Origin of the sequence: Thermus thalpophilus (genome assembly GCF_022760915.1) — a bacterium.
Classification (GTDB): domain Bacteria; phylum Deinococcota; class Deinococci; order Deinococcales; family Thermaceae; genus Thermus; species Thermus thalpophilus.
This window is the reverse complement of record NZ_JAKTNS010000021.1, coordinates 1-41,707: the sequence shown is the minus strand read 5'-3', so window position 1 is coordinate 41,707 and position 41,707 is coordinate 1. Positions and strand designations below refer to the sequence as shown.

Annotated in this window: 43 protein-coding genes; 18 read left to right on the top strand and 25 right to left on the bottom strand. The window is 66.6% G+C overall.

Annotated features, from left to right (window positions below; genetic code table 11):
• Window positions 1–243: 243 nt before the first annotated feature.
• On the bottom strand, window positions 244–2,406 hold the full coding sequence (locus L0D17_RS08375; protein ID WP_243094775.1) for a M66 family metalloprotease: 2,163 nt from the start codon (window positions 2,404–2,406) through the stop codon (window positions 244–246).
• A gap of 60 nt (window positions 2,407–2,466) precedes the next feature.
• Between L0D17_RS08375 and proB the strand changes: the two genes are divergently transcribed.
• The 5 genes from proB (at window position 2,467) to leuS (ending at window position 8,474) form a co-directional block, all read left to right on the top strand.
• The gene (gene proB, locus L0D17_RS08370) at window positions 2,467–3,570 is read left to right on the top strand and encodes a glutamate 5-kinase (protein ID WP_243094774.1); all 1,104 of its coding nucleotides are present in this window, start codon (window positions 2,467–2,469) and stop codon (window positions 3,568–3,570) included.
• Window positions 3,567–4,805: a glutamate-5-semialdehyde dehydrogenase gene (locus L0D17_RS08365; RefSeq protein ID WP_243094773.1), complete on the top strand. Its 1,239-nt coding sequence runs from the start codon at window positions 3,567–3,569 to the stop codon at window positions 4,803–4,805. The genes proB and L0D17_RS08365 overlap by 4 nt, the downstream gene beginning before the upstream one ends.
• An 8-nt stretch (window positions 4,806–4,813) precedes the next feature.
• Window positions 4,814–4,939, top strand: coding sequence for a hypothetical protein (locus tag L0D17_RS13585; protein WP_255347406.1), 126 nt, complete (start codon window positions 4,814–4,816; stop codon window positions 4,937–4,939).
• Complete coding sequence (locus L0D17_RS08360) at window positions 4,932–5,714, top strand: YhjD/YihY/BrkB family envelope integrity protein (RefSeq protein ID WP_243094777.1); 783 nt, start codon at window positions 4,932–4,934, stop codon at window positions 5,712–5,714. Before L0D17_RS13585 ends, L0D17_RS08360 begins: the two co-directional genes overlap by 8 nt.
• Before the next feature lie 126 nt (window positions 5,715–5,840).
• On the top strand, window positions 5,841–8,474 hold the full coding sequence (gene leuS, locus L0D17_RS08355) for a leucine--tRNA ligase (protein WP_071676979.1): 2,634 nt from the start codon (window positions 5,841–5,843) through the stop codon (window positions 8,472–8,474).
• Here leuS and L0D17_RS08350 read toward each other — a convergent pair.
• Window positions 8,455–9,156 carry a Clp1/GlmU family protein gene (locus L0D17_RS08350; RefSeq protein WP_071676978.1) on the bottom strand — a complete coding sequence of 234 codons (702 nt, stop codon included), beginning with the start codon at window positions 9,154–9,156 and terminating at the stop codon, window positions 8,455–8,457. The genes leuS and L0D17_RS08350 overlap by 20 nt on opposite strands.
• Before the next feature lie 76 nt (window positions 9,157–9,232).
• Between L0D17_RS08350 and L0D17_RS08345 the strand changes: the two genes are divergently transcribed.
• Window positions 9,233–10,396, top strand: a complete 1,164-nt coding sequence (locus L0D17_RS08345; RefSeq protein WP_243094772.1) for an acyl-CoA dehydrogenase family protein — start codon at window positions 9,233–9,235, stop codon at window positions 10,394–10,396.
• Here L0D17_RS08345 and rlmN read toward each other — a convergent pair.
• From rlmN to L0D17_RS08310, 7 genes are read right to left on the bottom strand one after another with little or no spacing between them, the layout of a single operon-like run.
• Window positions 10,365–11,414 (bottom strand): dual-specificity RNA methyltransferase RlmN, encoded by a 1,050-nt coding sequence (gene rlmN, locus L0D17_RS08340; protein ID WP_243094771.1) that lies wholly within the window; start codon window positions 11,412–11,414, stop codon window positions 10,365–10,367. The genes L0D17_RS08345 and rlmN overlap by 32 nt on opposite strands.
• A complete protein-coding gene (locus L0D17_RS08335; protein ID WP_039454916.1) occupies window positions 11,411–11,950 on the bottom strand; it encodes a Uma2 family endonuclease in 540 nt (179 codons plus the stop codon). Before L0D17_RS08335 ends, rlmN begins: the two co-directional genes overlap by 4 nt.
• A gap of 13 nt (window positions 11,951–11,963) precedes the next feature.
• Complete coding sequence (locus L0D17_RS08330; protein WP_039454918.1) at window positions 11,964–12,188, bottom strand: hypothetical protein; 225 nt, start codon at window positions 12,186–12,188, stop codon at window positions 11,964–11,966.
• Window positions 12,185–12,856, bottom strand: a complete 672-nt coding sequence (locus L0D17_RS08325; RefSeq protein WP_039454921.1) for a molybdenum cofactor biosynthesis protein — start codon at window positions 12,854–12,856, stop codon at window positions 12,185–12,187. The genes L0D17_RS08330 and L0D17_RS08325 overlap by 4 nt, the downstream gene beginning before the upstream one ends.
• The gene (locus L0D17_RS08320; RefSeq protein WP_243094770.1) at window positions 12,846–13,748 is read right to left on the bottom strand and encodes an HrcA family transcriptional regulator; all 903 of its coding nucleotides are present in this window, start codon (window positions 13,746–13,748) and stop codon (window positions 12,846–12,848) included. The genes L0D17_RS08325 and L0D17_RS08320 overlap by 11 nt, the downstream gene beginning before the upstream one ends.
• Before the next feature lie 4 nt (window positions 13,749–13,752).
• Window positions 13,753–14,103 carry a P-II family nitrogen regulator gene (locus L0D17_RS08315; protein ID WP_039454925.1) on the bottom strand — a complete coding sequence of 117 codons (351 nt, stop codon included), beginning with the start codon at window positions 14,101–14,103 and terminating at the stop codon, window positions 13,753–13,755.
• Window positions 14,100–15,437, bottom strand: a complete 1,338-nt coding sequence (locus L0D17_RS08310; RefSeq protein WP_243094769.1) for an ammonium transporter — start codon at window positions 15,435–15,437, stop codon at window positions 14,100–14,102. The genes L0D17_RS08315 and L0D17_RS08310 overlap by 4 nt, the downstream gene beginning before the upstream one ends.
• Before the next feature lie 211 nt (window positions 15,438–15,648).
• Between L0D17_RS08310 and L0D17_RS08305 the strand changes: the two genes are divergently transcribed.
• Together L0D17_RS08305 and L0D17_RS08300 are read left to right on the top strand one after the other, a co-directional pair.
• On the top strand, window positions 15,649–17,184 hold the full coding sequence (locus L0D17_RS08305) for an ATP-binding protein (RefSeq protein WP_243094768.1): 1,536 nt from the start codon (window positions 15,649–15,651) through the stop codon (window positions 17,182–17,184).
• Complete coding sequence (locus tag L0D17_RS08300) at window positions 17,184–17,633, top strand: tRNA (cytidine(34)-2'-O)-methyltransferase (protein ID WP_243094767.1); 450 nt, start codon at window positions 17,184–17,186, stop codon at window positions 17,631–17,633. Before L0D17_RS08305 ends, L0D17_RS08300 begins: the two co-directional genes overlap by 1 nt.
• Here L0D17_RS08300 and L0D17_RS08295 read toward each other — a convergent pair.
• The 3 genes from L0D17_RS08295 to L0D17_RS08285 are packed head-to-tail and all read right to left on the bottom strand — an operon-like array spanning window position 17,630 to window position 19,726.
• The gene (locus tag L0D17_RS08295) at window positions 17,630–18,310 is read right to left on the bottom strand and encodes an ATP-binding cassette domain-containing protein (protein WP_243094766.1); all 681 of its coding nucleotides are present in this window, start codon (window positions 18,308–18,310) and stop codon (window positions 17,630–17,632) included. The genes L0D17_RS08300 and L0D17_RS08295 overlap by 4 nt on opposite strands.
• A complete protein-coding gene (locus L0D17_RS08290; RefSeq protein WP_039454936.1) occupies window positions 18,307–18,942 on the bottom strand; it encodes an ABC transporter permease in 636 nt (211 codons plus the stop codon). Before L0D17_RS08290 ends, L0D17_RS08295 begins: the two co-directional genes overlap by 4 nt.
• Window positions 18,929–19,726, bottom strand: a complete 798-nt coding sequence (locus L0D17_RS08285; protein ID WP_243094765.1) for an ABC transporter substrate-binding protein — start codon at window positions 19,724–19,726, stop codon at window positions 18,929–18,931. The genes L0D17_RS08290 and L0D17_RS08285 overlap by 14 nt, the downstream gene beginning before the upstream one ends.
• Before the next feature lie 35 nt (window positions 19,727–19,761).
• Here L0D17_RS08285 and L0D17_RS08280 point away from each other — a divergent pair, with 35 nt between their 5' ends.
• Together L0D17_RS08280 and L0D17_RS08275 are read left to right on the top strand one after the other, a co-directional pair.
• Window positions 19,762–20,037: a DUF309 domain-containing protein gene (locus tag L0D17_RS08280; protein WP_243094764.1), complete on the top strand. Its 276-nt coding sequence runs from the start codon at window positions 19,762–19,764 to the stop codon at window positions 20,035–20,037.
• Window positions 20,034–21,014, top strand: a complete 981-nt coding sequence (locus tag L0D17_RS08275; RefSeq protein WP_243094763.1) for an asparaginase — start codon at window positions 20,034–20,036, stop codon at window positions 21,012–21,014. Before L0D17_RS08280 ends, L0D17_RS08275 begins: the two co-directional genes overlap by 4 nt.
• Here the strand turns inward: L0D17_RS08275 and L0D17_RS08270 are convergent.
• From L0D17_RS08270 to L0D17_RS08230, 9 genes are all read right to left on the bottom strand, one after another.
• The gene (locus L0D17_RS08270; protein ID WP_243094762.1) at window positions 21,000–21,758 is read right to left on the bottom strand and encodes a DciA family protein; all 759 of its coding nucleotides are present in this window, start codon (window positions 21,756–21,758) and stop codon (window positions 21,000–21,002) included. The two genes, L0D17_RS08275 and L0D17_RS08270, sit on opposite strands and share 15 nt — an antisense overlap.
• Entirely contained in the window at window positions 21,743–22,774 is a 1,032-nt protein-coding gene (gene recF / locus L0D17_RS08265) for a DNA replication/repair protein RecF (protein ID WP_243094761.1), read from the bottom strand. The genes L0D17_RS08270 and recF overlap by 16 nt, the downstream gene beginning before the upstream one ends.
• Entirely contained in the window at window positions 22,774–23,946 is a 1,173-nt protein-coding gene (locus tag L0D17_RS08260) for an MFS transporter (RefSeq protein ID WP_243094760.1), read from the bottom strand. The genes recF and L0D17_RS08260 overlap by 1 nt, the downstream gene beginning before the upstream one ends.
• 9 nt (window positions 23,947–23,955) lie before the next feature.
• Window positions 23,956–24,753 carry a phosphate ABC transporter ATP-binding protein PstB gene (gene pstB / locus L0D17_RS08255; protein WP_243094759.1) on the bottom strand — a complete coding sequence of 266 codons (798 nt, stop codon included), beginning with the start codon at window positions 24,751–24,753 and terminating at the stop codon, window positions 23,956–23,958.
• Complete coding sequence (gene pstA, locus L0D17_RS08250; RefSeq protein WP_243094758.1) at window positions 24,754–25,620, bottom strand: phosphate ABC transporter permease PstA; 867 nt, start codon at window positions 25,618–25,620, stop codon at window positions 24,754–24,756.
• Window positions 25,620–26,567 carry a phosphate ABC transporter permease subunit PstC gene (pstC, locus tag L0D17_RS08245; protein ID WP_243028767.1) on the bottom strand — a complete coding sequence of 316 codons (948 nt, stop codon included), beginning with the start codon at window positions 26,565–26,567 and terminating at the stop codon, window positions 25,620–25,622. Before pstC ends, pstA begins: the two co-directional genes overlap by 1 nt.
• Before the next feature lie 64 nt (window positions 26,568–26,631).
• Window positions 26,632–27,705 carry a phosphate ABC transporter substrate-binding protein PstS gene (pstS, locus tag L0D17_RS08240; RefSeq protein WP_243094757.1) on the bottom strand — a complete coding sequence of 358 codons (1,074 nt, stop codon included), beginning with the start codon at window positions 27,703–27,705 and terminating at the stop codon, window positions 26,632–26,634.
• Between the two features lie 35 nt (window positions 27,706–27,740).
• The gene (gene mnmA, locus L0D17_RS08235; RefSeq protein WP_243094756.1) at window positions 27,741–28,880 is read right to left on the bottom strand and encodes a tRNA 2-thiouridine(34) synthase MnmA; all 1,140 of its coding nucleotides are present in this window, start codon (window positions 28,878–28,880) and stop codon (window positions 27,741–27,743) included.
• Window positions 28,877–29,761 (bottom strand): DUF1385 domain-containing protein, encoded by an 885-nt coding sequence (locus tag L0D17_RS08230; RefSeq protein ID WP_243094755.1) that lies wholly within the window; start codon window positions 29,759–29,761, stop codon window positions 28,877–28,879. Before L0D17_RS08230 ends, mnmA begins: the two co-directional genes overlap by 4 nt.
• Window positions 29,762–29,802: 41 nt before the next feature.
• Between L0D17_RS08230 and L0D17_RS08225 the strand changes: the two genes are divergently transcribed.
• Entirely contained in the window at window positions 29,803–31,200 is a 1,398-nt protein-coding gene (locus L0D17_RS08225; RefSeq protein ID WP_071677047.1) for a leucyl aminopeptidase, read from the top strand.
• Between the two features lie 41 nt (window positions 31,201–31,241).
• Here L0D17_RS08225 and L0D17_RS08220 read toward each other — a convergent pair whose 3' ends face one another.
• Window positions 31,242–31,685 carry a Fur family transcriptional regulator gene (locus tag L0D17_RS08220; protein ID WP_071677048.1) on the bottom strand — a complete coding sequence of 148 codons (444 nt, stop codon included), beginning with the start codon at window positions 31,683–31,685 and terminating at the stop codon, window positions 31,242–31,244.
• 198 nt (window positions 31,686–31,883) lie between these two features.
• Between L0D17_RS08220 and L0D17_RS08215 the strand changes: the two genes are divergently transcribed.
• Window positions 31,884–32,147, top strand: a complete 264-nt coding sequence (locus L0D17_RS08215; protein WP_071677049.1) for a septum formation initiator family protein — start codon at window positions 31,884–31,886, stop codon at window positions 32,145–32,147.
• Window positions 32,144–32,401, top strand: a complete 258-nt coding sequence (locus L0D17_RS08210; protein WP_039454969.1) for a hypothetical protein — start codon at window positions 32,144–32,146, stop codon at window positions 32,399–32,401. Before L0D17_RS08215 ends, L0D17_RS08210 begins: the two co-directional genes overlap by 4 nt.
• On the opposite strand, the gene L0D17_RS08205 is transcribed toward L0D17_RS08210, so the two are convergent.
• Window positions 32,398–33,255, bottom strand: coding sequence for a LysR family transcriptional regulator (locus L0D17_RS08205; RefSeq protein WP_243094754.1), 858 nt, complete (start codon window positions 33,253–33,255; stop codon window positions 32,398–32,400). The two genes, L0D17_RS08210 and L0D17_RS08205, sit on opposite strands and share 4 nt — an antisense overlap.
• 114 nt (window positions 33,256–33,369) lie before the next feature.
• Between L0D17_RS08205 and aceE the strand changes: the two genes are divergently transcribed.
• Genes aceE through L0D17_RS08180 form a run of 5 tightly spaced genes read left to right on the top strand, consistent with a single transcriptional unit; the run spans window position 33,370 to window position 39,963 of the window.
• Window positions 33,370–36,087: a pyruvate dehydrogenase (acetyl-transferring), homodimeric type gene (gene aceE / locus L0D17_RS08200; RefSeq protein WP_423247951.1), complete on the top strand. Its 2,718-nt coding sequence runs from the start codon at window positions 33,370–33,372 to the stop codon at window positions 36,085–36,087.
• 10 nt (window positions 36,088–36,097) lie between these two features.
• Window positions 36,098–37,366: a 2-oxo acid dehydrogenase subunit E2 gene (locus L0D17_RS08195; protein WP_243094753.1), complete on the top strand. Its 1,269-nt coding sequence runs from the start codon at window positions 36,098–36,100 to the stop codon at window positions 37,364–37,366.
• Between the two features lie 25 nt (window positions 37,367–37,391).
• Window positions 37,392–38,303 (top strand): hydroxymethylbilane synthase, encoded by a 912-nt coding sequence (gene hemC, locus L0D17_RS08190; RefSeq protein WP_071677054.1) that lies wholly within the window; start codon window positions 37,392–37,394, stop codon window positions 38,301–38,303.
• A 25-nt stretch (window positions 38,304–38,328) separates the two neighbouring features.
• The gene (perR, locus tag L0D17_RS08185; RefSeq protein WP_071677055.1) at window positions 38,329–38,724 is read left to right on the top strand and encodes a manganese-dependent transcriptional regulator PerR; all 396 of its coding nucleotides are present in this window, start codon (window positions 38,329–38,331) and stop codon (window positions 38,722–38,724) included.
• Window positions 38,725–39,963, top strand: a complete 1,239-nt coding sequence (locus L0D17_RS08180) for a bifunctional folylpolyglutamate synthase/dihydrofolate synthase (protein WP_243094752.1) — start codon at window positions 38,725–38,727, stop codon at window positions 39,961–39,963.
• On the opposite strand, the gene L0D17_RS08175 is transcribed toward L0D17_RS08180, so the two are convergent.
• Together L0D17_RS08175 and L0D17_RS08170 are read right to left on the bottom strand one after the other, a co-directional pair.
• Complete coding sequence (locus L0D17_RS08175; RefSeq protein ID WP_243094751.1) at window positions 39,929–41,086, bottom strand: aminotransferase class I/II-fold pyridoxal phosphate-dependent enzyme; 1,158 nt, start codon at window positions 41,084–41,086, stop codon at window positions 39,929–39,931. The two genes, L0D17_RS08180 and L0D17_RS08175, sit on opposite strands and share 35 nt — an antisense overlap.
• The gene (locus tag L0D17_RS08170; protein WP_243094750.1) at window positions 41,079–41,573 is read right to left on the bottom strand and encodes a MogA/MoaB family molybdenum cofactor biosynthesis protein; all 495 of its coding nucleotides are present in this window, start codon (window positions 41,571–41,573) and stop codon (window positions 41,079–41,081) included. Before L0D17_RS08170 ends, L0D17_RS08175 begins: the two co-directional genes overlap by 8 nt.
• Window positions 41,574–41,707: the final 134 nt, after the last annotated feature.

The window sequence follows — 41,707 nt, the reverse complement described above, 5'->3', positions numbered from 1 at the left end:
GGAGTGGTCCCCACATTTTTACTCGTCCAGTCTCACATGTGTCTGTCCGGGTTCATAATGGACCCGGTGCGGAAGTGGCGCCTAGAAGCCCTTATTTTGCCTTTGCTCAAAGAGCCAAGGTCCTTGGAAGAACTGCATTCGGCTCTTGGGCTCCTTTACCCGGGCCTGCGCAAGGCTACCCTCTTCGCCCTCCTCGTTCGGCTTAAGCGGCAGGGAAAGGTGCTTTACCAGGAAGGCCGCTTTTTAGCGAGGGAAAGCGCGGAGCCAGACCCTTAGCCCGTCGCTGAGCTGGACTTCAAACTGGCTCCCGGGAGCCAGGCCTTCCAAGGGGAATAGGGCTTCTCCCGCTGGGTGGAAGAGGGTGAGGGCGGTGCGCGTTCCGTCTTCCGCCACGTGGAAGAGGGCTAAGCTTAGGGCTCCCCGGGCCCTCACCCGCAGCCAAGACCCCTCCTCTTGAATCTCCACTTCAGGTTCCCCTTGAGGCGCGAGGGGGGCGGACACTTCCCCAAGAAGCCTTCCCTCCCGGTAGAGGCCCAGGCGGGCGTAGGGCTTCGGCGGGGCCTTGGCCTGGAAGTGGAGGATGCCCTCGGAGTTCCGCAGGACATACACGGGAAGCTCAAGATCGTCCAACCGCAGGCGGTAGGAAGAGGGTGCCCCCTCGGGGTTTGCCCGAAGGAGGAGGGGGGGATTGAAGACCACCCGTCCATCCTGGATGCGTCCCGAGAAAAGCAAGCCTGGTTCGGGGAGGCTTTGGGGCAGGGGTGGGGTTTGTTCCAGGAAGCTTTGCGCCCCTTCGTAGGTGTAGTCGGAGATCCACTGAGGCCCGCAGTAGCTCATGAGGTCGTACCGCTCGCTGGGGTCCCGTAGAGTTCCAGTGGCAAGGTCATAGCCCCAAGTGCCGATCTTGCCTTCCGGGTAGGGATAGTTGGGGTCGCCCGAGGTGCCGCAAGGGGCGTGCTTGCGCCCAAAGTTGTGCCCAAGCTCGTGGGCCATGACCAGAGGGGCGGAGGTGGGGTAGTCCCAGCCCGTGGCCACCGGATAGCCGATGTACCCGATGCCCGCTATGCCTGAGGTGTAGGTAACCCGCACAAAGCCATAGTAGTAACGGCCGCTTCCATCCGCTTGGCGCAAAACCCCGAGCTCGTCCAAAAGCCGGGCCCAGGCCTCCACATCGGTAGCGCCTAAGGTTCCGGAAAAAACGTACGGCGCTCGCGTGGAAAAGCTCACGTCCTTCAAGGGCCAGACCCTCCACAACGTTTCTCGGAAATCGGGTATTGTGGGTGTCTGGCCCTGGTGGACCACGGGGACCGCGGTGAGGTGCAAAAGGGTTCCCGCGCCCACCGCCGGCGTAAGGGAGAGGAAATTGTCTTGCTCGTTGCTTTCCGAGACCTCGCCGGAGGGGTCCACCCGGAGCTCCACCCGAAGCCCCGGGGCCACCCAAGAAGCGGGCAGGGTGGTGTTGCAGGTGGAGGACAGGTCGCTTTGTAGGGTGGCGGTGGGGATGGGGTTGGGGCAAGAGAAGGTAAGGTTGCCCTGGAACGTGTTGTTAAGGTAGACCGCACCCACAAGCGGCGTGCCGAGGGATACCGGGGTGGGGTCTGCCCTGAGGTGTACTCGCAAGAGGGCGGGTTTTCCGGCCACCAGGCGTAGGTTCTCCTTGAGCACCGTCTGGCCCCACTCGCTTTTGGCGATGGAAAGATTGGCATTGGCGGTGGGGGCTTGGGTGACGGTGAGGGTCAGGGCAGCTTCTCGGGTCAGGTTTCCCCCGGTTCCGCGAAGGAAGAGGTTGTAGGTGCCCGGGGGTAAGGAGGGGGAAGCTTTAAGCTCCAGGTTCGGCGCCGAGGGGACGGGGGTGGAGGTGGGGGAGAGGGCCACCGCGGGGAAGGGGTTTTTATTGGCGTCTACAAGGCTTAGGTTGATGGACCCCGCATATGTGCCGGAAACCACGAGCCGCACGTAGACAGCGCCTCCTTGCACAACAGAGAGGGCCGAGCTTTCCAGGGCCAGCGCAAAGTCTCCGCTTGGGGCCTGGCTCACGGTGAGGCTGAGATCGGCTTCCCGGGAGGTACCGCCGCCCTGGGCCAAAACCTTCAGGGGGTAGATGCCCGGGGCCACGCTTTGTCCCACGGCGAGGGTCAGGACCTGTTGGACGGGGTTTGCGCCTGTCACCTGGAGCGTGGTGGGGCTGAGGGTGACCCCGCTTGGGGCGTTCAGGAGGTTGAGGCTAACGGTGCCGGAGAAGCCGCCTGTGGGGGTGAGGGTGAGGGTGGTCTGCCCTTGCTTCCCCTGCTGTATCACGAGGCTAGCGGGTCTCAGGTTTACGGCAAAATTTCTCGTGGGGGTCTGCTGGCAGGAAACCAGCACGAGGACCAGGCTCAGGGCGAGTGGTGTTGCTAGCCGAGCCATTTCTCCCACCCTAGCAGGTGGAGGGGGAAAGGGGATGAGAGGGTGCTATCCTGAACCTTAATGCGGCCGGGGCTTTCCGCAAAAAGGCTGGTGGTCAAGGTGGGAAGCGCGGTCCTGGCGGGGCCTGGGGGGCTGGACCTAGGCGTCATGGCCGAGCTCGCCCGCCAGGTTTTAGCCCTGAAGGCGGCGGGGCGGGAGGTGGTCCTGGTCTCCTCCGGGGCGGTGGCGGCGGGGATGTCGGCCACGGGGCTTCCCCGCCCCCAGGACATGCCCTTAAAGCAGGCCCTCGCCGCCATCGGCCAACCCCTTCTCATGGCCGCCTGGCGGGAGGCCTTTCGGGGGGTTCCCGTGGCCCAGGTTCTGCTGACGGCGGAGGACTTGGCCTCCCGGGAACGCTACCTGAGCGCCAAGGCCACCCTGAAGGCCCTTTTGGACCTGGGGGCCATCCCCGTCATCAACGAGAACGACACCGTGGCCTTCCAGGAGATCCGCTTTGGCGACAACGACCAGCTTTCCGCCCGGGTGGCGGCCTTGGTGGAGGCGGGGCTTCTTCTCCTCCTTTCCGACGTGGACGCCCTATACGAGGAGGACCCGAAGCAAAACCCCGAGGCCAAGCCCATCCTCGAGGTGCAAGACCCCGCTTCCGCTCTGCGGCACGCCGGGGAGGGCAACCCCTTGGGAAGCGGGGGCATGCGCTCCAAGCTCCTCGCCGCCCGGCTTGCGGGGCGGGTGGGCATCCCCACCCTTCTTCTGCCCGGGAGGCGGCCCGGGGTCCTCGTGGAAGCCTTGGAGGGGAGGGCGCTTGGCACCTACTTCCACGCCCAAAGGCGCTACCGGGGGCAAAGGGCCTGGCTTTACGGCCTCCTGCGCCCCAAGGGGGAGCTCGTTTTGGACCAAGGGGCGGTGCGGGCCCTGAAGGAGCGGGGGGCAAGCCTCCTTCCCGCCGGGGTCAAGGAGGTGCGGGGGCGGTTTGGCCGGGGCGAGGCGGTGCGCCTCCTCGCCGAGGGGGGGGAGGAGGTGGGGGTGGGGCTTGCCAACTACGCCGCCGAGGAGATCGCCCGGATCAAGGGGCGAAAGAGCAGCGAGATTGAGGCCATCTTGGGCTACCGCTACACCGAGGAGGTGGTCCACCGGGACCACCTGGCTCTAAAGGAGGAAGCATGACCTTGGGGTTGAGGGAACTGGCGGAAAGGGCGAAGGCCAAGTTGCCCCTCCTCGCCAAGGGGAGGCGGGACGAGGCCCTTTTGCGCATGGCGGCGCTTCTTTCCGAGCGCTGGCCGGAGGTGCTACGGGCCAACCAGATGGACCTGGAGGAGGCGGAAAGGGCGGGGCTTTCCAAGGCCAAGCTGGACCGGCTCGTCCTAAGGGAGAAGGACCTGAGGACCCTCACGGAGGGCCTCAGACAGATCGCCGCCCTCCCTGACCCCCTGGGCCGGATTGAGGGCATGAGCAAGCGGCCCAATGGCCTTAGGGTGGGCCGGATGCGGGTGCCCTTGGGCCTTATCGGCTTCATCTACGAGGCGCGCCCGGGGGCCACGGTGGAGGCGGTGGCCGTGGCCTTGAAGGCGGGAAACGCCATGCTCCTAAGGGGCGGCAAGGAGGCCTTCCGCTCCAACCGGGCCTTGGTGAGCCTCTGGCACGAGGCCTTGCGGGAAGCGGGGCTTCCCGAGGAGGCGGTCTCCCTGGTGCCCACCACGGACCGGGAGGCCATTTTGGAGATGTGCCGCCTGGAGCTTTTGGACCTCCTCATCCCGAGGGGAGGGGAGGAGCTCATCCGCCTGGTGCAGAAAGAGGCCCGGGTGCCCGTCCTGGCCCACGCCAAGGGGGTGAACCACCTCTATGTGGACAAGAGGGCGGACCTCGCCATGGCCCTAAAGCTTGCCCTTAACGGCAAGACCCAGCGCCCCGCGGTGTGCAACGCCCTCGAGGCCGTTTTGGTCCACAAGGAGGTGGCGGAGGCCTTCCTGCCCCGCTTGGAAGCGGCCATGCGGGAAAAGGGGGTGGAGCTCCGCGCCTGCCCCAAGGCGCTTCCCCTCCTCAAGGAGGCGGTGCCCGCAAGGGAGGAGGAGTGGGACCAGGAGTACCTGGATCTCATCCTCCGGGTCAAGGTGGTTTCCGGTCTGGAGGAGGCCCTGGCCCACATCGCCCGCCACGGCTCCCGGCACACGGAGGCCATCTGCACGGAAGACCCCAAGGCCGCCTGGCGCTTCTTGGAGGAGGTGGACGCCTCCTTGGTCCTTTGGAACGCCTCCACCCGCTTCAACGATGGTTTTGAGCTAGGCCTGGGGGCGGAGATCGGCATCAGCACCTCCAAGCTCCACGCCTACGGCCCCATGGGCCCCCTAGAGCTCACCACCTTGAAGTGGGTGGCCCTGGGGGAGGGGCAGGAGAGGGCTTAGGCGTTCCCATGGGCGGGGAAAGGGGGTGGGCGGTCCGGGCCCTTGGGGAGGTGGGCCGTTACGGGGAGGTCCAAGCTGCGGTCTACCGGGGCCTTGGGGCGCTGGACCCGGAGGGGGTGGTGTTCCCTGTTTAGGCGGCTCTTGGCCCTCTACACCGAGGCCCACGTTCCTTTCTTCGCCGCCGCCCTCGCCTACTACGCCCTTCTCTCCCTCATGCCCCTTCTTTTCCTCCTGGTGGGGGTTTTTGGCCTGGTATTGGCGGGGAACCCCCTTTGGCAAAAGGAGCTCCAGGAAGCCCTGGAGGGGCTCACCTTGTCCCTTTTCCCCGCCCGGCCCGAGCTCGCCCAGGACCTCCTCCGCTTCCTTTCGCAAAGCGCCTTTCCCCTCACCCTGGGAAGCGGCCTCCTTTTCCTTTGGTCCGGGAGCAACTTCTTCGCCGCCCTGAGCTACGCCTTGGGCCTCCTCTTCGGCCGGCCCCCGGGGGTGCGTCACCGGCTTTTAGGCCTTTTCATGCCCTTTCTCCTCGGCCTCGCCCTCATCCTCCTCTCCCTTTTGGGGTTGGGCCTGGGCTTTGTCCTCCGCTACCTGCCCCCGGCCTGGCGGGGCCTTTTGGGGCCTTTGGAGCTCCTCCTACCCCTCTTTGCCGCCTTTTGCCTCTTCCTTCTGACCTACGCCTTTTTCCGCGGGGTGCGGGGCCTACGGGACTTCCTTCCCTTGAGCGCCGGGGCGGGGATAGCGGCCCTCCTCTTTGAGGGGGTGCGGCTCGGATTGCCGAAGCTCCTTCCCCGCTCCCAGTACGAGCTCCTCTACGGGCCCCTGGCGGGGTTTGTCCTGGCCCTTTTGGGGCTTTACCTGGTCCTCCTCTCCCTCCTCCTCGGGGCCTTGGTGGCCCGGGTCCTCGAGGACTAGCGCCTTTCTCCCAGGACGCAAAAAGGGGTAGGATGGACTCATGCGTCCGGCCAGGCTAGCCCCCTAAAGGGAAGGGGCCTGGCCGTCCCTTCCCTTCGGGGGAGGGGTTTTTTTGAGGAGGCGAAGATGGAAAAGTACAACCCCCACGCCATAGAGCCCAAGTGGCAACGCTTTTGGAAGCAGAAGGGCTTCATGAAGGCCAAGGAGGTCCCGGGGAAGCGGGGCAAGCAGTACGTCCTCGTCATGTTCCCCTACCCCTCCGGGGACCTGCACATGGGCCACCTGAAGAACTACACCATGGGGGACGTCCTCGCCCGCTTCCGCCGGGTGCAGGGCTACGAGGTCCTCCACCCCATGGGCTGGGACGCCTTCGGCCTGCCGGCGGAGAACGCCGCCTTGAAGTTCGGCGTCCACCCCCGGGACTGGACCTACCAGAACATCCGCCAGGCCAAGGAGAGCCTGGAGCTCATGGGCATCCTTTACGACTGGGACCGGGAGGTGACCACCTGTGAGCCCGACTACTACCGCTGGAACCAGTGGATCTTCCTCAAGATGTGGGAGAAGGGCCTGGCCTACCGGGCCAAGGGCCTTGTGAACTGGTGCCCCAAGTGCCAGACGGTCCTCGCCAACGAACAGGTGGTGGAGGGGCGTTGCTGGCGGCACGAGGACACTTTGGTGGAAAAGCGGGAGCTGGAGCAGTGGTACCTGCGCATCACCGCCTACGCCGACCGGCTCCTTCGGGACCTCGAGGGCCTGGACTGGCCCGAGAAGGTGAAGGCCATGCAACGGGCCTGGATCGGCCGCTCGGAAGGGGCGGAGATCCACTTCCCCGTGGAGGGGCGCGAGGAGAGGATCACCGTCTTCACCACCCGCCCCGACACCCTCTTCGGGGCCACCTTCATGGTCCTGGCCCCCGAGCACCCCTTGACCCTGGAGCTTGCCGCCCCCGAGCGCCGGGAGGAGGTCTTGGCCTACGTGGAGGCGGCCAAGCGCAAGACGGAGATTGAGCGCCAGGCGGAAGGGCGGGAGAAGACGGGGGTTTTCCTGGGGGCCTACGCCCTTAACCCCGCCACCGGGGAGCGGATCCCCATCTGGACCGCCGACTACGTGCTCTATGGCTACGGCACCGGGGCCATCATGGCCGTGCCCGCCCACGACAGCCGGGACTACGAGTTCGCCAAGAAGTACGGCCTCCCCATCAAGAAGGTGATTGAACGCCCCGGCGAGCCCCTTCCCGAGCCCCTGGAGGGGGCCTACGAGGAGCCGGGCATCATGGTGAACTCCGGCCCCTTTGACGGCACGGAAAGCGAGGAGGGCAAGCGGAAGGTCATTGCCTGGCTGGAGGAAAAGGGCTTGGGTAAGGCCCGCATCACCTACCGCCTGCGGGACTGGCTCATCAGCCGCCAGCGCTACTGGGGCACCCCCATCCCCATGGTCCACTGCCCCACCTGCGGCGTGGTGCCGGTGCCCGAGGAGGAGCTTCCCGTCCTCCTCCCCGACCTCAAGGACGTGGAGGACATCCGCCCCAAGGGGAAAAGCCCCCTGGAGGCCCACCCCGAGTTCTACGAGACCACCTGTCCCCAGTGCGGCGGCCCCGCCAAGCGGGACACCGACACCATGGACACCTTCTTTGACAGCTCCTGGTACTACCTCCGCTACGCGGATCCCAAGAACGAACGCCTCCCCTTCGCCCGGGAGAAGGCGGACTTCTGGATGCCGGTGGACCAGTACATCGGCGGGGTGGAGCACGCCGTCTTGCACCTCCTCTATAGCCGCTTCTTCACCAAGTTCCTCCACGACCTGGGCATGGTGGGGGTGGAGGAGCCTTTCCAGGGCCTCTTCACCCAGGGCATGGTCATGGCCTGGACGGACTTCGGGCCCGTGGAGGTGGAAGGGGACCGGGTGCGCCTCCCCGAGCCCACCCGCATCCAGCTGGAGATTGGGGAAAACGAGCTTTCCCTGGAGGACGTGAGGAAGATGGGGGCTGAGCTCAGGCCCCACGAGGACGGCACCCTCCACCTCTGGAAGCCGGCGGTAATGAGCAAGTCCAAGGGCAACGGGGTCATGGTGGGGCCCTTTGTCAAGGAGGAGGGGGCGGACATCGCCCGCATCACCATCCTCTTCGCCGCCCCCCCCGAGAACGAGATGGTCTGGACCGAGGAGGGGGTGCAGGGGGCCTGGCGCTTCCTGAACCGGGTGTGGCGGCGGGTGGTGGAGGACCAGGAGGCCCTTTTGGCCATCTCGGGCCAGTTCCAGGCGGAGGCTTTGGAGGGGGAGGACAAGGCGCTTTACGGGAAGCTCCACGAAACCCTTAAGAAGGTGACGCAGGACCTCGAGGCCCTCCGCTTCAACACCGCCATCGCCGCCCTCATGGAGCTCTTGAACGCCCTCTACGAGTACCGCCGCAAGCGCCCCGTGACCCCCGTCTACCGCACCGCCATCCGCTACTACCTGCAGATGCTCTTTCCCTTCGCCCCCCACATCGCCGAGGAGCTTTGGCACCGCTTCTGGCCCGATAGCCTCTTTGAGGCGGGCTGGCCCGAGCTGGACGAAAGCGCCCTGGAGCGGGACGTGGTGGAGGTGGCGGTACAGGTGAACGGAAGGGTGCGGGGCACCATCAGGATTTCCAAGGATGCCCCCTTGGAGGTGGCCCTGGCGGAGGCCAAGAAGGTGCCCAACGTCCAGGCGCACCTGAAGGGCAAGGAGGTGATGAAGGAGATCTACGTGCCGGGGAAGATCCTCAACCTGGTAGTGCGCTAAGGGCAAGGCTTAGCCGGGTGGGCACCACCTGGGCCACCTCGCCCTGGGTGGGGGTGAGGAAGAGGCCCTCCCCCGGGGTGTGGGCCAAAAGCCGCCCGTAGGCTAGGAAAAACCCCTCGGGGTCCAGGAGGCCGTAAAGCCTTTCCGGCTCAGGGGGAAAGGAAAGGGGCAGGACCCTGGGCCTCGCCTCCCGGAAGTGGGCGAGGAGACGCTCCAGGCGGTTTTGCCGGCGCGCCCTTGGGCTTTTCCGTCTCGCCTCGGGCAAGGGGGGTACTGGGCGCACCTTGAGGTCCCGGCGCCAGGCAAAGGCCTGGTGGAGGGCCTCTGAGCCCAGGATGAGGATCTCCGCCGGGCGCAAGGCCTCCGCCTGGAGGAGGCGGAACTCCGGGTCCAAAAGGCCGTCCGTGTCCGCCACCGCAGGGCTTCCCCGGGGGATGAGGCGGGCTAAGCGCAAGGCCCCCACCACCGCCCGGGCCGTGAGGCCAGCGGGGGAGGTGGCCCCCAGGAGGTAGCGGCGCACCGGGGTGAGGGTGCCTTCCCGGTAGCGGAAGAGGGTGAAGGTGCCGGGCAAGGCCCCTTGCCCCGGGTCCAGGTCCAGGAGGTAGGCTTCCCCAAGCTTCTCCAAAAGCCTGTGGGCCAAGGTGGTCTTGCCCACGTCCGTGGGGCCCAGGAGGAGGAGCACGAGGAAAACTCTAGCACGCCCCTGTGTCCTGACGCCTTTTTGCTACCTCGCAAGAAAGTGATATACTTGGCCCACCATGGAGCTCTGGTTTGAGGAGACGCGGGAGGAGCGGCAGGTCCTGGGGCCTTTCCGGGAGTTCTTGAAGGCGGAGGTGGCCCCGGGGGCGGCGGAAAGGGACCGCACGGGGGCTTTCCCCTGGGACCTGGTGCAGAAGATGGCGGCCTTTGGCGTCTTCGGGGCGGTGGTGCCCGAGGCCTATGGGGGGGCGGGGCTTTCCACCCGCCTTTTCGCCCGCATGGTGGAGGAGATCGCCTACCACGATGGCTCCCTGGCCCTCACCGTGGCGAGCCACAACTCCTTGGCCACGGGGCACATCCTCCTGGCGGGGGACGAGCGGCAAAAGGAGACCTTCCTTCCCAAGCTGGCCTCGGGGGAGCTCCTTGGGGCCTGGGGCCTCACCGAACCCGGCTCGGGTTCGGACGCGGCGGCGCTCAAAACGCAGGCAAGGAAGGTGGAGGGGGGCTTTGTCCTCAACGGCACCAAGCAGTTCATCACCCAGGGGAGCGTGGCCGGGGTCTACGTGGTCATGGCCCGCACCGACCCCGCTCCAAGCCCGGAGAGGAAGCATCTGGGCATCTCCGCCTTCGCCTTCTTCCGCCCCGAGAAGGGCCTAAGGGTGGGCCGCAAGGAGGAGAAGCTCGGCCTAAACGCCTCGGACACGGCCCAACTCCTTCTGGAAGACCTGTTTGTGCCCGGGGAGGGGCTTTTAGGGGAAAGGGGGAAGGGCTTTTACGATGTCCTCCGGGTCCTGGACGGGGGGCGGATCGGCATCGCCGCCATGGCCGTGGGTTTGGGGCGGGCCGCCCTGGACTACGCCCTGAGGTACGCCAAGGAGCGGGAGGCCTTCGGCCGGCCCATTGCCGAGTACGAGGGGGTGTCCTTCAAGCTGGCGGAGGCGGCCACGGAGCTGGAGGCGGCGCGGCTTCTTTACCTCAAGGCGGCGGCCCTCAAGGATGCCGGGCGGCCCTTTGCCCTCGAGGCCGCCCAGGCCAAGCTCTTCGCCAGCGAGGTGGCGGTGCGGGCCTGCGACGAGGCCATCCAGGTTCTTGGGGGCTACGGCTACATCAAGGACTACCCCGTGGAACGCTACTGGCGGGACGCCCGCCTCACCCGCATCGGCGAGGGGACGAGCGAGATCTTGAAGCTCGTCATCGCCCGGCGTCTTCTAGAAGCGGTGTGAAGGTGAGGGACTGGGGGGCCTTGAGGGCGAGCTGTCCGCAGGCCGCCCCCACGTCCTGCCCGCGGCTGAAGCGGATGGAGGTGGGCACCCCCAGGCGCTTTAGCTCCTCGGCGAAGGCCAAAATCCCCGCCTTGGGCGTCCCCTCCACCGGGGCCCCTTCCCAAGGGTTAAAGGGGATGAGGTTCACGTGGGCGCTGATTCCCTTGAGGAGCCTGGCCAGAAGCCGCGCCTGCCAGGGGTGGTCGTTGATGCCCTTAAGAAGGGTGTATTCAAAGGTCACCCGCCGCTTGGTCTTGGCGTAGTAGTGGCGCACCGCCTCCATGATCTCGGCTATGGGGTAGCGGTGGGCCGTGGGGATGATCTTCCGCCGCGTCTCGTCGTCGGGGGCGTGGAGGGAGAGGGCGAGCCGTATTCCCAGGTCCTCCTCCGCCAGGCGGTAAATCCCCCGGGGGATGCCCACGGTGGAGAGGGTGATGCGCCTCGGGCTCATGGCGAGGCCTTTGGGGTGGAGCATGACCCGCACCGCCTTCAGGACCTGGGCGAGGTTTAAGAGGGGTTCCCCCATACCCATGAGGACCACGTTGCGGATCTCCCGGGGGGAGATGCCCTGGTGGTGGGCGATGGCGAGGAGTTGGTCCAGAATTTCCGCCGCGGTGAGGTTGCGGCCAAAGCCCAAGGCCCCGGTGGCGCAGAAGGTGCACCCGGCGGGGCAGCCCACCATGCTGGAAAGGCAGACGGTCTTGCGGTTGGGGTAGGGCATGTAGACCGCCTCGGTCTTCTTGCCGTCCAGGAGGGTGAAGAGATACTTGACGCTCCCGTCCTTGCTCGGGTAGGCCTCCACCAGGGAGAACTCCGAGATGCGCCACGCCTGGGCCAAGGCTTCCCGCAGGGCTTTGGGCAGGTCCGTCATCTCGGCGAAGTCCCGCACGCCCCGGGCATAAAGCCAGTGGGCGATCTGGGCCTTGCGAAATCCCTCGCCGGGGAGTTCTTCCGGGGATAATTCTAGGATTGGCTTCATGCGACTCCCTCGTAGATGGCCTCGAGGCCGAGGGTTCCCTCCAAGCAAGGAAGGGTGAAGGCCTCCTTGAGGGTTTCTTCCCGGAAACCCTCCGGGGTTCTTCGGTAGAGGACACCTCCCCGTCCCTCGCTTTCCAGGATCAGGTAACCCTGGAGGCTTGGCAGGCTGAGGTAGCGGGAGCGCTTTTCCCTTTTGTCTTGGGCTTCCGTGCCCCGGGAGAGCACCTCCACAACCAGGCAGGGGGCGGTCTCGTAAAGGGGGTGGGCTTTGGGGCCGCACACCACCATGACGTCCGGGTAGTAGAAAGTGTCTTCGGAAAGCTTAAGCCGGGCGGTTTCGCTATAGACCCTGCAGCCCTTGGCCCGGGCCAGCGGCTTTAGAAGGGCTACCAGATTGGTGACGATGAGGTTGTGGTCCAGGCTGGCCCCGGCCATGGCGTAGGGGTAGCCCCCCAGGAGTTCATGCCGGATGGGGCTCTCTTCCTCCAGGGCCAGGTACTCCTCCTCGGTGAGGGGGTGCAGGGCCCGCTCGGTCATCCCCCCATTATAGCTAGCGGAGGCGGCCGTAGCCCAAAAGGAGCCCAACCAGAAGGAGGAGGAGTCCCAAGGGCCTGGGCCTGGCCAGAAGGCCCAGGAAGCCACCAAAGAGGAGAAGACCAAGCCCCACCCGGCCCCTTCCTTCCCGGAAGGCCCTCCCCGCCAAGAAGCCCAGGAGGAGGGGAAGGGCGAAGAGGACGAGGAGGAGAAAGCCCGCCAGGAGGGTGAAGGAGGTCAAAGGCGGTGCTCCTCCGGGGCGGAGCCCTCCACCCAGAAGCTCCCGTCCTGGCGGTACTCTTTTTTCCAGACGGGGAGGATCTCCTTCACCCGGTCAATGGCGTACTGGCAGGCGGCGAAGGCCTCCTTGCGGTGCCGGGCCGAGACCACGATGGCGATGGAGGCTTCCCCCGGGCCCACCCGGCCCAGGCGGTGCCAGAGGGCCACCCGGCCCAAGGGCCACCGCTCCCGCATCTCGGCGACCACCTGGGCCATGACCTTTTCCGCCATCCCCGGGTAGGCCTCGTACTCTAGGTAGGCCACCTCCTCCCCCCGGTTGGGGCTCCGGGTGGTGCCCAGGAAGCTCACCACCGCCCCGTACTCGGGGGCCGTGGCCCAGTCCACCAGGGCCTTTAGGTCCAAGGGGCCCTGGGTGAGGCCGAAGGAGTCCTGGCCCCCGGACACGGGGGGCAAAAAGGCCACCTCGTCCCCTTCTTTTAAAGGGGTTTCCGCCCCGGCGAGGGCCTGGTTCACCGCCGCCATGCCCCCGGAGAGGGAAAGGCCGGGGAAAAGCCTTTCTAAAGCCTCCTTCGCCTCCTGGACCCGGGCCCCTTCCGGCAGGTCCAAGGGAAGGCGGTCCGTTCCCGCCCGTTCCCGGTACAGGGCGAAGAGCCTCACCTCAACCCGCATGGCCCCCAGTATAGACCTGGGAAAGGCCCAGGGCCACGGAGAGGGCCTCGGGGTAGCGCATGCGCATGGGACCGATGAGGGTGAGCTCCCCGAGCCACTCCCCCTTCTGGAAGCCCGCCTGCACCTGGGCCAGCCCCTCCACCTCCCCCACGCGCACGTCCACCCGGCCCGGGGGGGTGAGGACCTCCCCGTCCTCGGCCTCGTAGAGCCTAACTAGGCGTTCCAGAAAGCCCGGATCTTGGGCCTCGGGCTCCTTTAGGGCCTCGGCGAGCCCTTCCCGGTAGGAGAGGGAAAGCCCCACCTTTAGGGCCCGGACCAGGTGGGCGAAGAGGTCTTCTAAACCTCTGGGAGGCGGGGGGAGCTCGGAAAAGGGCCCCGCCAAGACCGCCTCCGCCTCCCTAAGCCGCTCGGGGGAAAGAGCGAGGGGAAACCGCGCCTCCCTTACCCGCCCCCCCTCCAGAACGAAGACGGCCAAGGTGCCCTCGCCCAAGGAGGAGAGGTGGACCTGGAGCACCTTGGGGGTCTTGCGGGGCCGGAGGCGCAGGAGGGCAGGGTAGCCGGAAAGCCCCACCGCCACCTTCACCAAGAAGGCCTCGGGCTCCTTGGCCCCAGAAAGGGCCCGCTCCAGGCGCTCCCGGACGCTTTCGGGCAGGGGTTTGGGGGGGAGGAGGGAGAGGGAGTACTGGCGGAAGCCCTGCCGGGTGGGCACGCGGCCGGCGGAGGCGTGGGGCTTGGTGAGGTAGCCCATCTCCTCGAGGGCGATGAGCTCGTAGCGGGCCAGGGCGGGGGAAAGCCCAAGCCCCTCGGCCAGCCTGGCCGAGGGCACCGGGGCTTGGGTCTTGATGTATTCCTCCACCAAGAGGTGAAGGATGGCCCGCTGCCGCGCCGTCACACCCTTATTTTACCGGGGTGACCGCCGCCTCGTCCTCTTCCCCGGTGCGGATGCGGTAGACCTTCTCCACCGGGATCACGAAGACCTTGCCGTCCCCCACCTCCCCGGTGCGGGCCGCCTTGAGGATGGCCTCCACCGTGGGCTTGACGAAGGGTTCGGAAACCCCGATCTCCAGGCGCACCTTCTCGTGGAGCTCCATCTTCACCGTGGTGCCCCGGTAGGTTTCCACCTTTTCCGTTTCCCCGCCGTGCCCCTGGACCCGGCTCAGGGAAAGCCCCCGCACCTCGGCCCGGAAGAGGGCTTCTAGGACCTCTCCCAGCTTCTCCGGGCGGATGATGGCCACGATGAGCTTCATGCTTTACCTCCCAGGGGCTTGAGGGCGGGCGGGGAAGCCTCGGAGAGCACCAGAATGGCCCCTTCCCCGCTGGCGTAAGCCTCTTCCCCGTGTTGGGTCACGTCCAGACCCAAGCCCTCCTCCTTGGGGCTTGCCCGCAAGGGGGTGAGGAGGGCCACGAGCTTTAAGAGGACAAAGGTGCCCAAGGCGGAGTAGCCCACCGCGGCCAGGACCGCCAACGCCTGGACGCCGAGCTGGGCGGGGTTGCCGAAGAGGAGGCCATCCGCCACCCCGTTCCAGGCCTTTTCCGCCAGGACCCCCGTGAGGAGGGCGCCGGTGATGCCCGCCAGGCCATGGGCTCCGAAGACGTCCAGGGAGTCGTCCAGGCGGGTTCTCGGCCGGTAGAGGAGGAAGAAGTAGCTGGGTAAGGCGGAAACCGCCCCCAGGAGCAAGGCGGAAAGGGGCGAAATGAGGCCCGCCGCTGGGGTGATGGCCACCAGGCCCACCACGATGGCCGTGGCCAGGCCCACCGCCGTGGCCTTGCCCGTGCGCAGGAGGTCTAGAAGGGTCCAGACGGCCAGGGTGGCCGCGGGGGCCAAGAGGGTGTTGACGAAGGCCAAGGCCGCCGCCTCCCCCGAGGCCAGGGCGCTACCCCCGTTGAAGCCGAACCAGCCAAACCAGAGGAGCGCCGCCCCCAGGAGGACGAAGGGCACGTTGTGCGGCAGGATGGCCTGCCGCCCGTAGTCCTTGCGGGACCCCAGGACCAAGGCCCCCACCAAGGCGGCGATACCGGCGTTGATGTGCACCACGGTTCCCCCGGCGAAGTCCAGGGCCCCCAAGGCTCCCAAAAACCCCCCACCCCAGACCCAGTGGGCCAAGGGGGCGTAGACCAAAAGCCCCCACAGGGTGAGGAAGAAGAGGAGGGCGGGAAAGCGCATCCGTTCCACCAAGCCTCCCGTTAAGAGGGCGGCGGTGATGATGGCGAAGGTGCCCTGGAAGGCCATGAAGAGGAGGTGGGGGATCTCCCCCTTGGCCGCCAGGTCCACGCCCCTTAGCAGGGCGTGGCCCAAGCCTCCAAGCCAGGGGCTTCCCTCGGCGAAGGCCAGGCTGTAGCCCAAAAGGGCCCAGCCCACCCCCACGAAGCCCAAGGCGGCGAAGCTCATCATCATGGTGTTCAAGGCGTTCTTGGAGCGCACCAGCCCCCCGTAGAAGAAGGCCAAGGCCGGGGTCATGAGGAGGACCAGGGCGGTGGACACCAGCATCCACGCCGTGGCCGCCTTGTCCACGCCTTCCGCCCAAGCCAGCCCTGAAAGCCCGATCACCACCAATCCCCAGAAGGTCCTGTGCCTTTGCATGGCCACCCCCTCGAGGGTGAGGCTAGCACCCGGGATGCATATTGTCAAGTAAGAGTTGTACATTTAGCCAAGACTTTTGGTACAAGAAACGCAAAAGAAAGCCAATACGCGCGTGATGTCAATCTAAAGATGCGCATATGTCAAGAGAATGTTTTACACTATGCAATCCCGCATCCCTGCCCCCGGTTCCCGTCCCGCTAAACTGGGCCCCGTGACGTGGGAAGAGCTACTTGAGCGCCTGGCGCAGGGGCAAGACGAGCGCACGGTGTTCTTGCCCCCAGACCTTTCCCCCGAGGAGCTCGCCCGCCACGCCGCGGGCCTGGCCAACCACAAGGGCGGCACCCTTTTCCTGGGGGTCAGCCGGGAGGGGAACGTCCTTGGAGCCTCGGACATCCACCCCCTCCAGGTCACCCACGCCCTCTTTGAGCTCACCCAGGGCCTTCTTTTGCCCTACGTGGAGGCGGTGGAGGGGCCTATGGGAAGGGTTTTGGCCCTGCACGTGCCGCAAAGCCCAGCGGCCATCGCCGTGGGGGCGGGGCGGGTGCCCTTTTGGAACGGGCAGCGCCTCACCGAGCTCCGCATGGGCCAGGCCCTGCCCGAGCCCGACTTCACGGCCCAGGTCCTGCCAGCGGCGAGCCTTTCCGATCTGGACCCGGTGGAGGTCTTGCGCCTGCGGCGCATCCTGGAGGAGCGGGGAAGCGCCTTGGCCGCCCTGCCCGATCTGGAGCTCCTCTTTGCCCTTGGGCTTTTGGAGCGGGTGGAGGGGGAGGCGAGGCCCACGGTGGCGGGGCTTCTCCTGGCCGGGACCCCCCTGGCCTTAAGGCGGCTTCTGCCCCAGGCGGAGGTGAGTTACTACTTCCACGAGGAGGAGGAGGGGTATAGCTTCCGGGAAGACCTCCTCAGGCCCATCCCCGCCCTATTGGAGCGGCTTCGGGACCTCATCCAGGCCCGGAACCGGGTGCGCTACCTCACCGTGGGCCTATTCCGTATAGAGGTTTGGGACTTTGACCAGGAGGTCTACCGGGAAGCCCTCCTGAACGCCCTGGTCCACCGGGACTGGCAGAGTAGGGACGCCATCCAGGTCCACCACCACCGGGACCGCTTGGAGATCTCCAACCCCGGGGGCTTTCCCCCAGGCATCACCCCGGAAAACGTCCTGCGCCACCCCCCCAAGCGGCGCAACCCCCGCCTGGCGGAGGCCCTGTACCGCCTGGGCTACGTGGAGCGGGCGGGAAGCGGGGTGGACAAGATGTACCGCCTCCTCCTCAAGCACGGCAAGGAGCCCCCGGAGTACCGGCTTTACCCCGAGGCCCTAACCCTCATCCTCTACAACCCCGAACTGGACGAAGCCTTTGTGCGGGAGCTCGCCGAGGCCCAGGAGCGCTTCGGGGCCTTCAGCCTGGACCACCTCATCGCCGTGGGCCACCTGAGGCGGGTGGGGGAGGCCACCTTGGCGGAGCTCGCCCGGGCCTTGCAGCTTTCCGAGGAGGCGAGCAAGAAGGTGCTCGCCCGCATGGAGCGCATGGGCCTTTTGCGCAAGGAAGGGGGGCGGTACCACCTGGCCCGGCGGGACCCCTTGGCGGAGCGGGCCCTGGCGTTTTTGGCCACCCCCCGGTCCAGGCGGGAGGTGGAGGCCCACCTGGGCCTGCGCCCTAGGGCCGCCTTGGCCTTGCTGAACCGGCTCCTCCGCGAGGGGCGGGCGGAGCGGGTGGGCCGGGGTGCGGCCACCCGGTACCGGAGGCGGTGATGGTCCACCTGGTCCTTTACCAGCCGGAAATCCCCCAGAACGTGGGGAACATCGCCCGCACCGCCGCCGCCTTGGGGTGGCCCCTGCACCTCATCCGCCCCTTGGGCTTTCTCCTTTCCAGCCCTAAGCTCAGGCGGGCGGGGCTGGACTACTGGCCCCATGTGGACCTCCGGGTCCACGACGATTGGGCGGCCTTCCTCGCCTCCCTCCCCCCTTCCGCCCGGGTGTGGGCCTTCAGCGCCCGGGCTGGGAAGGACCTTTACCACGCCCGTTTTCGGGAGGGGGACTACCTCCTCTTCGGACCCGAAACCCGGGGGCTTCCGGATGCGGTGCTGGCCCAGTTTCCCTCCCTCAAAATCCCCATGCCGGGGCCGGTGCGCTCCCTCAACCTGGCGGTGGCCGTGGGGGTGGCGGCCTACGAGGCCTACCGCCAGCTCCAGAGCCCTTAGGGGAGGAGGCGGCCTTGCAAAAAGGCTTGGGTCCTAGGGTCCTTGGGGTTTTGGAAGAAGGCCTTGGCCTCCCCTTCCTCCACCACCTGGCCCAGGTAGAGGAAGACCACCCGCTTTGCCAGCCGCTTAGCCTGGAAGAGGTCGTGGGTGGCGAGGATCACCGCCCGCCCCTCCAGCGCCGCCTCGGCGAGGAGGGCCTCCACCTGGGCGACGTTGGCCGGGTCCAGGCTGGCGGTGGGTTCGTCCAGAAGGAGGACCTCGGGCTCCACCAAAAGGGTGCGGGCCAGGGCTAAGCGCACCGCTTCCCCGCCCGAGAGGAGGTGGGCGGGCTGGCGCGCCTTTTCCGCCAAGCCCACACGCGCCAACAACCTTCGCGCCCGCTCCCAGGCCTCCCGCTTGGCCACGCCCTGGAGGCGGAGGCCAAAGGCGGCGTTTTCCAAAACACTCCGCCGCAGGAGGGGCGGGGCCTGGGGCAGGTAGGCGGCACGCCCCCCCTCCACCCGGCCTCGCTCGGGTTGGAAGAGGCCCGCAAGAAGGCGGAGCAGGGTGGTCTTGCCGCTACCCGAGGGGCCTAGGACCGCCAGGATCTCCCCGGGGTAGACCTTAAGGTCTTCCACCTCCAGGCGAAACGTCCCGTGGCGGTGGAAAAGCCCCTTGGCCCAAAGCACTGGCCTCATTCCCGCTCCAGGATAACGAGAAGCCCGGTGACCAAAAGGGCAATGCCCATAAGGACCATCCCCAAGGCCAACGCCGCCTCCAACTCCCCTTTGCGGGTTTCCACCACAATGGCGGTGGTGAGAACCCGGGTGTGGTGGCGGATGTCCCCACCCACCAGGGTGGCCGCCCCCACCTCGCTGATGGCCCCGCCAAAGCCCGCGGCCAAGGCAGCGGCCAGGGTGCGGCGGCTTTCCCAAAAGAGGGTGGGGAAGACCTGGGCCTCCGTGCCGCCCAGGCTCCGCACCAAAAGGCGCACCTCCTCCACCCGGGCCCGGGCCCCGGAAAGGACAAAGGCGGCGATGAGGGGGAAGGCCAGGATGGCCTCCGCCAGGACCATGGCGTAGGGGGTGTAGAGGAGGCCGAGGAAGCCCAAGGGCCCGGAGCGGGATAGGAGGAGGTAGAGGAAAAGCCCCACCACCACAGGGGGCAGGGCCATGCCCGCATAGAGGAGCATCCGTCCCCAGGCCCCGCCCCCGCCCCGGAGGGCGAGCCAAAGCCCCAGGGGGACGGCGGGGAGCGCCGCAAGGAGCGTGGCCACCCCCGCCACCCAGAGGCTCCGCCAGGCGATCTCCCAAAGCTCAGCGGCTTCCACCTGGAGGAAGGATACACCGCCCCCGGAGGGGCTGGAAAAGGCTTTGCCCCTCCACCTTTAGGCCTGCGGTGAGCCGGGCCGCCTCCTCGGAGGCCAAGAAGGCCCGAAGCCGCCTGGCCTCCTCAGGGTTTTTCCCCTTGAGGGCCACATAGTAGCTGTACTGGTTGATAAGTAGAGGGTCGCCCCGTTCGTAAAGGGCAACCAGGCCCCTCTTTTTCCCCACGGTGAGGTAGGTGGCCAAATCGGAGAGGGTGTAGGCTCCTTTTTCCGCCGCCAGGACCAAGGTCTGGCCCATGCCCGCCCCCGACTCCAGGTACCAGGGGGGGGTCGGGGTGACGCCTGCCTCCTTCCAGAGGGCGAGTTCCTTGACGTGGGTGCCCGAGCGGTCCCCCCGGGAAACGAAGGGGGCTTGGGTCTTGGCGATCTGCCGCAGGGCCTCCAGGACGGTGGGGGCTTCCCGCACCCGGGCGGGGTCTTCCGGTGGCCCCACCAGGAGGAAACGGTTTTGCGCTAGGCAGAACCCTTCGGCCAGGTGGCCTTGCCGCACCGCCTCCGCCTCGAGGTCCGGGGCGTGGACCAAGACGGCATCCACGTCCCCGCGGGCCGCCAAGGTCAGGGCTTGGCCCGTGCCCACCGCCAAGACCTCCACCTGGATCCCCGTGGCCTTCTGGAAGGGGGGAAGAAGCTGGTCCAAAAGCCCAGAATCGTAGACGCTGGTGGTGGTGGCCAGGCGCAGGGCCACCGCCAGGATAAAAAAGGGGAGAAGAAAGGCTCCGAGTCGCATAGACCTAAATATAGTTTAAGCTTTAAGAGGGGAGGATGTTGGAGGAGGCCTTGGCCCTCTGGCGGGAGGGGCGCTACTTTGAGGTGCACGAAGTTTTGGAAGCGGCCTGGCTTCGGGCAGAAGGGGAAGAAAAACGCTTTCTCCAAGGGCTTATCCTCCTCGCCGCCGCCCTGCACCAAAGGTCCTTGGGCAAAAGCGGCCAAAGAAACCTCAAGAAGGCGGAAGCCCGGCTAAAGGGCCTGCCAAACCCCTATAGGGGCGTGGACTGGCAGGCGCTTTTGGCGGAGGCCCGGCGTAGACTTGGGGCGTGAACGCTTGGGTTTACGCCTATCGCGGCGGGCTTGTGGAAAACCGCCACCGAGCTTCCCTGGTGGTCTTCGGCCGGGAAGGGGTTTTGGCCTATGCTGGGGAGCCGGGCCTTTGGGCCTACATGCGCTCCTCCGCTAAGCCCTTCCAGGCTTTGGCCCTTTACCTCACGGGGGCCGTGGAGCGCTTCGGCCTTGGGGAGGAGGAGGTGGCCTTGGCCACGGCGAGCCACGACGGCACCGAGGCCCACGTGGCGGTGGCCGCCCGCTTTCTCGCCAGGCTCGGCCTGGGTCCGGAGCACCTGGTCTGCGGGGTCCACCCTCCCTTTTCCAGGGAGGCCCGGAAGGCTCTGGAAGGGGCAGGGCTTTCCCCAACCCCCCTCCACCACAACTGCTCGGGCAAGCACGCCGGCATGCTGGCCGCCGCCTTGGCCATGGGGGCGCTTCCGGAGGGCTACCACCTGCCCGACCACCCGGTGCAGCTTCTGAACCGCAAAACCCTTAAAGACCTTTCGGGGACCGAGCCCCTTTACGCCACCGACGGCTGCAGCGTTCCCACCTTCGCCCTGCCCCTTTCCCGGGCGGCGCGAGCCTTTTATTTTTTGGCGGCCCCGGAAGAGGCCCCCGAAGGGTATGTGGAGCCTTTGAGGAAGGTGCGGGAGGCCATGCGCCGCCACCCCCACCTGGTGGCGGGGCCCGGAAGCATTGACACCTGGCTCATGGAGCGGCTTCCGGTGGTGGCCAAGCGGGGGGCGGACGGCTACTATGGCCTGGCCCTTTTGGAAAGCCCCAAGGGGCCTTTGGGTGTCGCCCTCAAGGTGGAGGACGGGGCTACCCAGGCCCGGGAGGTGCTGGTGGTGGCCCTCCTCCGGGCCTTGGGCCTGGACCCCGGTCCCACCCCCTGGGACCGCCCTGAGATCCGAAACCACCGGGGCCTGGTGGTGGGCCGCCTCGAGGCCCATCTGGCCTTAACCTGGCTCTGACCGGCGGAGGAGGCTTTGTACGCCTTCGGGTAAAGGCTCCTCCGGGAAAAGGGTCTTATGGCGCTGGGCTAAGTCTTGGAGCAAGGGGATAAGGCTCCTTTCCCGCAGGGCCTCGGGGTAAAGCTCCCGCATTTCGGCCAAAAGCCGTTCCCGGGCCAGATGCCGCGCCACGAGGAGCGCTTCCCCTTCCAGCCGGGCGGCCTGCCCCCGGCGTAGCCTTTCCGCCTCCTTACGCACGGCGGGGCTTTCCAGGAGGCGGCGGCAGGTGGGGCAGGGGTGGCGTTCGCTCGGGGCGCCGCAAATGGGGCAGGGGCTTCCCGTCTGGTGGGCGAAGAGGGCCAAGGCGGCCCGGGCCACCTTTTCCCGAAGCTCGGGCGGGGCTTCTTGGGCCAGCCTGATGGCCTGGCGCGCCGCCTCGGGGTTTTCCGGGGGCTTGGGGGGAGGCGGGGGCGGGGTTTCCAAGGGCCCCACCAGGAAGCGGATTTCCTCCACCACCCCGGGAAAGCGCTCCTGGTAGCGGCGGAGGAGGGCGAGGCGGCTATAGGCGAGGTGGTGGGCGGTGAGGGGGTCGGCCACCCGCACCAGCAGCGTGCCCCCCTCCAGGCCCACCGCCTCCGTGAGCCGGGCGAGCTCTTTGCCCACCACCTCCTTCCAGGCGGCGAGCACAAGCCCGCGCCGGAGCTTTTCCTTGCCCCCCGCCTTCTTCAGGGCCTCGGGCACCAGGTCCTTTAGCCGCCAGGGCATAGCACCACCCCTCCTTCCATGGTGCACACAAGGACGCCTTCCGGGGCCCAAAGCCCCGCCAAAACCGCCTGGGGAAGCCCTTGGGCGTAGGCCAGGACCGCCCGCCTTCGCGCCTCGTCCAGCTCCTCGCTCCACTCGTCCACCAGGAGGAGGGGCGCCTCCCCGTGGTGCTCCCAAAGGAGGCGGTGCTCCGCTAGCCGCAGGGCCAGGGCCAGGGCCTTGGCCTCCCCCCGGCTGGCGAAGCGGTGGGCGGGGCGGCCCGCCAGGAGGAAGACGAGGTCGTCCCGGTGGGGGCCCACCAGGGTCTGCCCCCGCTCACGCTCCTCTTCCCGCCGCTCGGCCAGCGCCTCCAGGAAGTTCCCCCGCACCGTTTCCTCCAGGGTAAGGCCCGCCTCGAGGGAAGCCAGGCTTCGGTGCACCTCCTGGAAAGTGGGCAGAAAACGCCGCACAAAACGGCGCCGCAAGGCCATGATCTCCTCCCCGTAGCGGGCGAGCTCCCGGTCCCAGGCCTGAAGGCCCTCCCCCCCCGCCTTAAGCAGGGCGTTCCGCTGCCTCAGGGCCTTCTCGTAGGCGGAAAGGAGGGCGGTGTAGCGGCGGGAAAAGCGCCCGATGAGCCGGTCCAGGAAGCCCCGACGCTCCTCCTTGGCTCCCAGGACCACCTCCACGTCCTCGGGGGAAACCAGCACCGAGCCGGGAAGCTCCCAAAGCGCCTTCAGGCTCACGGCTTTCTCGTTCAGGAAAACCATCCTTCCCTCGGGGGTAAGGCGCTGCTCCACCCGGAAGACCCCCAGCTCGGTTTCCACCTCGGCGAAGAGCCAGGCCTCCTCCTCCCCAAAGCGCACCAGGTCCCCCAAGGTGGCCCGCACCTCCCCCCCGAGCACGAGGTGGATGCCCCAAAGAAGCCCCGTCTTCCCCTGGGCGTTTCCCCCCACCAGGGCGAAGAGGCCCTGGGGCGGCCGGAAGGCGGAAAAGGCCAGGTTGCGGAAGTTCTTCTGCCGAAGGAGGAGAAGGCGCATCAGAGCTTTACCCGCCGGAAGAGGGCGGGGAGGAGGAGAAGGGAAAGCCCCAAAAGCCCCGCCCCAAGGAGGTAAGGGGCCTCGGGGGCCGTGCGGTATAGCCCGGTGCCTAAAATGGGCCCAAGCATCCGCCCCAGGGCCTGGGCGGCGCTATTTAACCCCGCCACGAGCCCCTGCTCCCCCTCCCCCACCGCCAGGGAAAGGGCCGCGGTCACCCCCGGTCCCGCCAGGGCCGCCCCCGCCCCCTGCAGGGCAAGGCCTAGAGCGAGGAGGGGAAAGGTGTGGGCCACCGCCAATAGGGAAAACCCCAAAATCCCCACGGGAAGCCCCAAAAGGAGGAGCGTCCTTGGGGGCCAAGCGAGCTTCCGCACCAAAACCCCCTGGATGAAGACCGCCACAAGCCCGTAGAGCACCAAGGCCATCCCCACCTTGCGGGCGGTTTCCACCCCACCCAGGCCCAAGCGGTCCTGGAAGTAAAAGGCGATGGTCTGCTCCAGGGCCACGCTGGAAAGGCTCAGGGCGAAGCCCAAGAGCAAAAGCGGGAAAACCCTCCCGTCCCATGGGGAAAGCCGCCCTTTGGGCGCTTCCCCTTGGGGGCGGGACTCGGGCAGGACCAGGGCCACGAAGAGGGCGTTGAAAAGGGCCAGGCCGCTAGCGAAGAAGACCGGGGCCAAGAGCCCAAAAACCGCGGCGAGCCCCGCCCCCAAGGCCGGCCCCAGGATCACCGCCAGGCCAAAGGCCGCCCCCAAAAGGGCCATGCCGGCGGTGCGGTTTTCCCTGCCCGTGACGTCCGCCACGTAGGCCTGGGCCGTGGGCAGGGTGGCGGAGCTAAAGGCCCCGCCCAGAAGCCGGGTTAGGAGAAGGAGGAGGAAGAGGAGGCCGGGGGAGAAGAACCCCTTTTGCCCCAGAAGGGCAAACAGGCCAAAGAGCAGGAAGCTGATGCCAAAGCCCAGGATGCCCAAAAGGAGGATGGGCTTGCGCCCGCGCTCGCTAAGCCTTCCCCATAAGGGGGAAAGGAGAAACTGCATGAGGGCATAGCCGGTGGAGAAAAGGCCCACCTGGACCTCGGTGAGCCCAAGCTCCCGCCCCAGGGGCCCCAAGATGGGAAAGAGGATGGAAAGCCCTAGGATGCTGTTGAAAAGGGTGAGGAAAAGGAGTCCGATAGGGGGCATGCCCTAAGTTTAGCCGAAACGGCCGGTAACGTAGGCTTCCGTGCGAGGATCCCGCGGTTTGGTGAAGATGGCTTCCGTGGGACCGAATTCCACCATTTCCCCGTTGAGAAAGAAGGCGGTGTAGTTGGAAACGCGGGCTGCCTGCTGCATGTTATGGGTTACGATGACGATGGTCACCTGCTCCTTCAATGAGAGAAGGAGGTCCTCTATAGCCTGGGTGGAGATGGGATCCAGGCTGGCGGTGGGTTCGTCCATGAGGAGCACCTCAGGCTCCACCGCCAAGGCGCGGGCAATGGTGAGGCGTTGTTGCTGCCCACCGGATAGGCCGCTGGCCGGAGCCCGGAGGCGGTCTTTCACCTCATCCCACAAAGCGGCTCCCCGGAGCGCCCGTTCCACAGCCTCGTCCAGACGGCGCTTGTCCCTTATACCTACCAGCTTCAGTCCCGCTGCCACGTTATCGTAGATGGACATGGTGGGAAAGGCCGTGGGCTTTTGGAAAACCATCCCCACCCGCCGGCGTATCAGTACCGGGTCCACCCCGGGAGCGTAGATGTTTTTCCCATCCAAAAGCACCTCTCCTTCCACCCGGGCGATGGGGGTTAGGTCATGCATCCGGTTCAGGGCGCGCAAAAAAGTGGTCTTGCCGCATCCTGAGGGCCCGATGAGGGCTGTGATCTGGTGCCGGTAAATGGGGAGGTTTACCCCATTTCCAACCCCTACGCCCACGCGGTTCCCGTAGCGGACCACTAGGCTCCTGGATTCCATGTGCACGCTTACGGCTTCCTTTTCCTTGATGTCCTGGAACATTTAGATCCTCCTCGAGGCCCACCGTGCCAGCAGGCTGGTCAGGGTAATCAGCCCAAAGAGCACTAGCCCTGCCGCCCAGGCCTGGCGGTGCCAGTCATCATAGGGGCTTATGGCAAAGGCAAATAGTCGCAAGGGAAGGGTATCCATGGGCTTAAGGAGGTTGAGCTCCAAAAGAGGGCTACCGAAAGCGGTAAAGAGGAGCGGAGCTGCCTCTCCTGCCGCCCGGGCGAAGGCCAAGAGCACCCCGGTGATGAGTCCAGCCCGGGCGGTGGGCAGGACAAGGGAAAGGATCACGCGCCAGCGGGGAAGGCCTAAGGCCAGCCCTGCTTCCCGGATCTCCTTGGGTACTAGGCTAAGCACCCCCTCGGTACTTCTGGCCAGGATGGGGATCATGAGGAAGCCCAGGGCGAAACTGCCGGATAGGCCGGAGAACCCCCCCATGGGCTTGACGAGAAGGACAAAGGCCAGAAGACCAAAAAGAATGGCCGGCATCCCGTTTAGGGTATCGGAGAGGAGCCTCAGGAAGGGATTTACCGGGTGATCGGGGTACTCCGCCAAAAGAATTCCCGCTGCCAGGCCAAAGGGTAAGGCGATGAGGAGCCCTAGCCCGTCCACGATCAGGGTTCCCACAATAGCCTGCCTTAAGCCACCGCCGGTTTCCCCCGGCGGATGCATGTCCTTAAGGAAAAAATCCAGGTTGAGGGCACCTGCCCCTTGGGCCAAGGCGTAGGCTATGACCAGGAAGAGGACCAGGAAAGCTAGGCCGGTGCCTAGGCCCACCAAAATCATCATGAAGCGTTCTTTGCGGTAGCGGGCTCTAAGGGCCAGTTCCTTTTCCGGTCTTCGTACTTGACCAGCAGGAAGCATCACATCACCCCTTTGACCAGGCGTTCTTGGCGTCTCAGGAGGTAGGCGGCGATGAAGTTAACCGCCATGGAAACCCAAAAAAGCAGGAAGCCTACGGCTATAAGGGCGGAGAGGTGGAGGTCCTCAACGGCTTCGGTGAACTCGTTGGCGATGACGCTGGGCATGGTGGCTGCTCCACCGAAGAGGGTGTAGGGAAGCTTGTGGGAGTTGCCGATAACCATGGTCACCGCCATGGTTTCACCTATGGCTCGGGCTAAGGCGAGAAAGGCGCCGGCGATAATGCCTCCACGGGCCAGGGGCAGGATGGCCATGCGCATGACTTCCCAGCGGGTGGCACCCAAGGCGTAGGCTGCTTCCCTGTGCTCCCGAGGTACCAGGGCGATGGCGTCCCGGGCTAAGGCCGCGGTGAAAGGGATGATCATGGAGGCCAGGATCAGGATCGCGGTCATAAGCCCATAGCCCGTGGGATTTCCCAGGAGGGGGAGAAGCCAAGGGGCTTTCTCCGCGGCCCACAGGTAGAGGGGAAGCTGCACCTGGTCCCGGATCCAAGGGGCCAGGACGAAGATGCCCCAAAGCCCATACACCACGCTGGGCACCGCTGCCATGAGGTCCAGCAGGAAGTTGATGATCTGGGCTAGCCACCTAGGGGCGTACTCGGCGGCAAAGATGGCGGTGGCCAAGGCGGGAAAGAAGGAAAGGAGAAGGGCAGAGAGGCTTACAAGGACCGTTCCCAAAATATAGGGCCACGCACCAAAGGACTTTTGGATTACCGGGTCCCATTGGCTGCCAAGGGCAAACCCCCAAAGGCCAAAGCGGCTTAGGGCCAAGCTTCCCCCTTGGTAAAGCTCAAAGGCCATGAGAACGGCCAGAACGGCCACTCCCAAGGCCAAAAGGAGCAGGGTCCCGGCAAAGGCGCGGTCGCCGAAATGGGTGTAAAGCCGCTTCATGGACAACCCCTTTTCAAGATAAGGGGTGGCCCGCAGAAAGGCCACCCCTTTCCCCATTGGAAGCCTAGCGCCCTACGATCTCCTTCCCGATGGGCTTACCCCCGTAGGTCGCCCGGGAAAGGAGGGATAGGGCCCGTTGCTGGGGCACCGAAGCCAAGGCCCCGTAGGTGAGGGGCTCGTTGTACTTTTGCCCCTCAGTGAGGACCCACTTCACGAACTCCACCAGGGCACGGGCCTCAGCTTCGTTCTTCACCGCCTTGTTAGCGGAGAGGTCTTCGTAAAGCAGCATGTAGGTGAAGCTGGCGATGGGATAGCCGTCAGGAGCCTGGGTGTCGGTGATGGAGACCCGCATGTCCCCAGGGAGGGGCACGTTGGCGGCAGCCTTGATGGAGGCCAGGTCTGCCAGGATGAAGCGCCCTGACTTATTCTGGACAGCCCCGTAGCTTAGGTTGTTCTGCTTAGCGTAAGTGACTTCCACGTAACCGATGGCGCCAGGGGTCTGCTTCACCGCTCCAGCTACCCCCTCATTGCCCTTGCCTCCTATGCCCACCGGCCACTGGACGCTGGTGCCCCTCCCCACCTTGCTGGCCCATTCGGAGGAAACCTTGGAAAGGTAGTCCACCCAGACGTAGGTGGTGCCCGACCCGTCGGAGCGGTGCACCACGGTGATGGGCAGGGGGGGAAGCTTCACCTGGGGGTTCAACGCCTGCAGGGCAGGGTCATTCCAGGTCTTGATCTTGCCCAGGAAGATGTCCGCGAGCACCGGGCCGGAGAAACGAAGGGTTTCCCGTACCCCGGGCAGGTTATAGGCTGGCACCACGGCTCCCAGGGCATAGCCGATGTTAAGGGCGTTGGTTTTAAAACGGGTCCGCACGTCCTTCATTATCTCGTCGGAAAGGGGAGCATCGCTGGCGCCAAAGTGCACCGTTTGCTCCAGAAACTGGCGGATACCGCCACCGGAACCGATGGACTGGTAGTTGATGCGCACCTTCCCCTCCGTGAGGCGGGTGTACTCATCCCCGTATTTAGCCAATATGGGATAAGCGAAGGTGGACCCTGCTCCCACCAGGGTTACGGTGCCTTGGGCCACTGCCGAGCCTACCAAAGCCAAGATTCCTAGGACCGCTAGCTTTCGCATCTCAAACCTCCCAGCCCTACTATGGGGGTTGTTTGTCAGGAAAAGGTCAGGTGCCCCATCGTCCGTTCGGCCTCGAGATAACCTTCCGGTTGAGCGAGGCCCGCCAGGTTGTAAAGCCCCCTCCGGATCACCGCACCCCCAAGAAGCCTCTCCCCCCGGTAGAAGGCGGCGCTTTGCCCCGGGGTCACGGCGAAGACCGGACTGGCGAAGCGGAGGCGCAAGGGGTTTAGGGACTCCACCCGGGCCTTCACCGGGAGGGTGCGGTAGCGCACCTGCACCTCCACCTCCTCGGGGAGCTCGGTGAGGAGGTTAGCCCCTTCTCCCTCTAGGCCCTGCCATAGGGCGGCCTCCTTGGGTCCCACGTAGACCACGTTGGCCACGGGGTCTAGCCCCACCACGTACCGCTCCAGGTGGGGCTTGTAAAGCCCAAGGCCCTTGCGCTGGCCGATGGTGTAGAGGCTTGCTCCTTGGTGCTCCCCCACCACCTCCCCGGTAAGGGCGTCCACCAGGGGTCCAGGGCGGGGCTTAAGCCTTTCCTTAAGGAAGGACCTTAGGTCCCCGGCTACGAAGCAGAGGTTTTGGCTTTCCGGCTTCCTGGCGGTGGGGAGCCCGGCCTTTTCCGCCAGGGCCCGCACCTCGGCCTTGGTCATCCCCCCCACGGGAAAGAGGAGGTGGGGAAGGGCCTCCTTGGAGGTGCCCCAGAGGAAGTAGCTTTGGTCCTTCCGGGGGTCCACGCCCCTCAGGAGGGCCTCCCCTTCCCGGCGCACATAGTGGCCGGTGGCCACGTAATCCAAGCCCAGGCGCTTCGCCTGCTTGAGGAGGGCCCCGAACTTCACAAAGGTGTTGCAGCGGGTGCAGGGGTTGGGGGTGCGGCCCCGGGCGTAATCCTGGAGGAAAGGCTTTATGATGGCCTCCTCAAAGGTCTCCCGGTAATCCAGCAGGTAGAAGGGGATGCCCAAGGTTTCCGCCACCCTTCGGGCCTCGTAGGCGGCCTCGGGGGTGCAGCAGCTTTCCCAGGCCCGCCCTGCCGGGAGTTCCAGGGAAGGCTTGGGCGGCTCCTCGGGCCAGAAGCGCATCATGGCCCCCACCACCTCGTACCCCGCCTCCTTCAGGAGGTAGGCGGAAACCGAGGAGTCCACCCCTCCCGACATGGCCACCAGGACCGTCTTCCTCATGCCACCACTCGCTCGCCCAAGGCGGCTTCCGTGCTCCTTATGGCCACCTCCACCATCTCCGGGGTGGGCTCGGCCACGGTGAGGGCCTGGAAGCGGAATCCCAGTTCCCGTAGGAGGCGGGAAAGGGGATCCTCATGGCGGGCGGAGAAGTAGAGGAGCTCAAAGGCCAAGGCCGCCACCACCGGCAGGAAGAGGACCCGGGCCAGTAGCCGCCACCAGAGCACCTCGGGGGCAGGGATCAGGCTGTAGACCAGGATGGAGACCACGATCACGAAAGCGATGAAGGTGGTGCCGCACCGGGGGTGGAAGCGGGGCTGGGCCATGACGTTCTCCACGGTCAGGGGAAGCCCCTTCTCAAAGGCGTGGATGGCCTTGTGTTCCGCTCCGTGGTACATGAAAAACCGCCGGATCTCGGGCATGCGCCCGATGAAAAGGAGGTAGCCCACCAGGATGCCCACCTTGATGAGGCCCGCCAGGAGGTTGTAGAGGAGGGGAAAGCGGGCGGGATCCAGAAGGAGCCCGGCCAAAAACCCCGGTAGGACGATGAAGAGGGCCACCCCAAGGAGGAGGCTCACCGCCACCGTGCCCCACAGGGCCCCTTTGGGCACCTCCTCCTCGCCCCCTACGAGTTCAGCGCTCCGGGCCAGGGCCCGGTAGCTCACGGAAAGGGCGTCCAAGAGGGCCACCACCCCGCGGAGGAGGGGGAGGCGGGCTAAAGGGTAGCGCTCGGTGAGGGCAGGCTCCTCGTGGCGCTCCACGTGGATTTGGCCGTTCGGGAGCCGGACCGCCAGGGCCCAGGCCCAGGGGGCCTTCATCATCACGCCCTCGAGGGCCGCAGCCCCCCCCAGGGCCGCCGGTTTGGCCAAGAGCAAGAAGCGCATCCTTCCCATTCTGCCACGGGCGGCGTGGTATAACCCTAGGCGTGATCACCCTAAGCGCTAGCCAGGCAAGCTTTCTGGAAGCGGAAGCACCCTTGAAGGTGGCCTTCGTGCACAAAGGAGCCCTTTTGCCCCAAGGGGAGGCCCTGGACGCCCGTTTGGGCGGGCTTCTGCGCCGGTCCTGGAAGGGGGCGGGGCTTAAGGAGGCGGGGGACCATCTCCTCCTCGCCACGCCGGAAGGGCATGTCCTCCTCTTCGCCCTGGGGGAGGACCTGAGGGCGGCTGGGGGCCGGCTTGCCCAGGTCCTCGGGCGGCTATCCTTCCCCCGGGTACTTGTGGAGGAGGTGGCGGAAACCTATCCCTTGGCGGAAGGGCTCTATTTGGGAGCCTACCGCTACACCCGCCACAAGACGGAGAAGGAGGAAAAGCCCTTGGCCTTGGAGCTTTGCGGCGCCGAGCCCGAGGCGTTGGCGCGGGCGAGAAAGGTGGCGGAAGGGGTTTACTTCGCCCGCGACCTGGTGAACGAGCCCCCAAACCTCCTCACCCCCGAGGCCCTGGCGGAGGCGGCCCTCTCCCTAAGGGCGCTTGGGGTGGAGGTGGAGGTCCTGGACGAAAAGGCCATCCGGGAGCTGGGCATGGGGGCTTTCCTGGCGGTGGCGCAAGGCTCGGAAAACCCGCCCCGCTTTATTTGCCTCCGCTACCGCCCGGAAGGGGCCAAGGGGAGGCTGGACCTGGTGGGCAAGGGCCTCACCTTTGACTCCGGGGGCTACTCCCTAAAGCCCACGGAGAGCATGGTCACCATGAAGTCGGACATGGCGGGGGCGGCGGCGGTGCTCGGGGCCTTTAAGGCGGCGGCCCTCCTCGGCCTTCCCTTAGAGCTGTGGGGCTATGTGGCCGCCTGCGAGAACCTGATCTCGGGCCGGGCCTACCGGGTGGGGGATGTGCTCAAGACCCTTTCCGGCAAGACCGTGGAGGTGATGAACACCGACGCCGAAGGGCGCCTCACCCTGGCGGACGCCCTGGCCTATGCGGAGCGGCAAGGGGCCGAGCGCATCCTGGAGCTTTCCACCCTCACGGGGGCGGCGGTGGTGGCCTTGGGGGAGGAGGTGGCGGCCCTTTTCGCCACGGAAGCGGACTTTGGGGAAAAGGTGCGGAAGGCGGCGGAGGAGGCTGGGGAGAAGGTCTGGCCCATGCCCTTGGAAAAGGCCTACCGGGAGAAGCTTAAAAGCCCCGTGGCCGACCTGAAGAACGTGGGGGACCGAAACGGCGGGGCCATCACCGCGGCCCTTTTTCTGGCGGAGTTCGTGAAGGTGCCCCTGGTCCACCTGGACATCGCCGGGCCCGCTTTTGCCAAGAAGGCCCACGCCCTGGGGCCGGAAGGGGGGACGGGCTTCGGGGTGCGGACCGTCCTGCGCCTGGCGGAAACCTTGGCCCAAGGGTAAACGGGGCCCGGGGAATCCCCCGGGCCCTTAAGCCGCCTCCCTTAGCCCTGGCAGTTTGGGCACTTGCCCCGGAACTCCAGGCGGAAGCCTTCCAGGGCCCAGCCCGTGCGCTCGGCGGCCGCTTTGAGGGCGGGCTCGAGGTCCAGCTCGGGCAGGTTCTTCAGCAGGAGGTCCTCCACCTTGCCGCAGGAGGTGCAGACCAGGTGCAGGTGGGGCTCGTTGTACCCGTCGTACCGGGTGTAGCCCTTGGGATCCTTGAACTCGTAGATGAGGCCGTGCTCCCGCAGGACGTGCAGGTTCAGGTAAACGGTGGAAAGGCCGATATCGTAGCCCCGCTTCTTCAGGCCCTGGTAGAGCTCCTCCGGGGTGGGGTGGACGTTCTTCCGGTCCAGGAAGCTTAGGATACGCTCCCGGGGCAAGGTGTGCCGCAACCCCACCGCTTTTAGCCGCGCCCGATAGTTTTCCCTTTCCTTGGTCCTTGGCATGGCTCCTCCTTCCTTTCAATTCCAGTATACATAGGGTGTGTGCAAATGCAACACTTGAGCGATGTTAAACAAGTATAATCCACAACTTCCGCCCCAAAGGCGCTTCTTCTGGAGGAACTTTTGCCAAGCTTCTCCTTCTTATTTTGAGAGGGTTCTGGCTAAACCGCAAGCGCCCAGCCGGGGTATAATGGGGCCACCTTGGAGCGGCCCGTCTACCGCATCCTGCACCTGGTCTTCGCCCTGGGGGTGGCCCATGCCCTTTTCCTTTTGGGCCAGGAGGGGGTGCGGGCCTACCGCTTGGCGGGGGAAAGGGCTAGGCTAGAGGAGGCCATCGCCCGGGCCGAGGCCCGGGTGGCCGAGCTTAGGACCCAGGTGGCGGCGGCCCAGGACCCCGCCCACCTCGAGGCCCTAGCCCGCAGGCTCGGCCTGGTGCGCCCGGAGGAGACGCTAAGGAGGCGATGAGGGAAGACCCAGCCCACCTGCTTTTGGAGGACGAGGCCCTGACCGACGGCCTCACCGACGAGGAGGCGGAAACCCTCCTCTCTTGGCTTTTGGAGTTGGCCCACGAGGCGAGCCCCGCCCAGCTCGCCCACCTGAGGCGGCTGGGCCACGAGATCACCCGCCTTTCCCGGGACTACGGCGTACCCGTGGAGGAGCTCATCGGCCTGGTGGAGCTGAGCTGGGGGGAAGGCGAACCCCCCGGCCTCCAGGCCTAAAGGACCAGGGCTTTTAGGAGTTCCCGCACCTCCTCCAAGCGGGGCGGGGGTGGGTTTTTGCGGTAGATGAGGGAAACCTGGAGGGACGCCTCCTCGGCCAAGGGTTTGAGCACCGTCCCGGGGTGGGGAAAGATGCGGTAAGGGGCCAGGGTGAGGTAGACCCCTACCCCGGCGGCCACCAGGCTCACCGCCTGGGGAAAACGGGCCACCTCCCGGGCCACCTTGGGGGTAAACCCTGCCCGGCGGAACACCGCCATAAAGGCCTCGTGCAGGGGGGGAAGGGCCTCTTTGGGAAGGAGCAAGAAGGGTTCCTCCTTCAAGGCGGCCAGGGGTACCCGCTCCTTGGCGGCCAGGGGATGGCTTTCCGGGAGGAGGACCACGATGGGGACCTTCAAGAGGGGCTCCTCCCCGATGGCCGGGTCCTCCACCCGGAGCCCGGCCAGGCCGTAGTCCAGCCGCCCCTCCTTCAGGGCCTTCACCTGCTCGGGGGTGTGCATCTCCAGGACCTCCACCGCCTGGCCCAGCCCCCGGCGTAGGTGGTCTAGAAGGGGCATGAGGTCGGGGAGGAGGTTTTCCGGTACCCCGAAGCGGAGGGCCTGCCAGCCCGCCCGGCGCACCTTTTCCTTGAGCGCCTCCACCTCGAGGAGGAGGCGGCCTCCTTCCTCCTTGAGCACCTCCCCCGCCGGGGTGAGGCGGAAGGGTTTCCTTTCCAGGAGCCGCACCCCCAGTTCCCGTTCCAGGGCCTGGATCTGCTGGGAGAGGGCGGGCTGGGAGAGGTAGGCCCGCTCCGCCGCCTTGTGGAAATTCCCCTCTTCCGCCAACAAGAGGAAGAGCCTTAGGCGGCGCAGGTTCATGATAAGAAAAGTTTATCACCTTGCCCTGAACCTTTCTATTGGACATCCGGTTCCCTTTGCCCCAGACTGGGGAATGAGTCGGTGTAGTGTAGTTGGCCGCCAAAGGGGGGAAGCATGACGGAGCGCGCGCTAAAGGAAGCCTGGATGGCCCTATCCCCGGAGGAGCGGGCCCGCTTCCTGGAGGTGGAGAACCGGGAGTGGGTGGAGTCCTTGGAGTACGTCCTCCAGGTGGAGGGGTTTGAGCGGGTGGAGGAGCTTTTGCGCCTTTTGGACGAGTACCTTTACCTACAGGGGTACTTCCCGCAAAACCGCCTTTCCACCCCCTACCTGAACACCATCCCCAAGGAGAAGGAGCCCCCTTACCCGGGGGATATGGAACTGGAACGGCGCATCGCCAACATCCTCCGCTGGAATGCCGCCATGATGGTTGTGCGGGCCAACCAGAAGGCGGACGGCATCGGGGGGCACATCTCCACCTACGCCTCCATCGCCGAGCTTTTTGAGGTGGGCTTCAACCACTTCTTCCGGGGTCCGGAGGCGGGGTTGGACCGGGACCTGGTCTTCTTCCAGGGGCACGCTTCCCCCGGGATTTACGCCCGGGCCTTTCTGGAGGGGAGGCTTAGCGAGGCGGAGCTGGAGAACTTCCGGCGGGAGGTCCACCCCCCGGTGCCCGGGGGACGGGGGCTTTCCAGCTACCCCCATCCCTGGCTCATGCCGGATTTCTGGGAGTTCCCCACGGTTTCCATGGGCCTGGGACCCATCCAGGCCATCTACCAGGCCCGCTTCATGCGCTACCTCGAGGACCGCGGCCTCAAGCCCAAAAGCTCCGCCAAGGTCTGGGCCTTCCTGGGGGATGGGGAGCACGACGAGCCCGAGACCGTGGGGGCCTTGCACCTCGCCGCCCGGGAGAACCTGGACAACCTGATCTTCGTGGTGAACTGCAACCTCCAGCGCCTGGACGGGCCCGTGCGGGGCAACTCCAAGATCATCCAGGAGCTGGAAAGGCTTTACCGGGGGGCGGGCTGGCGGGTGATCAAGATCGTCTGGGGCTCCGCCTGGGATGCCCTCATCGCCAAGGACAAGGAGGGCCACCTCCTCCGCCGCTTTGAGGCCTTGGTGGACGGGGAGAGCCAGCGCTACGCCGCCTTTGGCGGCAAGGAGCTGAGGGAGCGCTTCTTCAACACCCCCGAGCTCAAGAGGCTCATTGAGGGGATGACGGACGAGGAGCTCACCGAGCTCACCCGTAGCCGTGGGGGCCACGACCTCAGGAAGATCTACGCCGCCTACAAGATGGCGGTGGAGCACAAGGGAAGCCCCGTGGTCATCCTGGCCCGCACCATCAAGGGCTACGGCATGGGGCCCACGGCCATGGCCAAGAACGTGGCCCACCAGGTGAAGAAGCTCACGGAGGAGGACCTTAAGGAGGCCAGGGCTTTCCTGGGCATCCCCATACCGGAGGAGAAGCTCAAGGACCTCCCCTACTACCACCCCGGGGAGGACTCCCCCGAGGTGCGCTACCTGAAGGAGAGGCGGATGGCCTTAGGCGGCTTCCTCCCCGAAAGGCGGGTGCGCTTTCAGGGGGGCCTCGAGGTGCCGGGGGAGGACTTCTTCCTTGAGTTCTACGAGGGCTCTGGGGGACGGGAGATCTCCACCACCATGGCCTTCGTGCGCATCCTGGCCAAGCTCCTCCGCCACCCCACCCTCGGCAAGCTCATCGTGCCCATCGTCCCCGACGAGGCCCGCACCTTTGGCATGGAGGCTCTAATCGCCCAGGTGGGCGTCTACTCCCCTCAGGGGCAGCTCTACATCCCCGTGGACGCCGGTACCCTCACCGCCTACAAGGAGAGCAAGGAGGGCCAGATCCTGGAGGAGGGGATCACCGAGGCTGGGGCCATGGCCGACTTCATCGCCGCCGGCACCGCCTACGCCCACTGGGGCATCCCCACCATCCCCTTCCTCATCACCTACTCCATGTTCGGCCTGCAACGGATTGGGGACCTGGTCTGGGCCGCTGCCGACCAGCGCACGCGGGGCTTCCTCCTCGGGGCCACCGCCGGGCGCACCACGCTTCTTGGGGAGGGGCTGCAACACCAGGACGGCCAAAGCCATATCTACGCCCTGGCCGCTCCCAACCTCCTGGCCTACGACCCCGCCTTCGCCTACGAGTTCGCCGTGATCCTGGAGGACGGGCTTACGCGCATGTACGGGAAAGGGGAGGACGTCTTCTACTACATCACCATAGAGAACGAGAACTACGTCCACCCCCCCATGCCCGAGCCCCGGGAGGAGGTGAAGGAAGGCATCCTCAAAGGGCTTTACCTCTTCCGCAAAGGGGAGGGGAAGGGCCCCAGGGTGCAGCTATGGGGCACGGGGCCCATCCTCCCCGAGGCCATCAAAGCCCAAGACCTTCTGGCCCAGTACGGCGTGGTGGCGGACGTTTGGAGCGCCACCAGCTACAAGGCCCTTTACTACGACGCCATGGAGGCGGAACGGGAAAGGAGGCTCCTCGGCAAGGCGCGAACCCCCCACGTGCGGGCGGTGTTGGAGGGGCACGAGGGCCCGGTGGTGGCGGCCACGGACTACCTCAAGGCCCTGCCCAACCTGGTGCGGGACCACGTGGGCCGCCCCTTCTGCGCCTTGGGCACCGACGGTTTCGGCCGCTCGGACACCCGGGAGGCCCTCCGGGACTTCTTTGAGGTGGACGCAAGGCATATCGCCTACGCCGCCCTTGCCCTCCTCCAGGAGGAGGGCAAGGTGGGGGCCGAGGTCTTGGAAAAGGCGCGGGCGGAGCTAGGCCTTAAGCTAGAGGAAGTGCCGCCCCACAGGCGCTAGGAGGCGAGGCATGGAACTTAGGCTTCCCCAGTTGGGCGATAACGTGAGCGCGGCCACGGTGGTGGGGGTCCTGGTCAAGGAAGGGGACCAGGTGGCCCCCGGCCAGCCGGTCTTGGAGCTGGAGACCGATAAGGCGGTGATGGAGGTGCCTGCGGAGGCGGGCGGGGTGGTGAAGCGGGTTTTGGTCAAGGTGGGGGACGAGGTGCGCCCGGGCCAGCCCTTCTTGGAGCTTGCCGGGGAAGGCGAGGCCCAAGCCGGGGCGGAGCCGCCCGCTAAGGAACCCGAGGGGGCACCCTCCGCTTCCCCCAAGCCCCAAGCCCCGGAGGCCCCTTCCCCGGGGGTGCCCAGGCTGCAGGAGGCCTTCCCTTCGGAGGAGCGCCGTCTCATCCCCGCTGCTCCTTCCATAAGGCGGCTTGCCCGGGAGCTAGGGGTGGACCTCGCGGGGGTGCGGGGCACGGGCCTCGCCGGGCGCATCACGGAGGAGGACGTGCGCCGGGCGGCGGGGCTTGTGGAGGCGCCCGCGGAGGTGCTCCCCACCCCACCTACCCCCAAGCTGCCCGATTTCGCCAAGTGGGGCCCGGTGCGCACCGAGCCCATGAGCGGGGTGCGCAAGGCCACCCTAAGGGCCATGGCCCAGGCCTGGGCCCAGGTGCCCATGGTCACCCACTTTGACGAGGCGGACATCACCGAGTTGGAGGCTTTGCGCAAGCGCTACGCCAAGAAGGCGGAGGAAAGGGGTTTCCGCCTCACCCTCACCGCCTTCCTCCTCAAGGCCTTGGCCCTCACCTTGAAGGCCTTCCCCAAGTTCAACGCCTCCATAGATGCGGAAAAGGCCGAGGTCATCTACAAGGACTACGTGCACATCGGCGTGGCCGTGGACACCTCCCACGGCCTCCTGGTCCCGGTAATCCGGGACGTGGACCAGAAGGGGGTTTTGCGCCTGGCCCGGGAGCTTCAGGAGGTTTCCGAAAGGGCGAGGGAGCGCAAGCTCGCCCCCGAGGAGATGCAAGGGGGTACCTTTAGCCTCTCCAACCTGGGCGGGATCGGCGGGGTGGGTTTCACCCCCATCGTCAACTGGCCCGAGGTGGCCATCCTAGGGGTTTCCCGCTCCCAGATGAAGCCCGTTTGGGATGCGGAGAAGGAGGCCTTCGTGCCGCGGCTCTATATGCCCTTTAGCCTTACCTACGACCACCGCCTCATTGACGGGGCGGAGGCCGCCCGCTTCTGCCGCCACCTGGCCGGGCTATTGGAGGACCCCTTGGGCCTCGCCCTGGAATAAGGGCCCTCGTGTACTATGGGAAAGTATGCGCGTCATCGTGGTGGGAACCCGGGGCAGCGCCCTCGCCCTGGCCCAGACCCGGTGGGTGGTGGAGCGCCTCAAGGAGAGCTGGCCCGAGGCGGAGTTTAAGGTCAAGACGGTGAAGACCCGGGGGGACCAGGGGGCGGACCCTAGGGAGCAGGCCATCTTCGTCAAGGAGCTTCAGGAGGCCCTGCTCTCCCGGGAGATTGACATCGCCGTGCACTCCCTCAAGGACCTGCCCACGGAGGAGCCCCCAGGACTCAAGATCGCCGCCATTCCCCGGCGGCAGGACCCCCGGGACGTCTTCCTGGGCAGGGCCTACAAGCGCCTGGAGGACCTGCCCCAAGGGGCGGTGGTGGGCACGAGCTCCGTGCGCCGCAAGGCGCAACTTCTCGCCCACCGGCCGGATTTGTTGGTGAGGGAGCTGAGGGGGAACGTGGACACCCGCTTGGCCGCCCTAGGCAACGGGGAGTACGACGGCATCGTCCTGGCGGCGGCGGGGCTTTTGCGGCTGGACCTCAGGAACCGCATTGACCAGTTCCTGGAGCCCGAGGTGATGCTCCCTGCCCCGGGCCAGGGGGCCTTGGCCCTGGAGGTGCGGCAGGGGGATGACCTGGCGGAGGAGCTCTGCTACGCCCTCCACCACCACCCCTCCCACGACCGGGTGCGGGCGGAAAGGGCTTTCCTCAAAGGTCTTGGGGCGGGTTGCCTGGCCCCCGTGGGGGCCTTGGCCCAAGTGGCGGAGGACGGCACCTTGGTCCTGGAGGGGGGGCTTTTCTCCCCTGACGGCAAGAGCTTCATCCGGGCGGAGATTGAGGGGGACGCCTCGGAGGCGGAGGAGCTGGGACTGGAGCTCGCCCAAGACGTCCTGGAACAGGGGGGGCGGGAGATCCTCGCCCAAACCCGAGCGGTTTAGTGGGGTTTGGGGTATAGTGGGGCTGATGGCGCTGAAGCGTCTGACCCGCCAGCGCAAGGCCATCCTGGAGGTGGTGCAAAAGGCCCACCACCACCCGGACGCCGCCTGGATCTACCAGGAGGTGCGCAAGGTGGTGCCCAAGGTGAGCCTGGGCACGGTGTACCGCACCCTCGAGGCCCTGGTGGCGGAGGGGTATCTGGTGCCCATCACCAAGGCGGGGGAGGCCACCCGGTACGACGCCAACCTCCACCCCCACCTGCACCTCATCTGCGAGGCCTGTGGGGCCATCGTGGACCTGGAGGTGGCGCTTCCCGATTTGGTGACCTTGGCCCAGGAGGCCCACCCCGGGGTGGAGGTGCGGGCGGCCGAGGTGGCCTTTAGGGGGCTCTGCCCCACTTGCAAGGCGGCCCCCAGGGGCTAGATGGACCCCTTGGCCTGGCTCTACGCCCGCCAGGGGGTGGTGACCCTGGGCCTGGAGCGCATCCGGGCCCTCCTGGCCCGCTTGGGCAACCCCCAGGAGGCCTACCCCGTGGCCCTGGTGGGGGGGACGAACGGGAAGGGCACCGCCGCCCGGGCCCTCGCCGCCATCCTGGAGGAGGCGGGCTTTAGGGTGGGGCTTTACACGAGCCCCCACCTGGTGGCCTTCCGGGAGCGCATCGCCCTCACGGGGGAGCCCATTCCCGAGGCCCGCCTCCTCTCCCTCCTGGAGGAGGTCCGCCCCCACGCCGAGGCGGTGGGGGCGAGCTTCTTTGAGGCCACCACCGCTTTGGCCCTCCTCTACTTCGCCCAGGAGGGGGTGGGGTTTTCGGTCCTCGAGGTGGGCCTGGGGGGAAGGTTGGACGCCACCAACGCCGCCGAGCCCACCCTTGCCCTCGTCACCAACATCGGCCACGACCACCTGGAGGTCCTGGGGCCCACCCTGAGGGACGTGGCCCGGGAGAAGGCAGGGATTTTCCGCCAAGGGGTCCCCGCCCTCACCGCCGCCCGGGGGGAAGGCTTGGAGGAGCTCAAGGCCCAGGCCCGGGCCCTCGGCACCCCCCTTTGGGTCCTGGGGGAGGACTTCCACGTGGGGGAGGTGGCCCCCACCCCTATGGGCCTCGCCTTCACCCTGGCCCTTAGAGGGGAGGGGCGGCGCTTCCAAGCTCCCCTCCTCGGCCCCTACCAGGCGGAAAACCTGGCCCTGGCGGCGGTGGGGGGAAGGCTTTTGGGAGCGGGGTGGGACGCTGTGGAAAGGGGCCTGGCCCGTACGGAGAACCCGGGCAGGCTGGAAAGGCTGAGCCTAGGGGGGAAGGAGGTCCTCCTGGACGGGGCCCACAACCCGGAAGGCGCCCTGGCCCTGCGGGAGGCCCTCCGCTTCCACGGCCTCCTGCCCGCCGCCTTCGTCCTTGCCTTCACCAAGGGCAAGGCCCACGCCCCCATGGCGGAGGCCCTCCGCGGCCTTGGCCCCGTGGTCCTCACCCGTTACGCCTCCCCCCGCGCGGAGGATCCTAGGGCCCTTCTTCCCCTCTTCCCCGGGGCGGCGGTGGAGGAGGACCCCCTAAGGGCCTTGGAGCGGGCTTGGGCTTGGGAAAGCAGGGTGGTGGTGGCGGGAAGCCTCTACCTGGTGGGGGAGGTGAAGCGGCGCCTCAGCGGTTTGCTCCCCGAGGAGCGCCTTCAGTAGCGAGGGCCCGGATGCCCTCCGCGGCCCGGAGGAGCTCCGGCAAGGGGCGCACCAAGGCGATGCGGATAAAGCCCTTCCCCCCAGGGCCGAAGCCCCGTCCCGGGGCCACGGCCACGCCCCGCTCCACCAGGCGGAGGGCGAAGTCCAAATCGTCCAGCCCCTCGGGAAGCCTTCCCCAGAGGTACATGGTGGCCCGGGGGGGTAGGAGCTCCAGGGCCCCCTCCAGGGCCTTTGCCATCCCCAAGGCCCTCTCCCGGTACACCTGGGCGAAGCCTTGGGTCACCTCCTTAGGGGTCTTGAGGGCCTCCACCCCCATGCGCAGGATGCCGGCGTACTGGTTGAAGTCTATCACCCCCTTCACCCGCTCCAGCCTTGTCAAGGCCTCCTCGCTTCCCAGGGCGAAGCCCAGGCGGAAGCCCGCCAGGTTGTAGCTCTTGGATAGGGAGAAGAGCTCCACCACCCGCTCCTTGGCCCCGGGGAGGGCCAGCGGGGAAGGTGCCTCCCCCTCGTAGACCTGGTCCACGTAGGGGTTGTCGTGGATGAGCCAAAGGCCCTCCTTTTGCGCCAGGGCCAGGGCCTCCTCAAAGTAGGCCCAGCCCGCCACCGCCCCCGTGGGGTTGTTGGGATAGTTGAGGAGGAGGACCTTGGCCTTTTGCCAGACTTCCTCCGGCACCTTGGCGAGATCGGCCAGGCCGTCTTGGCGCAGGGGGATGAGGAAGGTCTTTAGGGAGGCCACCTGGGCCGCGCCGAAGTAGCTGGGGTAGGCCACCTCGGGGAGGAGGAGGAGGTCGCCCGGCTCCGTGAGGGCGAGGAGGAGGTGGGCGAGGCCCTCTTGGCTTCCGATGAGGGCGAGGGCCTCCCGCCTGGGGTCTAGGTGGATCCCGTAGCGCCCTCGGTACCAGGCGCTGGCGGCCTCCAAAAAGGGCAGGGTGCAGCTTTTCAGGCAGTAGCCGTAGGTGCTGGGGTCCAAGAGGGCCTCCTGGAGGGCCTTTAGGGGGGCCTCGGGGGGTGGGAGGTCCGTGGAGCCGATGGAGAGGTCTATGAGCTTCAAGCCCCTCTCCCGGGCCTTTCGCTTGGCCTCGTCCACCACCAGGAAAATGGAAGGCTCCGGGACCCTACTCATGGTGCCCCTCCTTCCAGGCCTTGCCCGTGACGAGGCTTAGGGCGTGGGGAAGGACGGGGAGGACGGCCTCCAAGGACTCCCTCGCCCCCCTTGGGCTTCCCGGGAGGTTGAGGATGAGGGTCTTCCCCCTAACTCCCGCCACCCCCCGGGAAAGGGCGGCCATGGGGGTCTTCTCCAGGCCCCTTAGGCGCATGAGCTCGGGTAGGCCCGGCACCTCCCGCTCCAGGACCTCCCGGGTGGCCTCAGGGGTCCGGTCCCGGGGGGAAAGGCCCGTGCCCCCGTTGGTGAGGATAAGGTCCACGCCTTCCCGGTCCGCCCAAAGCCGGAGGACCTTCTTGATCATGGGGGGCTCGTCGGGCACCACCTCGTAGGCTACCACCTCGTAGGGCCCGCCCTTTAGGGCTTCCCTAAGGGCTAGGTGGGTAGTGTCCTCCCGCTCGCCCCGGAAGCCCTTGTCGGAAACCGTGAGGATGCCCACGCGGAACATTTGCCTCAAGGTACCACACGAAAAAGGCGGCTATGACGCAAACCTAACGCACCTTCCCTTACTCTGATGGGTTTGTGTAAGAGGCTGTCGTAAAAGTCCTCCACGGCCAGCTACGCGGCCCTAGCCAGCCGCTT

Coding starts and splice junctions, on each gene's coding strand:
- L0D17_RS08375 (WP_243094775.1), bottom strand. CDS start 2,406: ATGGCTCGGCTAGCAACACCACTCGCCCTGAGCCTGGTCCTCGTGCTG.
- proB (WP_243094774.1), top strand. CDS start 2,467: ATGCGGCCGGGGCTTTCCGCAAAAAGGCTGGTGGTCAAGGTGGGAAGC.
- L0D17_RS08365 (WP_243094773.1), top strand. CDS start 3,567: ATGACCTTGGGGTTGAGGGAACTGGCGGAAAGGGCGAAGGCCAAGTTG.
- L0D17_RS13585 (WP_255347406.1), top strand. CDS start 4,814: ATGGGCGGGGAAAGGGGGTGGGCGGTCCGGGCCCTTGGGGAGGTGGGC.
- leuS (WP_071676979.1), top strand. CDS start 5,841: ATGGAAAAGTACAACCCCCACGCCATAGAGCCCAAGTGGCAACGCTTT.
- L0D17_RS08345 (WP_243094772.1), top strand. CDS start 9,233: ATGGAGCTCTGGTTTGAGGAGACGCGGGAGGAGCGGCAGGTCCTGGGG.
- rlmN (WP_243094771.1), bottom strand. CDS start 11,414: ATGAAGCCAATCCTAGAATTATCCCCGGAAGAACTCCCCGGCGAGGGA.
- L0D17_RS08335 (WP_039454916.1), bottom strand. CDS start 11,950: ATGACCGAGCGGGCCCTGCACCCCCTCACCGAGGAGGAGTACCTGGCC.
- L0D17_RS08325 (WP_039454921.1), bottom strand. CDS start 12,856: ATGCGGGTTGAGGTGAGGCTCTTCGCCCTGTACCGGGAACGGGCGGGA.
- L0D17_RS08315 (WP_039454925.1), bottom strand. CDS start 14,103: ATGAAGCTCATCGTGGCCATCATCCGCCCGGAGAAGCTGGGAGAGGTC.
- L0D17_RS08310 (WP_243094769.1), bottom strand. CDS start 15,437: ATGCAAAGGCACAGGACCTTCTGGGGATTGGTGGTGATCGGGCTTTCA.
- L0D17_RS08300 (WP_243094767.1), top strand. CDS start 17,184: ATGGTCCACCTGGTCCTTTACCAGCCGGAAATCCCCCAGAACGTGGGG.
- L0D17_RS08295 (WP_243094766.1), bottom strand. CDS start 18,310: ATGAGGCCAGTGCTTTGGGCCAAGGGGCTTTTCCACCGCCACGGGACG.
- L0D17_RS08285 (WP_243094765.1), bottom strand. CDS start 19,726: ATGCGACTCGGAGCCTTTCTTCTCCCCTTTTTTATCCTGGCGGTGGCC.
- L0D17_RS08280 (WP_243094764.1), top strand. CDS start 19,762: ATGTTGGAGGAGGCCTTGGCCCTCTGGCGGGAGGGGCGCTACTTTGAG.
- L0D17_RS08270 (WP_243094762.1), bottom strand. CDS start 21,758: ATGCCCTGGCGGCTAAAGGACCTGGTGCCCGAGGCCCTGAAGAAGGCG.
- recF (WP_243094761.1), bottom strand. CDS start 22,774: ATGCGCCTTCTCCTCCTTCGGCAGAAGAACTTCCGCAACCTGGCCTTT.
- L0D17_RS08260 (WP_243094760.1), bottom strand. CDS start 23,946: ATGCCCCCTATCGGACTCCTTTTCCTCACCCTTTTCAACAGCATCCTA.
- pstB (WP_243094759.1), bottom strand. CDS start 24,753: ATGTTCCAGGACATCAAGGAAAAGGAAGCCGTAAGCGTGCACATGGAA.
- pstA (WP_243094758.1), bottom strand. CDS start 25,620: ATGCTTCCTGCTGGTCAAGTACGAAGACCGGAAAAGGAACTGGCCCTT.
- pstC (WP_243028767.1), bottom strand. CDS start 26,567: ATGAAGCGGCTTTACACCCATTTCGGCGACCGCGCCTTTGCCGGGACC.
- pstS (WP_243094757.1), bottom strand. CDS start 27,705: ATGCGAAAGCTAGCGGTCCTAGGAATCTTGGCTTTGGTAGGCTCGGCA.
- mnmA (WP_243094756.1), bottom strand. CDS start 28,880: ATGAGGAAGACGGTCCTGGTGGCCATGTCGGGAGGGGTGGACTCCTCG.
- L0D17_RS08230 (WP_243094755.1), bottom strand. CDS start 29,761: ATGCGCTTCTTGCTCTTGGCCAAACCGGCGGCCCTGGGGGGGGCTGCG.
- L0D17_RS08220 (WP_071677048.1), bottom strand. CDS start 31,685: ATGCCAAGGACCAAGGAAAGGGAAAACTATCGGGCGCGGCTAAAAGCG.
- L0D17_RS08210 (WP_039454969.1), top strand. CDS start 32,144: ATGAGGGAAGACCCAGCCCACCTGCTTTTGGAGGACGAGGCCCTGACC.
- L0D17_RS08205 (WP_243094754.1), bottom strand. CDS start 33,255: ATGAACCTGCGCCGCCTAAGGCTCTTCCTCTTGTTGGCGGAAGAGGGG.
- aceE (WP_423247951.1), top strand. CDS start 33,370: ATGACGGAGCGCGCGCTAAAGGAAGCCTGGATGGCCCTATCCCCGGAG.
- L0D17_RS08195 (WP_243094753.1), top strand. CDS start 36,098: ATGGAACTTAGGCTTCCCCAGTTGGGCGATAACGTGAGCGCGGCCACG.
- hemC (WP_071677054.1), top strand. CDS start 37,392: ATGCGCGTCATCGTGGTGGGAACCCGGGGCAGCGCCCTCGCCCTGGCC.
- perR (WP_071677055.1), top strand. CDS start 38,329: ATGGCGCTGAAGCGTCTGACCCGCCAGCGCAAGGCCATCCTGGAGGTG.
- L0D17_RS08180 (WP_243094752.1), top strand. CDS start 38,725: ATGGACCCCTTGGCCTGGCTCTACGCCCGCCAGGGGGTGGTGACCCTG.
- L0D17_RS08175 (WP_243094751.1), bottom strand. CDS start 41,086: ATGAGTAGGGTCCCGGAGCCTTCCATTTTCCTGGTGGTGGACGAGGCC.
- L0D17_RS08170 (WP_243094750.1), bottom strand. CDS start 41,573: ATGTTCCGCGTGGGCATCCTCACGGTTTCCGACAAGGGCTTCCGGGGC.